Source organism: Mesorhizobium sp. ES1-4 (assembly GCF_020164745.1).
Classification (GTDB): Bacteria; Pseudomonadota; Alphaproteobacteria; order Rhizobiales; family Rhizobiaceae; genus Mesorhizobium.
On the sequence record NZ_JAIUGV010000001.1, the window covers coordinates 281057 to 336271 of the forward strand.

Sequence of the window (55215 nt, forward strand, 5' to 3'; positions counted from 1 at the left end):
TTCGCGCCATAAGCGCCCCAGTCCACCGCCGACGACGGAATGTGCTTGCCGCGCGCATCGGTCACCTCGTAGCCGGCGCGGTCGAGGTAGCCGGGATCGCTGCGCAACCTGGGTAGCATTTCGTTGACGATGATCGACTGCGGCACACCCCAGTAGGGATGGAAGTCGACCTGCTTGATCTGATCGTAGAAGAATGCCGTCTGGTTGGTGACCCGGCCGACGACGACGCGCGTCTTCAGCTTTTCCTGGCCATCGTCGATGTAGCTTGCGGTGAAGGCCGGCTGATTGATGAAAACACGCGGACTGCCGAGATCGGAAGGCAGCCAGCGCAGTTCTTCCAGCGCCACCTGAACCTTGAGCAGCCTGTCGGCCTTCGATGTCCCGGCCAGGGAGGCAACGGTGCGCGGTCCAATGACGCCATCGCCCTTCATGCCCCCCTTTTGCTGCACAGCCTTGATGAGCGGGACCAGTTCGGGAACATAGACCTCGCTGGTTGCCAGCCGCGACAGGACGTCGCCATAGGTGCCGCCCATCTCGTCATCGAGATTGCGCGCGATCAGCGAGAGGAGCTTGGGCAGTTCGGGGCTGGTTTCGCCTGGCTTCAGCAGCAGCTTGGGATCAATGACGATTTCGTTCTCGGCGCTGGCCTGCAGCGATTCCAGTTCGACGCGCAACGCCTGATACTCGGCGTTCTGCGGATGGCGCGATTCGAGATAAGTGCGGACTTCCTGTGTGCGTGCCAGTGTTTTGAGAATCCCCACCATGTCGAGCGGCTTGGCCGGGAAATCGTAGTAGCCCGTCATGCGGTTGGGCTCGACACGGCCGCTCTGGGCGTCATGGGCGTAACGCAGGACACGTGCCGACAACGCCATCTCGAAACGGGCAAGTTCTTTCAACTTGGCTGCGTCGTCTGCCGAGGCCGAACCGACCGCTGGTACATCGACCGTGTAGTCGGCGGGCGTGAGGCCGTAGCTTGCAGCCTCGCCAAGCACCCGCACGGCATCTTGCGCGCGGTTGTTCGGACTGGTTCCGCTGACCCAGATGAAATCCGGGTTGGCCGAGTAGTAGGCGATCAGCGCCTTGGCGATGTCGGGCTCGGCAAAGAGTTCATAGTCGCTGAGACCGGCGATGGCATCGTGGAAAGCAGCCCCCGTGGCCGACGGAACGAACGCGGCGTCCTGCGGCGTTGCCGGTTGAGGCGCCGCGGACAGCTTCGAGAAGTCGACCCGCACGAGCTTGTCGGCCTTGTAGGTGTAGTAGGACGGGCCGCTGATCTTCACGCTGCCACCGTCGCCGCCGCCCGCCGGGGCTTTGGGTCTGTGCCTTGGCGGCGGAGGCGGAAACTCGCCCTGCGGCTCGTGCCTGATGCCGCCGCCAAACAGCATGTCGAAAAGCCCTTGGGCTCCTGCCTGAGGCGCGCCGAAAGCCAGCGTTGCCGTAAGCGCCACCAGCGGCATCACGGTTGCTTTTTTACCAAGGAATTTCATGGATCACCCGCTCCGGTCGCAACCGGTTCCCGTTCCGCACGCTAGACCGTCCCGCTTACCGCATGGCGGATGTAAGGCGCGACTATACCGATTCATACGGATTTCGTTAAGCTTTCATAAATTTCGGCGGGTCTGTTGCAGAACGGTTTCACAACATCGTGACGGCCGGGGCGACCGGACAGTCGTTCCGGCCGCGGGGACCCGGGCGCCTTTGATTGCCGCGCCGCCGCGACCTTTTTCGCAACGATCCAGCACGGCATGCCGATCCAGGCGCGTGACGGCGCTTCCCGCGCAGCCCGGTGGCGACGGTGGCCGGGGCGATGGCCGCCGGGAAGGCCATGGCCGGCACCGTCAAGGCGTGACAAAACCCGCGCCTTGTGCTCGAAATTGGACTTGCCAGCAAACCTGCGGCCGGGGGAACGACGTGAAAAAAGGGTATCGCGAACTGCTGGATGAGGCCAACGCCGAGATCGAGGTGGTTTCGCCCGAGGAAGCGGCGGGACTGCTTGAAGACGAAGACACCATTTTCGTCGATCTGCGCGATCCACGAGAGATCGAACGTGACGGCGGAATTCCCGGCGCAAAGCATGTCACCCGTGGCATGCTGGAGTTCTGGATCGATCCCGATAGCCCTTACCACAAGCCCTTCTTCGCTTCCGGAAAAAGCTTCGTCTTCTTCTGTGCCGGCGGCTGGCGTTCGGCGCTGGCCACCAAGACGGCGCAGGACATGGGGCTTTCGCCGGTCAAGCACATTCTCGGCGGCTACACGGCCTGGAAAACAGCCGGATTGCCCGTAGAACCCGGGGGAAAGAAGAAATAGCCTGAATGCCGCTCAGTGGAGCAGCGACGGCCCGTGCTGCATGCTCACGAAGCCGACCGCGCGTTCAACAACGCCCTTGTCGGCAAGAATGCGGCGATGGCCGAGCCCCTCGGCCCAGTGCAGCCGCACGTGGTCGCCGGCGCCGGCATAGCGTCGTGCATGTTCAGCCGGCACCTCCCGATCGTCAGGGGCGTGGATGACGAGTGTCGGCACGGGCGCTTGGGCAAGCTGGCGGTCGCCGGTGAATTCATGCAGCGGCCGGCCCGAGAGATATTCGACACGGTCGGCCATGGCGACTTGCGAGCGGGGACCGACATTGAGCATGCGGCTGAAGTCAGCGAAGATTGCCGGCAGCGAGCTTGGTGCCGCGATCAGCACAAGACGCGCGGCCGCCAAGGGCGGGACGTCCTTGACGGAACCGGCGATGGCATTGGCGGCAACGGCGCCTCCGAAGGAATGGCCGACGGCGGCCACGAACGGCCCGAACCATTCGCCGGCCACTCTTGCGGCTTCGACGGCGTTGACCATGTTCAGGTGCCTACCCTGCGAATGGCCATGGCCGGGAAGGTCGAGCGAGACGACCCTATGGCCGGCAGCGCGAAAACCCTCGATCAGCACGCGCATGTACTCGGTACGCGAACGCCAGCCGTGAATGACCAGAACGGTGCCGGCAGGCTCGCGGCCCGGCTCGGGACGAAATTCATGCACCATGATGCAGCCGGTCGCGGCTTTCAGCCGGTGATGTCGCGCCCCGGCCATGAACTCCGCGGCGCGGTCGATGGCACGCCGCTCGCCCTCGGTCAGCGTCCTTGTGCTTGGCGTACGGCAGAACAATTCGAAAGCCGCGCGCCCGGTGATGCGCGGCGCGACATGTTCGGCCGCACCAAACACACCTCGGATGACCTTCAGTCCGAATGATGCCATAGTGGGAATCCATCCATACGTTCAAGCATGAACATAATAGTTCAAAGATGAACAATAAACAAGAGCTACCCTGGGACAACCCGCGTTTTCGCAACTGGGTCGCGGTGGCGCGCGCCTGCCATGTGCTGGAGCGCACGCTGGCGGTGAAACTCGCGCCGCTCGACCTGAAGCCGGCGCAGCTCGACGTGTTGATGAACCTCTACCGCCATCCCGGCATGTCGCAGCACGACCTTGCCCGCAAGCTGCTCGTCGGCCGCTCCAACATCACCATGCTCTTGCCGCAGCTCGAGTCGCGTGGCCTGCTGCGGCGCGAAGGCGATGAAAAGGACAAGCGCATCTTGCGGCTTACGCTGACCGAAGGCGGCGAGGCGCTGCTGATGCAGGCGCTGAAAGTTCATATGACGCTGATCGAGAAGGCGATGAGCCAATCGACGCCGGAGCAATGCGACATGATCGGCGAGCAAATGCGCAAGATCTATGACGTGCTGAACGAAGCGTGATCGCCCTTTTTACTACCACATCGACTTTTTCGCCCGCTCCGGCCATTCCCTGTCGTAGGCTTCGGCGTCGATATTCCTGCGGCTGGTAATTTCAAGGATCTTTCCGGGTGTCGGCAGCGACTTCGGGTCGACATGCTTGGCCGGATTCCAAAGTTGCGACCGCACGATGGCGCGGGCGCACTGGAAGTAGACCGAATCGACATCGACGATGGTGACCGAGCGCGCCGGCTTGCCTTCTACCGTGAATGACGCGCAAAGCGCTGCATCGGTGGTGATATGCGCGCGGCCGTTGATGCGCAGCGTGGTACCGGAGCCAGGCACCAGGAACAGCAGGCCAACGCGCGGGTCACGGATGATATTCTTCAACGAATCGGCACGGTTGTTGCCGCGCCGGTCCGGCATGATCAGCGTTTTCGCATCGACGATGCGCACGAAGCCCGCGAGGTCGCCGCGCGGCGAACAGTCCAGCCCTTCCGGACCGCAGGTCGCGAGCGCGACGAAGGGCGAGGCCTCGATAAAGGCGGCGTATTCGGGAATGACATGGTCGAGTTCCTTGACCACGGAGGCTTCGCCCGGCAATCCGTAAAGGGCTTCGAGTTGTTCGACTGTGGTGATGACCGACATTTTCTGGCTCCCTATCCGCCGCCCCTACTCCCGATCCATGATGTTTTGACGACGCAACGGCGGCTAACGATCGCGGCTCAAGCCCTTATCAGCGAGTTCCGCGAGATAGGCGCTCCAGCGCGCGTCCTTCTCGTGGCCGAGCGTGTGCAGGTAATTCCAGGTGAAGATGCCGGTGTCATGGAAATCGTCGAAGGTGATGCGCACGGCATAATTGCCGACTGGCTCGACCTTTAGGATGGCCACGTTGCGCTTGCCCGGAACGGTGACACGCTGCTCTGGCGAATGGCCCTGTACCTCGGCGGATGGCGAGGCTACGCGCAGCAGTTCGGCCGGCAACTCGAAAGGCTGATGGCCCGGAAACGTCACGGTGAGCAGCTGGCGGTCCCTGGAGACCCTTAGTTCCTTTGGCGCCGTCATGGTCGATCCTGCCTGAATGCCCTTCCCTACGCTGCTTCGCTCCCTGCGCAAAGGCGTCAACGGTGTCCGACACGCGATGTCGGTCGAGGAATGTCACTAAAGATCGAGGCAGGCTATCTTGAATGGCGGACTGGATCGTATCACATAGCCGTATACAACGACACCGATAACGGCCACGGAAACGCTCGAACATGAACATGATCGACCCCTTCGGTCGCACGATCAGCTATCTCAGAGTGTCGGTCACCGACCGCTGCGATTTCCGCTGCACCTATTGCATGGCCGAGGACATGGCCTTCCTGCCCAAACAGGACCTGCTGTCGCTGGAGGAACTCGACCGGCTCTGCACCGTGTTCATCGAAAAGGGTGTCAGACGGTTGCGCCTCACCGGCGGTGAGCCGCTGGTGCGCAAGAACATCATGCATCTCGTGCGCCAGTTGTCGCGGCACCTCGAAAGCGGCGCGCTGGAAGAACTGACGCTGACCACCAACGGCTCGCAGCTTTCGCGCTTCGCCGCCGAACTCGCCGATTGCGGCGTCAAGCGCATCAATGTTTCACTCGACACACTCGATGCCGACAAATTCCACGCCATCACCCGCTGGGGTCATCTCGGCAAGGTCATGGCGGGCATCGACGCTGCTCAGGCGGCCGGATTGAAAGTCAAGCTGAACGCGGTGGCGCTGAAGGATTTCAACGACGCCGAACTGCCGGAGATGATGCGCTGGGCACATGGCCGCGGCATGGACCTGACGATCATCGAAACCATGCCGATGGGCGAGATAGACGCCGACCGCACGGACCAGTACCTGCCGCTGTCGCTGCTGCGCGCTTCGCTCGAGCGCCAGTTCACGCTGACCGACATCCCGTTCAAGACCGGTGGTCCGGCCCGCTACGCCCACGTCGCCGAGACCGGCGGAAAACTCGGCTTCATCACGCCGATGACGCATAATTTCTGCGAAAGCTGCAACCGTGTGCGGCTGACCTGCACCGGCACGCTCTATATGTGCCTTGGCCAGGAAGATGCGGCAGACCTGCGTGCGCCGCTGCGTGCGTCCGACGGCAACGAGCTTGTCGCCGACGCTATAGACGAAGCCATCGGCCGCAAGCCGAAGGGGCATGATTTCATCATCGATCGCCGCACCAGCCGTCCATCGGTGTCACGGCATATGAGCGTTACGGGCGGCTGACCTTCTCGCCAGTCTGTGCGAGAATTGCCCTGCAACCATCGGCTCAGGGGGCGGACATGCGTTGGCTCTTTGCAACCGCGACGTCTATCGCAGTGCTCTCGGCGAGCACCGCTTTTGCCGCGCAATCGACCTACGTGAATGAGCGCTTCGGCACCGTCTGCACATTTCCCGACGATATCTTCACCGATCGCAAGCCCGAGCCTGAAAATGGCGACGGCCAGATGTGGCTGAGCGCGGACGGCGCCAGCCTGACATGCTCCGGGATATTCAATGTCGATGACGACACGCCGAAGGCATTCATTGCCGGCGAAAAGTCGAGCGACGAGCCGGGCTACACGGTCACCTACAGCAAGGCAGGCAAGGACTGGGCGGTGCTGTCGGGTGTGAGGGATGGAAAGATCTTTTACGAGCGGCGCCTGTTTGGCAGGGATGGCGTCATTCGCACGGTCTGGATCGATTATTTACCGGCGCTGAAGTCGAAATACGACCCGTTGGTCGGCGCCATCGCCGGCAGCCTCAGGGCGCCGTGAGCGTGGGTGCGGTGAGCATTTTAGCCACACCGAAAACAAATCTTGCTCGCGCATGTCCGTCTGATTTACTGCTGACGGTTTCCCGCCTAGCGTCCGTTACGTAGCGGTTCATCGCTCCTCGGGGGATTACATCATGCGCAAACTTATTCTTTCTTTCGCCCTGCTCGGCCTGGCCGCCCTGCCCGCGGCCGCCCAGTCGATCGGCGGCACTTACACCGTCGCCGGCACCAATTTCGACGGTTCGTCCTATGGCGGCGAAGCCACCATCACCCTGACCAGCGGGACGACCTGCACGATCCATTGGGAAACGGGCGGTTCGTCCTCGGATGGCATCTGCATGCGCAACGATAACGCATTCTCCGCCGGTTACGTGATGGACAAGGATATCGGCCTCGTCGTCTACAAGGTGGAGGATGACGGGTCGCTGCATGGCCTGTGGACCATCGCCGGCAAGGAAGGCAACGGCACCGAGGTGCTGACGCCGAAAAAATAGGCACCGCCTCGGCTGCATGGATGTCGGAAGGCGATGCCGTCTTCCGACAGAATTCGTGCCTGATCCAGGGATGATTTCACGCTGGCGAAGATGGCCATCCGGGGGCTGGCCCAGCCCTTTGCCATTGCTGTTTCGTGGCGGGCTGTTACAGGCTTGCCGCCAAAGCAACCGGTAGACGTCTTGCCCCTTTCCCCAAATCTTCGCGGCGCGTTGTTCATGATGGTGGCGATGGTTGGGTTCACGCTCAACGATGCCATTACCAAATACTCTTCGCAGTCGATGAACATGGCGCAGGTGATGCTGGTCAGAGGGGCGTTCGCCTCGCTCTTCGTCGGCCTGCTGGCCTGGCAACGCGGCGCACTTGTCCAGCCTCGCCTGATGCTGCAGCCGCTGGTGGCGATCCGCGTGCTGAGTGAAGCGGGCGCCACGGTGTCCTTCCTTGTCGCCCTCGCTCATTTGCCGATCGGTAGCGTTTCTGCCGTCCTGCAAGCACTGCCGCTGGCCGTGACGATGGGCGCGGCGCTGTTTTTCGGTGAAGCGGTCGGCTGGCGGCGCTGGCTGGCGATCGCTATCGGTTTTGCCGGGGTTATGATTATCGTGCGGCCGGGTTTCGAGGGCTTCAGCATCTATTCACTGGTGGCGCTGGCATCCGTCGCGTGCTGCACGGTGCGGGACCTCGCCACCAAGCGCATTCCCCAGGCCATCCCGACGATGCTGGTCTCGACCGCCACCGCGCTGGCCATGACCGTCGTCGGCGCGTTTCTGTTGACGCCGATGGGCGGCTGGACACCGATGACCGGCAAAGGCACGGTGCTGCTGGCGCTGGCGGCAGTGCTGGTGCTGATCGGCTATCAATTCATCATCATGGCGATGCGTTCGGGCGAGATTTCCTTCATCGCGCCGTTCCGCTACACGGCGCTTCTCTGGTCCATACTGCTTGGCCTGATCATCTTCGGTGACATGCCGGACATGCCGATGATCGCCGGCGCGGCAATAGTCGTCGGCTCGGGCCTCTATGCGCTTTATCGCGAGCGCGTCGTCGGCCGGCGAAGGATCGTCGCCGAAAGCACTGGGCCGGCCATGGCGCTGGACGGACTGTAGCCCCTTTGAAGTTGCTTGCGATTTCCCGCGGCTGGCGTACAGGCTGCGCAGAATGAATCGGGATATCGCTGGGATCATTCTGGCCGGTGGCCAGTCGAGACGAATGGGTGGTGGCGACAAAAGCCTGTTGCCGCTTGGCGAAGGCTGTGTGCTCGACCAGGTCCTGTCGCGGTTCGGCCCACAGTTGGAGACCCTGGCGCTTAGCGCCAATGGCGACCCGGCACGGTTTGCCCGTTTCGGGCTGCCGGTGCTGGCCGATACCGTCGAAGGCTTTGCCGGACCGCTTGCCGGGATCCTCACCGGCCTCGAATGGGCCGCTGCCTGCACGCCTTGCAAGGCGGTCGTCACCGCTGCCGGCGACACGCCTTTCCTGCCGCTGGATCTTGTCGATCGTCTGGCGGCGGCGGCCGGTGAACGCCCCGGGTCGATCGCCGTCGCTTTCTCGGCAGGCAGGCGGCACCCGACCTTCGCGCTATGGCCGGTCGGATGCCGCGAAGGCTTGCGGCATTTCCTGGTCGATGAGGCCAACAAGCGGGTTTCGAGCTTCATCGAGCGGCAGGGTCATGTCGAGGTGGAATTTCCGGTCCTGCAATCGGCAGGGCAACCCGTCGACCCCTTCTTCAACATCAATGTGCCGGAAGACCTTGCCCAGGCCGCGCGCCTGTTGCAGAGCATGACGTCATGAACAGACGCGTCTTCGGCATCACCGGCTGGAAAAACTCCGGCAAGACCACACTGACCGAGAAGCTCGTCGCGGAGCTTGTGCGGCGCGGCTGGACGGTCTCCACGGTCAAGCATGCCCATCATGATTTCGATATCGACAAGCCGGGTGCGGACAGCTTCCGCCACCGGCAGGCAGGCGCCACCGAGGTCGCGATCGTCTCGGGCAATCGCTGGGCGCTGATGCACGAATTGCGCGGCGAGCAAGAGCCCCCACTGGACGCCATCTTGTCGCGGCTCGCCCCCTGCGACATCGTGCTGGTCGAAGGCTACAAACGCGAGACCCACCGCAAGATCGAAACGAGGCGGCTCGAGGCAAAGGACCAGACGCCGCTTGCGGCGGGTGACCCCAATATTGTCGCCGTCGCCGCGGATTTCCCCGTTACCGACAAGAGCCTGCCGGTCTTCGACCTCGACGACGCAAAATCCATAGCCGACTTCATCGAGCGCATGACCGGCCTCGTTGCTTGAGATGTGACGTAACGGGAGAACGCCATTGCCGATCTTGGTGGTTTTGCAGTTGCTTTTTTCTTGGAAACAGTGGGAGTATCGCTCCAGCGGGCGGTCAAAAGCACCGCCCCATAGAGCCGTTTCGGAACGACGGCCGGGACCATAAGAGAGAGGACTATCATGCGTATTGCACTGCGTATCGCGCTCGCCGCATCGGCTGCGCTGCTGACGCTCGGCGTTGCCCAGGCCCAGGAAAAGACGCTTCGGATCGGCACCGAAGGCGCCTACCCCCCATTCAACAACCTCACCGCCGACGGCCAGCTTGTCGGTTTCGACATCGACATCGCCAAGGCGCTTTGCGATGAGATGAAGGTCAAGTGCACCTTTGTCGCCCAGGACTGGGACGGCATCATTCCGGCACTTCAAGCTGGCAAGTTCGACGCTATCGTCGCCTCGATGTCGATCACGCCGGAGAGGAAGGAGAAAGTCGACTTCTCGCACAAATACTACAACACGCCGTCGGCGATCGCCGTGCCGAAGGATTCGCCGCTGAAGGGCGTGACCAAGGAAGACCTCGCCGGCAAGACTATCGGTGTAGCCACCACCACGACCCATTTCAATTATGCCTCGAAGACCTACACGGACAGCACCATCAAGGGCTATCCGAGCAGCCCCGAGGAACAGGCTGACCTGGCCAACGGCCGTCTCGACGCCATCGAGGACGATATCGTCGTGCTGCAACAGTTTCTCGATTCGCCTGAGGGCGCCTGCTGCAAGATTCTCGGCCAGCCTTCGCCGCAACCGGTCGAAATCTTCGGACCTGGCGCCGGCATCGCCGTTCGAAAAGGCGATACCGACCTGGTCAACAAGCTGAATTCCGCCATCGACGCCATTCGCGCCAACGGAAAATATAAGGAAATCAACGACAAGTATTTCAAGTTCGACGTCTACGGCGCCGAGTCCTGATAGCCATTTCCAAGGCGGCAGGGATCCCTGCCGCCTTGTTCATCTCGGGAGCGCCGTGGGGGGTAAGACCAGTCGATGCCAGTCCAAAGCATATGGACACTGCTCAGTTGGGGACCGGAGGGCTGGAGTGACGATATTGCCTATGGCGCGTTGGTCACCATCGCGCTTGCCCTTGCGACGCTGCCGATCGGCCTGACGATCGGCTTTTTCGTAGCCTGGGCCAAGCAGTCCGAAGAACCGTCGCTGCGGTTGGCCGCCAACATCTACACCACCATGTTTCGCGGCCTGCCGGAACTGGTGACGCTGTTCCTCTTCTTCTTCGGCATGCCCATCCTGCTGCAATATGTCATCCGCGTCTTCAAGCCTGAGGCGACGGTCGATGTGGACAGCTTCATCGCCGGCATGATCGTGCTGTCGCTGATCTTCTCTTCCTACGCCAGCGAGGTATTCCTTTCCGCCTTTCGCGCCATTCCCAAGGGCCAGTACGAGGGTGGCTATGCGATCGGCCTGTCGAAATGGTTGACCATGCGCAAGGTGATCCTGCCGCAGTTGCTGCGCATCGCCTTTCCCGGCCTCGAGAATTGCTGGCTCAGCCTGCTCAAGGACACCGCCCTGGTCTCGGTCGTCAACCTCGCCGAAACCTTGCGCAATGCCGGCGTTGCCGCGCGTGTCACGAAACACTCGTTCCTGTTCTACAGCGTCGCCGCGCTGGTTTTCCTCGTCCTGGCGATCCTGTCGTCGATCGCGACCGGGTTCATCTTGCGCTCGCTGGGACGGAGGGAGGCGCGATGAGCGTCAGCCAAGCCATCTCGGTCGACCGCCCGCCGCCGCAGGCACGCGGCTGGCCGCGCACCCGTATCGTCGGGTACGCGCTCGTCGGGCTCTGGATTCTCTTCGGCCTGGGTATTGTTGCCTATCTCGTCTACGCCTGGAATGGCGAGTTCTTCGCCCGATACGCGCCCGCCTATCTGCAGGGACTCTGGACCACGCTGTCGCTCGTTGCGATTTCGATGGTGGCCGGTGCGATCTTGTCGCTACCCGTTACCTATGGCCGCATGTCGAAGAACCGGTTCTTGTCCGGCCTCGCCTATTGCTATGTCTATTTCTTCCGCGGCACACCCCTGCTGGTTCAGGTTTACCTCGTCTATTATGGCCTGGGCTCTTTCCATCCGGAACTCAATGCATTTGGCTTCTATTTGCCGGTCGTTAGCGACTGGCAACAGATTATGCCCTATGTGAGCATCCCAACCGGGCTGGCGATCGAAAGATTCACGCTTTGGGATTTCTTCAAAGACGCCTTTTTCTGCGGCGTCTTCGCCTTTGCACTCAACACCGCGGCCTATCAGGCCGAGATCCTGCGCGGCGCCATAGAAAGCGTGCCCAGGGGTCAATGGGAAGGTGCCGCCTCGCTCGGCCTGCACGGATTGCAGACACTGCGAAAGGTCATCCTGCCGCAGGCGTTTATCGTGGCTTTGCGCCCCTATGGCAACGAACTGGTCCTGATGATCAAGGCTTCGGCCATCGTCGCCATCATCACGGTCTACGACCTGATGGGCAATGCAAAGCTCGCCTACGCCAAATCCTTCGACTTCCAGGCCTATGTCTGGGTCGCCATCGTTTATCTCGTGATGGTCGAAATCCTGCGCCATGGCGTCGAATGGATCGAGCGACGCATTACCATCCATCTGCATCGCTGACACATTACCGGACCGTTCCTGATCCACCTGTGCCAGTCGATGCGGTGGTGCGCGCCTTGACGAATTCGTCGCATGGCCTAGAGCTTCCGCAACTGAAATCTCTATTTCGCCGGAAGGACAAGGCATGGCATCGGTGGCATTTCTCGGTCTTGGCGTCATGGGCTATCCCATGGCCGGACACCTGAAGAACAAGGGCGGCCACGACGTCACCGTCTACAACCGCACAAGCGCGAAAGCCGAACAATGGGTCGCCCAACATGGCGGCAGCCTTGCCGCGACGCCGGCCCAGGCCGCGGAGGGCAAGGATTTCGTCTTTTCCTGCGTCGGCAATGATGATGATTTGCGCTCGGTGACCACAGGAGCCGAAGGTGCCTTCGAGGCGATGAAGAAAGGCTCTGTCTTCATCGACAACACCACGGCTTCGGCCGAAGTCGCGCGCGAATTGGCAGAAGCCGCGCAATCGCGCGGATTCTCATTTCTCGACGCGCCAGTTTCCGGTGGTCAGGCCGGCGCCGAGAATGGCGTGCTGACCGTCATGGTCGGTGGCGATGAGGCTGCGTTCGACAGGGCCAGGCCAGTCATCGACGCCTTTGCCCGCATGGTCGGGCTGATGGGATCGGCGGGCGCCGGCCAGCTTACCAAGATGATCAACCAGATCTGCATCGCCGGACTGGTGCAGGGACTTTCGGAAGGCATTCATTTCGGCAAGAAGGCCGGCCTCGACATCGAGAAGGTCATCGAGGTTATTTCCAAGGGTGCCGCCGGTTCCTGGCAGATGGAGAACCGGCACAAGACCATGAATGCCGGCAAATATGATTTCGGTTTCGCCGTCGACTGGATGCGCAAGGACCTCGGCATCTGCCTGGCGGAAGCCGACCGCAACGGCGCCACGCTGCCGGTGACCGCGCTCGTCGACCAGTTCTACAAGGATGTGCAGGCAATGGGCGGCAGGCGCTGGGACACGTCCTCGCTGCTGGCACGGCTGGAAAAGTAGGCGCCCATGTTCCTGCCCGCTCCGGACTGGACCGCGCAAGACATTGTTGCCCATCTGCGTTCGATCGGAACCGAGGAAAACTGCGCCGGCATGGCGCGGTTCGGCATCAACACCGGGGCCGCGCTCGGCATAAGCAACGCGGATTTGCGGCCCTTGGCGCGCAAGCTGAAGCGCAACCACGAACGCTCCCTGGCGCTGTGGGCCAGCGGCATTCGCGAGGCGCGGCTGATGGCGGCCTTCACCGGCGAACCGGAGAAGATTACCATCGAGGAATGCCGCCGCTGGGCCGGTGATTTTGATTCCTGGGAGGTTGTCGATACCGTTTCCGACCTGTTTGTGGATACGCCGTTCTGGCGCCAACTGGTGGAGGAATTTGCCGCCGACGAGCACGAATTCGTCCGCCGCACAGCCTTCGCCATGCTGGCATGGGCAGCCGTCCATTTGAAAAAGGAGCCGGACGCGACGTTCCTGTCCTACCTGCCTTTGATCGAAGCCCATGCCGGCGATGATCGCAACTTCGTCAGGAAGGCGGTCAACTGGGCGCTGCGGCAGATCGGCAAACGATCGGTGGGCCTGCATGCTCCCGCGCTTGCCCTGGCGCAGGAATTCGCGATCTCCAGCGACAAGACCAAGCGTTGGATCGGCAAGGTTGCCGCGAAGGAACTGTCTGATGCCAAGACGCTCGAACGCCTCGACGCCAGGAAAGTCTGAATACGCCGGTATCCGTTTCACGGAAGTGACGCCGGCAACCCGCGTCAGCTTCGAGACCTTGTTCGAGCAGCCTGGTGCGCCGAAATATTGCTGGTGCATGGCCTGGCGACACTCCGGTCGCGAGCATATCCAGAACGATGAGAAGAAACGTCGGATGATGGCGCTCATCGACGCGGGCACGCCGGTCGGCATCCTCGCCCATGTCGACGGAAAGGCCGCCGCCTGGTGTTCGGTCGCGCCGCGCGAAACCTACCGCAAGCTTTCAAGTCAGCAGGACGACGCCGAGACGGGCGTATGGTCGATCGTCTGTTTCTACGTGCCAAGGGCTTTGCGCGGCGGCGGCCTTGCTTCGGCATTGCTAGATGCGGCCATTGACCACGCCTTCGCCAGGGGTGCGCGCGTCATTGAGGCCTATCCGGTGGACGAGGCGTCACCGAGCTACCGTTTCATGGGCTTTCGCGACATGTTTGCTGTTCGCGGGTTCCGCGAGACCGGCATGGCCGGTTCTCGCCGACATGTGATGCGGCTCGAGCATTGACGTCATTGGCCTCCGAGTCTTTACTCGCCCGCAAAGGATGCGGCCATGAGCCATCTCAAATCGATCCTGGCGTTCGCTGCCGCGCTTGCTCTCTCCACCGCCAGCGCTTCGGCCGAGACCACGCACATCTTCTGGAGGGATTTGCGCCCCGCGACGCAGGCGGTCGCAGAAGACGCCGGCCTGCCGATGATCGCGGCAAAGCTGCCCGATCACGGCGAGACGCTGTCGGTTTCCCTGGAGGACAAAAAGATACAATTAGCCGGCTATGCATTGCCCGTCGATCGTGACGGAGACCTCGTCTACCAGTTCCTGCTGGTGCCCTGGACCGGCGCCTGCAGCCACATGCCGACGCCGCCGCCCAACCAGATCGTGCTGGTCACGCCTGCCCATCCCTACAAGATGTCGCAAGCCTATCAGCCGGTCGCCGTCACCGGCGCCCTGAAGCCGGACATGGAGAAAAGCCAGTTGTTCATTCTCGACGGCGTCAGCGTCATCCAGTCCGGTTATACCGTTCGCAAAGCCGATGTCGTGGGCGTCGACACGGTTCCGGACTCCGTTGTATTGCCGGTGAACTCGCCCTGGAGTTTCCTCAACAAGAAGAAGAATTGAGCGGCGGGATCAGGCGGCGTTGGCGCCCGACTCCTTGTCCAGCACCATGTAGTCGAGCGGGATTTCGGTCGTGTACTTGATCTGCTCCATGGCGAAGGACGACGACACATCCCGGATCTCGATCTTGGCGATCAGCCGTTTGTAGAAGGCGTCGTAGGCGGCGATGTCGGGCACCACGACGCGCAAGAGATAGTCGACGTCGCCGCTCATGCGGTAGAACTCGACCACCTCGGGAAACTCCTGGATGACTTCGGAAAACCGGCGCAGCCATTCATGGCTATGCGAATTGGTACGGATCGAGACGAAGACGGTGACCCGCACATTGACCTTTTCGTGGTCGAGAATGGCGACGCGCCGCTTGATGACGCCCTCTTCCTCGAGCTTCTGGATGCGCCGCCAGCACGGCGTGGTCGACAGGCCGACTTTCTTGGCAACGTCGGCGACCGCGAGCGTCGCGTCCTCCTGCAAGAGGCGGAGAATTTTTCGGTCGAGGCGGTCCATCGGAGGCTCCTGGTGGAATAGTTTCGCTATATTCCCTTTTAATAGGGCCATTCACAAGAAAGAAATTCTGCCATTTGCGCCGAAAGCGAGCGATTTCTTGCTGAATGCCTAACCGAGGCGACAGCGGATTTCCAGCCGCAGGAAAGGCAGCAAATCCATTTCAAACCACGGATTCTGCTTCAACCAGCCAGTGTTGCGCCAGGATGGATGTGGCAGCGGCAGCACTTTGGGGCCGACGGAACTCTCCCAGATGGCGCGCCAGTTCATCACCGTTTCCGTCAGCGAGGGGCGCCGCGCCGCGCCCATGTGCCAGGTCTGCGCATAGATGCCGATCGTCAGCACCAGGTCGATCCGTGGCATCATCGCCATCAACGGCGCGCGCCAGGCCGGGGCGCATTCGCGCCTCGGAGGCAGGTCGCCGCCCTTGGCATCTTGTCCGGGAAAGCAGAAGCCCATCGGCACGATGGCGAATTTCTCGATGTCGTAGAATTCGTCGCTGGTCACGCCAAGCCAGTTGCGCAGGCGGTCGCCGGACGCATCGGTGAAAGGCATGCCCGACAGATGCACTTTGGTTCCCGGGGCCTGGCTGGCGATGAGAATGCGGGCGCTGGACGAGGGGCGCAGCACCGGACGCGGCTCATGCTGCAGCGGCTTACCGATGGGATTGTCGACGCAGATGCGGCAAGCGCGGACCGTCGCGGCGAACCTGTCCAGTTCGACGCTCAAGCGGCGGCACTCGGCCGGCTGGAGACAGCCTGATGCCAACGCAACACATTGGCGCACTCCTCCGGCACCTTGATTCGCGCCGGCTTCATGAAGTCGATCGCGATCAGGCCGGTGATGTCGGCAATCGAATAGCTGTCGCCGGCGGCGAATTCACGCCTGCCCAATTCAGCGTCCAGCAGCCTGAGAAACTCCACCACCTTCGGCTTGTTGGCCTCGCCCCATTCGGGTATCTGCGGGATTTCCCATTCCTTCATGGCCGGATGGATGTGGCGGAAAGCCTGCGCGACGCTGTTGAGCAGGTTGAACTCCATTCGCCTTTGCCACATCTCGACCTGCGCCTTGCCAAGCGCGCCACGCCCGAACAGGGCCGGCTCGGGATAGAGTTCCTCGAAATAGCGGCAGATCGCGACGGATTCGGTGAGGACGGTGCCGTCGTCGAGCTCCAGAACCGGCAGCCGCCGCAGCGGATTGCGCGAACTCACCGGCGGTTGCTTGTGTTCCAGCGCGCCCATGTCGATGGGAACCAACGGAACGGCAATCCCCTTCTCGGCGAGGAAAACGCGAACCCGCCGCGGGTTGGGCGCACGACCGCCGTCGAACAGCTTCATTTCGATTCCTCCTTTTTCTTCCTTAGCAACGCTTCACCAGAAGCGGAATATCTCGCGCACGGCATCGCCGATCGACGCCAGCGTGCTATGTTTTCGCTCGACTGTCCCGCCGTGGTGGCTGCCGCGCCAGTCTTGCGGCCGGTCGAACGTGCCGGCCCAGATGCCAACACCTGCCGCGCGCGCCGCGGCTTCCTCGGCTTCGAAATCGCCATAGGCGACAGCCCATCCGGCTTCGACCTGGGCGCGGTTGAGGTCGGTGCCGCCGGCCCTGCAGTCGCCAAGCAGCCGGCCATAGCGATCGCGTTGCCAACCGCTGCAGGTAACCGGCCTGCCGGCGATCAGGCGCACCAGGGACTGGCGCGCCAGCGTGCCACAGGCATAATCGGCGCCGTTCTTGCGGCAGGTCTGCGTGTATTCAGGAGCGTCAATGCCATGCATCCGGATGCGCTCGGTGCCGAGCGTGATCGAATCGCCGTCATTGACGATGGCCGTACCTTGCGTCTTGCGCATCTCCACCCGATCGAGACGCGCCGCGAGCAGGATCAGCAGCCCCAGAATGACGACGGCCAGCATGTAGTCCAGCAGTTTGCGCCACAAGCTTCTCGGCCGCGCTGCCGCGTACCGCAGGCGCGACCTTGGCGACCAGGAACGGCTCATATGGCAAACGGTTGGTTAATCATTCGAACGTAGCTTAACACCCTGGAACCGCTGCACGTATAAATTGAAGTTTTTGATGCCCTTGCAACGCTCGAACACAGCGGACAAGTTCATTGTGGACCGCAGGAAACGGCATCGCAACAGCGATGTCGCGCGCGCGGTGCGCAAGACGCGCGACCGTCTTTCGCAGCAGGCCGGCAATCTCGATTTCGACCGCGAACTGCTGAAGCTCCATGCCCGGGCGATGACAACCGGCGCCGTCGTCATCCCGCTGCTCGTCCTGGCGATCGCCGCGGCCGGCCGTCTGGCCGGTGTCGGCAATGAGATCGGGCTCTGGGCGTTGTTTACGCTCACATGCTATACAACAGTCGTCTTCATGGCGCGGCGCATCGATCGCACGGAAGCTTCCGAACTCAACGCGTTGCAAACGCGAAGGGAATTCCTGGTCGGGCATTTCCTTTGCGGCCTGGGCTGGGCCTGGTTCGTCTGGCTGGGCTGTGGCGCCTGCGAGGTCGACCAGTTGCACGCGGTCAAGGCGGTGGTGTTGCTGTCTGCCATGGCAGGGACTGCGCTCACGGCCTCGTCTCTGAGCGGAGCACTGCTGGCGACCTTCGCCGTTCCGGTGGCGTTCTACGTCTATGCCGCGACCAGGTCGTGGATGCCGGTCGAGGCGATCATGGCCGCGCTGCTCGTCCTGTCGCTGCCTTTCTTTGCCTATGTCGCCCGTCACATCAACCACGCCTCGCTGGTGCTGTTGTCGTTCCGCTCAGAAAAGGACGCGCTGATCGCCGAAGTAGAGACGGCGAAATCGATGTCGGACGAGGCGCGGCGGCGGGCCGAGGACGCCAACCTCGCAAAATCACGCTTCCTCGCTTCGATGAGCCATGAATTGCGCACCCCGCTCAACGCCATTCTCGGCTTTTCCGAGGTGATGGCGAACGAGGTCCTGGGGCCGATGAGCAACCCCACCTATCGCGACTACGCCCATGACGTGCACGATTCAGGCCAGCACCTGCTTGACCTGATCAACGAGATCCTCGACCTGTCACGCATCGAGGCCGGCCGCTACCAGCTCAACGAGGAGCCGGTCATGTTGCTCAACATCGTCGAGGATTGCTGCCATATGATGGAGCTGAAGGCGCGCAACAAGGATATTCGCCTCGTCCAGGACTTCGAACAGACATTGCCGCGGCTGTTCGCCGATGAGCGCGCGGTGCGCCAGATCGCGCTTAACCTCCTGTCCAACGCCATCAAATTCACCGCCACCGGCGGCGAAATCCGCGTCCGGGTCGGCTGGACGGCGGGCGGCGGACAATACATTTCGATCAAGGACAACGGCCCCGGCATTCCCGAGGACGAGATTCCGGTAGTACTTTCAGCTTTCGGCCAGGGCTCGATCGCCATCAAGAGCGCCGAACAAGGCACTGGGCTTGGCTTGCCGATCGTGCAAGCGCTGCTTGCCATGCATGGCGGCGAGTTCGAGCTTCATTCCAAGCTGCGCGAAGGCACCGAGGCGATCGCCATCTTCCCGCTGAGCCGGGTGATGGAAGAACTGCCGGCGCTGCCGACCGCGGCGGTTGCCGCGAGGCGGTAGCGGATTCTATCGGCGGCTAGGTGCTTAGCCCCGCACAGCCGCCGCCATGCCTGAACTCGTCAGCGCCGCTGCCTTGACCAGCCCAGCCGTCAGCCCTGCTCCTGCCCCTTCGCCATGGCCGATGCCCAGATCGAGCAGCGGACGCAGCCCAAGGTGCTCGGCCGCCTTTGCATGCGCGGGTTCTGGTGACAGGCTGGCGAGAAGACAATGGTCAAGTGCCGCGGGGTTCGCTGCATGCAGCACCGCCGCGGCCGCTGTTGCCGCGAATCCATCGAGCAGTACCGGTATCTGCTGCATCCGCGCTGCGAGGATGGCGCCGGCTGTCGCCGCGAACTCGCGGCCGCCGACCCGGCGCAGCACCTCCAGCGGGTCTTCAAGATGGTCGCCGTGAAAGGCCAGCGCCGCATCGACCACCGCTGCCTTGCGGGCCTGCATCGCCGCATCGGCTCCGGATCCCGGACCAACCCAGTCGGCACCTCTGCCCCCCAACAGCGCCGCGAACAGGGCGGCGGCGACGGTGGAATTGCCGACGCCGAGATCGCCGAGGCAAAGCAGGTCGGTGCCGCCGGCAATCGCTTCCATGCCGAAGGCCATGGTGGCCGCGCAACCGCGTTCATCGAGCGCGGCATCCTCGGTGATGTCGCCGGTCGGGACATGCAGGGCAAGATCGAACACCTTCAGGCCGAGGTCGTTGGCGATGCAGATCTGGTTGATCGCGGCGCCGCCGGCCGCGCAAAGCTCGACCGCGTCGGCGGTCGCAGTCACGGGCCGTGGCGAAATGCCATGCCTGACAACGCCATGATTGCCGGCAAAGACAGCCATCAAGGGCCTCGTCACGGCGGGCGGAGCGCGACCGCTCCAGGCCGCGAGCCATGCGGCGATGTCCTCGACGCGGCCAAGCGAGTTCTCCGGCTTGCCGGCCTTGGCAAAAAGCGTGCGCACGCGTGCTTCGGCTTTGCGGTCGGCTGCCGGCAGATTGTCGAGCAGGTTGCGGAAATCGTCGAAGGGCAGTGCGCTGGTCATGTCGTGGACAATCGTTCCTGAAATCGAGCAGCGGCATAGCTGCCTTGCGGGATCGGCACAACCTCCTCGATCGTTCCTTCCAATTTTGCCGCAAAGCCGGCCGCGCAAGGCGCTATCGCGAGGGCTTGCATTGGCTTTGCCGTTGCACCATGTGGAGATGGAAGAGCGGATCCCGGATCGGGTCCCTCGAAAGAAAGTCATGGCGGCCATCGAATCTCCCTGCATACTGGTCTGTTCGATCGATATGAAAACCGGCTTCTGCTTCGGTTGCGGCCGCACGCGCGAGGAGATCGGCGCCTGGATGGGAATGACGCCCGAAACGCGCCGCAGTGTGATGGCCGAATTGCCGGCCCGGCTGGAAACCGTCGAGCGCCGGCCGCGCCGGGAAACGCGCCGCACCCGCATGGCGCGCGAACGCGACGTATTCTAGCGAGGAACGGATGAGCAGCCGGCTGTTCTGGATTGTGATGGCGGTGATCGGCGTGGGGGCAGCCCTGCTCATGCTCAACGATTCCGCCGGCAGCACGCTCGGCGTCGAGAACTACGATTTTGGCAGGCTGATCTGGCTTGGGGCTTTCGGTGCCCTCATCGGCGCCGGCTTGCTGCGATCGGCTCCGCTAGGGGCAATGGCCCGCAACCTCGGCGTCTGGGCGGCTATCGTGCTCGCGCTGATTGCCGGCTATCAATATCGTTACGAGTTGCAGGACGTCGCCAGTCGGGTGACCGCGGGCCTCGTTCCCGGGAGCCCGCTAGCGCTCGGCGTCGAAGACGGCCACGCCACCGTGACCCTCGACAAGGCCGACACCGGTCATTTCGAAGCACGCATCCTGGTCAACGGCAACCCGGTTCGCGCTGTTGTCGATACCGGCGCGACCAGCACCGTGCTGACTTCGCAGGACGCCCAGGCCGCGGGCTTCAATCCAGCGGCGCTCAACTACACCATACCGGTTTCGACCGCCAATGGCATGGCGCGCGCCGCGGCGGTCAAGACCGACGAACTGGCAATCGGCGGCATCGTGCGCAAGAATATGTCGGTGATGGTCGCCGCTCCCGGCATGCTGAGCCAAAGCCTGCTCGGCATGAACTTCATCGGTTCGCTCTCGGGCTTCGACGTGCGTGGCGACCGTATGATCCTCAGGGACTGAGGTCAGGCCGCTTCGGCGGCCGCCCGACCGAATTCGACAGCCGCGAAAGCCGTCTTCAACATGTCCGGCCCCGCGCCGGGCCGGGTCGCGTCGGTGGACAGGATCTGGCGGTAGCGGCGCGCGCCGGGCAGCCCGTGGAACAGCCCAACCATGTGGCGGGTGACATGGCCAAGCCTGCCGCCTTGTTCGATATGACGGCCCGCGTAGTCCGCCATCGCATCGATCAGCGCCGCGAAATCGAACGCTTCCTGCCGCGCCCCGTAGAAGGCGGCGTCAACCCCGGCCAGAATCCCGGGTGTGTGGTAGGCGGCGCGGCCAAGCATGGCGCCATCGACATGATCGAGATGCGTCCGCGCCTCTTCAAGGGACTGGATACCGCCGTTGATGCCGATGAATTTTCCGGGTTTTCCGGCCTTCAGCCGATACACCCTTTCATAGTCGAGCGGCGGAATGTCGCGGTTTTCCTTGGGGCTCAGTCCTTCAAGCCACGCCTTGCGCGCATGCACCCACAAGGCGTCGGCGCCGGCATTGAAAACCCCGTCCGCCAGCGCGTCGAGCGCGGGCACCGGATCCTGCTCGTCAACGCCGATGCGGCATTTGACCGTGACCGGCACCGTCACCGCCGCTTTCATCGCGGCGACGCAATCGGCGACAAGGTCGGGGACTTTCATCAGGCAAGCGCCGAACGTTCCGGACTGGACGCGGTCGGACGGACAGCCCACATTGAGGTTGATCTCTTCATAACCGAAGGTCTCGCCAATGCGCGCCGCTTCGGCAAGTTTCGCGGGATCCGATCCGCCAAGTTGCAGGGCGACCGGATGTTCCGCGTCATCGAAGCCGAGCAGCCTCTCGCGTGCGCCATGGATGACCGCATCGGCCACAACCATTTCTGTATAGAGCAGCGCGCGGCGCGTCAGTTGGCGATGGAAGAACCGGCAATGCCGATCCGTCCAGTCCATCATGGGCGCCACGGCTACTCTATGGTCTTGATTTTTCAGCATTTTTTCTTAACATCAAATTCTTGGCTCCTGGCATCCAACCCGAATTTACGCCAGAATACGACCCTTTTCGCCACGTTTCGATCTCTCAGTGCACACTGAGCGCACACGAAAAAATGGCCGCTTACACAAAGCTCTCGTCCGGTTCCTGGTGTGCCCAAGTCCGTCGCAACCGAAACCGAGCGCCAGGTCGATCGCGGTGAGACGCCGACCAAGTCCCGCATAGCGCGCCTGAAAACGTTCGGCGAACTTATCGACCTTCATATCGACGACATGTGCGATGTAAGCAAGTCCCCTCGCCGCTCCAAGGCCGCGGCCCTCAATATGCTCCAAAGACATCTGGGCAAGTGCAACATCGCGGCTCTCGATCGCGAACGGCTCATTCGTTTCGGCCGTGACCGGGCCGCCCGCCGGACCCGATGACTCGGCATCGACATCGGCTTCGTAAAGCTTATCCGGGTCTCATGCTGCAGCGGTTGAGGCGGCTGGGATCGCCAAATGCGGGCGCACGGCCCTCACGCCCACCTGTAAGGGTCTGACGAACGACGCCAGATCAGCGAGATCTTAGGCCTCACAAATTGCAAGCAAGTACGGAGCGAGGATATGGCACCGAGAAGGGAAAGCGAAGGGGATCGAGATTGTCTCAGCGATGTATCTGGCAGCGCATCTTCGAAAGCGGCTGGCGATCCGGTTCTCGGCGAGCTTCCCATCGACAGCATTGACGTCAAGCCCATCGCTCGGGGCCCGCGCCTCCCGGACGGGGAGCGCGGGCTGATCAGGCTGAGGGGAACCCGATCGCGCAGCGTCAAAGGGGAGCGACGACGCCGCACGACACCGAACCTGCATCGACGTCAGTTGTTCCACTTCGCCTGGATTGATTACGCACGGGGCCGATCCCGAAGCCGGGCCCGATCTCTACAAAGACGTTTCGCGACAAGCAGGACGGCTGCATCAAGGTGGTCATGCGGCGCATGGCCGAGCCCATCCCAAGGTCACAAGAGCCGCTCGGTCGCAGGCCTGGGCCCTCTCGATAGCATCGGCGCCATTGCTGCCGCGGAACTTTCAATCGTGCCGACGATTGAGTTCGTTTCGTGCCAGGAAGGAAACCACCATGGCCGAGGATGACACGACCTCGAAACCCGCCATCCGCTCACCGGACGGCGGAGGCCTGCCGCACCCAAGGAGGAATGCCAGCGACACGGATGCCGGCGCAAATCCACCGACGCCAAAGACCGCGGGCGCATCGCGCCCGTCGAACGCTCCACTGGATAACCCGGTCGCCAATCGGAATGCCGGTCGGCCGCGCCAGGCAAGCACAACGCCCCGGCCTACCGGCAAGCCGCTGGACTGATCGCAACGGGCTGGCGCTTCAAGTCACGTCGTTTTCTTGGTTTCGCGAAGCGACGTCAGGTCGGCCACGGCAGCGAGGATAGCCGCCTCGCTTGCGGGTTTAGACACGAATTTGCAGTTTCGAAACGGTGCTGGAACATCGCGGTTCCCAAATCCCGTTACGAACGCGAACGGAGTGCCGCGATCCAGCAATATCCGCGCGACCGGCAGGCTCGTTTCGCCGTTCAACTGGATGTCCAGCAACGCCATGTCGACCTTGTCAGCCTCGACAAGCCGAAGCGCGGCTGCGACCGACGAGACAGGGCCGACCACGGGATAGCCCGCGACACGCAAGCGAGACGCGACATCCTCCGCGATCAGCCACTCGTCCTCGACCACCAGGATGCTCGGTCTATCGCTCACGGCACGTCTCCATGGTTTGCCGAAAAAGCGATCTGGACCTCGAGACCCTCTTTGTGGAAGGAGGTCTCGACATGGCCGCCAAGCCTGTAGCCGATTTCTCCTTTCAAAAGGTTCAGGCCAAAGCCGTGTTGCAACGGTTCCTTGACGGGAGGGCCATCCTTTTCGCGCCAGCCAAGCGTGAAATTGTCGCCCTCGACCGACCATCTGACACCAATCCTGCCTCGAGGCCTGGCCAAGGCGCCATACTTGGCTGCATTGGTGGCCAGTTCATGGATAGCCATGCTGAGGGAAAGCCCCTGCTGCGGGCCTATTTTTACGTCGCCGCCATCGAGTTCGATGCGTTCGATGCCGAATGGCTCAAGTTCCTGGTGGAGCAATTCCTTGACGGAAGCCTCCTTCCAGCTCTCGCGGGTCAGCAGTCCGTAGGCCCGGGACATGGCGAGCAGCCGACCGATCAAGGCGTCCGCGAACGCCTCCTTCGTATCGGAACTCTCTCGCGTGCGGTTGGCGATGCTGGCAATCACCGCCAGCATGTTCTTGACGCGGTGGTTGAGCTCCGAGATAAGCACCTGCTGATGCTCTTCCGCCCGCGCCAGGGTGGTAACGTCGACCAGTGTCACCACGACGCCCTGTATCTTGTTGCCCTTGTCACGATAGGGGTTGATGCGGACCATGTGAAACTGGCCCCTGGCATCGCGCGCAAGATGGTGGTCCAGGGTTTCGCCTGTCTCGAACACCTTGTCGATGTGCTGCTTCAACTCGGGATAGTCGAGTTGGCTCGACAGATCCGTCAAGGGCCGGCCGACGTCGGAGGGGCGCAGGCTGAAGAAGGACGACGCAGCCGGCGTGAAGGTCCGCACCACGAGGCTGCGGTCGAGGAAAATGGTCGCGATTTCGGTGCTTTCGAACAGATTGCGCAAGTCGCTGTTTGCGCGATCGAGTTCGTCGATCTTGCTGGTCAATTCCGCGTTGATCGTATTCAGTTCCTCGTTGAGCGACTGCATTTCCTCCTTCGAGGCCTCAAGTTCCTCGTTGGTCGATTGCGCTTCCTCGTTGACGGAGACGAGTTCCTCGTTCGACGATTTTACCTCTTCGAGGGCTGTCTCGTACTCCTCTATCGTGGATTGAAGACGCTCTCTTGTGTCTCGCAGTTCGCGCTCGAGATCGGCGGTGCTGTCGCTGTCATGGCCACCACCGTCCGCATCGGATCGGGGCTGCGTCGGTCCCGACGGCTCGAAAAGGACAAGGTAGAGCGGCTCAGTATTGCTCCTTTCGGCGAGCGGTTCGATCGTAAGCCTGATCGGTTGGACGCGTTCGTCATCTTCCTCGACTCCGAGATTTTCCCGCACCACCGTGCGGCGTGTCGTCGTCGCCTCCCTCAATGCGGCACGCAGGTCCAGCCGAAGCCCGCGGCGCGCCATCGTCAGCAACTGGCGGCTGGGGATACCTTGCGGCGCTTCGAGGTACTTGCCGGTCCTGGCCGAATAATAGACGACGTCGCCTTCGGCGTTGACCAGGACATGGGGCGGCGCGAACCGCTCCAGCACCTGCGCCTCGACAGCCTGGCGCAGCGGATAACCGATCGCCCCCTTCTTCAAGCCCGCGGTTTCGGCGGGCAAGACGCCGGACGGGCCATCGCCGATCAGCGCCGGTAGCCTTATGTGCGGCGAGGCATGCTCGCGTGCCTGGAAGAGGCGATGTTTCTTATCAACGGTAGCAAAGAGGTTGTCGTGCTGCCCGATGCTTTCGGATGTGCCGAGGAAAAGATACCCGCCGGGCTTCAGCGCGTAGTGGAAGACAGGAAGGACCCGGCTTTGAATCGGTTGGCCGAAATAAATCAGCAGGTTGCGGCATGAGACCAGGTCCATGCGCGAGAAAGGTGGATCGCGAATGACGCTGTGCGGCGAGAAGATGCAAAGTTCCCGGATCTCGTTACTGATGACGTAGCTTTCGCCATCGCCGTTGAAGAACCGCTGTTTGCGCTCTGCAGAAAGACCCTTCAACAAGGCTTCGGGATAGCGTGCCGCGCGCGCCACGGCCAGAGCCGGCTCGTCTATGTCGGTGGCGAATATCTGGACGCGCGGAACAGCCGAAAGAGTTTCCATGTGTTCACGAAGCAGGATGCCAATCGAGAACACCTCCTCGCCCGTGGCGCAGCCGGGAACCCAGACCCTGACGGTATCGCTCGCGGTCTTGCCGTCGAAGAGCTGCGGGATGATCCTTCGCTCGAGAAGTTCGAAGGCGTCGGGATCGCGGAAGAAGCTGGTGACGTTGATCAGCAGATCGCGAAACAGGCTCATCACCTCGCGAGGGTCTTTCTTTAACCAGTCGATATAGGCGCTGGTGGACGGAATCTGGGCTATCTGCATGCGCCGCTTGATCCGGCGCAGGAACGTCTTGGTTTTGTAACCTGAAAAGTCGTGACCGGAGTGGCTGCGCAAGATTCCGTAGATCTGTTCGCGGACCTTGTCTATGTCGGCCATCTGATCATCGTCTTCGTTCGCCAGCCCGTCCAGCGTCTCGAAGCCGGCGGCGTAGACCTCCAGCTTCGCGCCAATCTCCTCGGCGGGTACGGCGACATCGATGAGCCCGCTGGCAATGGCGCTCTGCGGCATGTCGGGGTTGCGCGGACCGTAGCCGTCAGGCGCCTGTGCGACGGTAAGCCCGCCCCGCTCCTTGATCGCCTTGGCGCCGAGGGTTCCATCGGAATCGCCCCCCGACAGAATCACCCCGACAGCATATTCGCCTTGGTCCTCGGCCAGTGCGCTGAAGAAGATATCGATGGGTTTGCGCTCTTGGGTAAGCCCGTTTGGCCGCCGCAGATGCAGAACGCCGTTGTCGATGCCGAGAGTGACGTTCTCCGGCATAACATAGACGTGATCGGGTTCAACAACCACGCCGTCTTCGACGACCACGACGGGCATATCGGTGTAGCGGTCGATAACCTCATGCAGCAGGCTGTTGCGCTTGGGGCTGAGGTGCGTGATGATCACGAACGCCATGCCGGGCTGGCTGGTGAGGCCCTTGAACAGTCCCTCCATCGCGGGGATACCGCCCGCGGACGCACCGATGCCGACGATGGGAAACTTGATTGATCGGGCTGTCACGGCATGTCCCCCTTTCGTTCGGCCCGATATGAACTCTCCCCCGTTATGAGCTCCCCCAAAGGTCGGATCCGACAGAACGCGATCATATAGCGCCCAAGGACGATGGAACAAGACCGCAAGGCCGACGTTGAGCCCAATATCCATGGTGGTTCAATGACAAAACGCTCTGCCGTTATGAAGCTCCTGGCGTCGACCGCGCCGGGGGCGCCTCAGTCAATCGAACATCTCGATACGGGTCCCTTCCCGCATCGCATGCTGGTGCTTGCCAAACGACTGCAGGCGGCGCTGGACGACAGAAAGCGGGAAGCAACTTCTCTGCAACCTGAACTCCGCTCCGAGAAAGGATGACGACGTGCACGATCTGCGGGGGCTACATATTTTGATAGTCGAAGACGAATGGGCGATGGCGGGAGATCTCGCACGGTTTTTCAGCAACATGGGCGCCATCATTCTTGGGCCGGCCGCAACCGTCGAGCAGGCATCCGAACATACCGACCAGGCCGAAGCTGCAATCCTGGACGTCAATCTGAACGGCCGACGCGTGTTTCCGATTGCGGACAAGTTGATGCGCCGCGGTGTCCCGTTCGTGTTCTTCAGCGGCGACAGCGACATCGCCATTCCCGAACACCTCCGCTACGCCAGTAATTTGCGAAAATCCACGGGCAGCAAGGCTGTGTTCAATGCTCTTTTTCCAGTGCAGGCGTCGCAGCGAGTAATAAGCGCCGTGCCACCCTCGCCTGACGACGTTTTCGCGCTTTTGCCCAAACTGCGGCTTGCAGCACGTCTTCTGCTCGGCGACGTCAGCGCGTCAGACAGGCTGGTCGAACGGACGCTCGAGCAAGCAATCCGGGACCTCGACCGCAGGCAGCTTGGTCAATCCACCGAAAACTGGCTCAACGACATCATGGGAGAGATCGCGAAGGCTCGCGGTGCCAATCTCATGCATTGAATGTGTCCTCCTGGGCCGGGATTTCGCCAACCCGGCCAAGCCCCGCCGCGACCGCCCGCTGCTCCGCACCTGAACCGTCGCGTGGCTGTCCTCGCGCGGCGCGCCCGTGGCGATGTCGCCTATCAGGCTGCGCGAGCTGCGATCGTTTTTCGGATCGAGTTCTGCCAGGGCCCGAAGCAACGGGTTCGTCGATTATTCCGGCCTCTCTTGAGATTTTCCAGGTCCAGCAGGATCGGTCGCTGGCCGGCGTTCTCAGCCCTTGCGATCGCGCTCGACGAATTTGTTGAAACGGCTGGGTTTTCCGTCACTGGTCTTGCTCTGGTAGAGGAAGGCCAGGTCATTCTCGTCGAATATCCGGAAGAATTCGTCCCAGTCGATAGGCTCGAAGGCTTCCTCGGGCTCGCCGAAGTCGATCCGCAGGATGCCGCCCTCGCCCTTGGTGCGAACCACCGCCGGGCGGCCCTGCCGCTGCTCGGCCCACTTGCGGATTTCGTCGTGATCGGTGGTCGTCTGGGACTGCGACATTGAAATCTCCTTTGAACATCGGCTTCGCCCTGTCGGCGCCAAGGCGGCTGTGGAGCGCCCTAACAGCGCACCGGCCGCAAATGTTCCCCGATCGCGCGCCGAGTGTGATGCCCCTCTTTCATGCGAGCCGGCGGAGGGATCTTTGTTGAAGCCCAGGGAACAAACCTTTTGCCGAAAAGTTCGGGGCGCCGAGGTCACTTGTCCGAGGAATTGTCGTGAAACGCATATTGGTTACGGGAGGTTGCGGCTTCATTGGCCGCCAGGTCACACAAGAACTCATCGCCCAGGACTACTCGGTTCGCATTCTCGACGCACTGCTGGAGCAGGTGCATGCGGGCGAGGCGGTTGCGCTTCCTGCCGGAGCCGAACTGATCAAGGGCGACATACGCGACCGCGAGGCCGTCGCCGAGGCGCTGGAAGGTGTCGACGCTGTCATTCACCTTGCATCGGAAGTCGGCGTCGGACAGTCGATGTACGAGATCGCGCGCTATGTCGGCACCAACGATCTCGGCACAGCCACCTTGCTCGAGGCGTTGATCAGGCACCCGGTCGAGCGGATCGTCGTCGCCTCCTCGATGAGCGTTTATGGCGAAGGCCTCTATGCCACCCCCGATGGCCGGCGCATCGACAATGCCCGGCGCAAGGCGAGCGACATCAAAAGCGGGCAGTGGAATCCGCTGTCTCCGGAAGGCGAACCTCTTTCCCCGGTGCCGACGGACGAAGAAAAACCAGTCGACCTCGCCTCGATCTATGCGCTCACAAAATACGCCCAGGAACGCGCCGTGCTGATCTTTGGCGAAGCGTATGGCATCGATGCCGTCGCGCTGCGCCTGTTCAATGTTTTCGGCGCCGGCCAGGCGCTATCAAATCCCTATACCGGCGTCTTGGCCAACTTCGCGTCACGTCTCGCCAATGGCCAGCGGCCGATGATCTTCGAGGATGGCGAACAGAAGCGCGATTTCGTTCATGTGCACGACGTCGCCCGCGCGTTTCGGCTTGCGCTGCAGCAACGTCAGGCAAAGGGCCACGTCATCAACATCGGCAGCGGCCAGGCGTACGCCATCAGCGAAGTCGCGCGATTGCTTGCGGAGGCCATGGGGACCCCGAACCGGTCGCCCGAGCTGCTCGGAAAGGCGCGCTCCGGAGACATACGCAACTGCTTCGCCGACATTTCCAAGGCTCGTGAGCTGCTGGGATTCGAACCCGCGCAGCGATTGGAGAACTCTCTCGGCGATTTCGTTTCCTGGGTGCGCAACACGGTCGCCGTCGATCGCGGCGCCGAAATGAAGCGCGAACTCGAAGAGCGCGGGTTGGTGTCATGAGCCCGGGCGCACGCAATCGCCGCGACGCGCCGGTCGCCATCGTCGGCGGCAGCGGCTTCATAGGATCGAACCTGGCCGACAGCTTTCTGTCGGATGGCGAGCCGGTGCTGGTGATCGACAATCTCAGCCGTCCAGGGGTGCAACAGAACCTTGAATGGCTGGCCCAGAAACATGGCGGCCGCCTTACAGTCGAGACCATTGATGTGCGGGACGCCAGCGCCCTGGGGCCGGTTCTGATGAGGTCTAGGGCGATCTTCCATCTGGCCGCGCAAACGGCCGTTACCACGAGCCTGGTCCGGCCGGACGAGGATTTCGACATCAACCTTCGGGGAACGTTCAACGTCCTGGAGGCGGCGCGACTGAGCGCTGAGCGCGTTCCGGTGATTTTCGCCAGCACCAACAAGGTTTACGGCAGCCTTCCCGATATCACCGTGCGCAAGGACGGCGACCGCTACATACCTTGCGACAGCGTCGTCCGGGCCAGCGGCATCGATGAGACCCGCGGTCTCGATTTCTGCACGCCCTATGGCTGCTCCAAGGGAGCGGCGGACCAGTATGTGCTCGATTATGCCAAGTCCTACGGCATGCCGACGGCGGTGCTGCGGATGAGCTGCATCTACGGACCACGCCAGTTTGGCACCGAGGACCAGGGATGGGTGGCGCACTTCCTGCTCAGCGCCCTGACGGGGCGGCAAATCACCATCTATGGCGACGGCAGGCAGGTGCGCGACATACTGCACGTCCACGATGCAGTCGCCGCCTACAGGGCCGTCCTGGACCGCATCGAGACCGTCAGCGGCGAGGCATTCAATCTTGGCGGCGGACCTGAAAATGCGCTCAGCCTGCGAATGCTGTTGAACGAGATCGGCGGCCTGACCGGCCGTGAGCTTTCGATCCGCCACGATGGTGAAAGGACCGGCGACCAACCCTTCTTCGTCGCCGACACCCGCAAGATCGAAGCCGCGCTCGGCTGGAAGGCAAAGGTCACGTGGCGCCAGGGCGTTCGCGATCTTGCCGACTGGCTGCAGCGCCACCGGCTCGAGCGCCGCGCCGAAGCCGTGAGGTACGTGGCATGAGAATAGCCTTGGTCAACCCCTCATGGACGTATGACGACAGCATCTATTTCGGCTGCCGCCAACCGCATCTGCCGCTGGAACTCGGCTATTCGAAAGCCATGCTCGAAACGGCTGGCCATGAGGTGCTGCTGCTGGACGGCCAGTTGCAGAAACTCGACAATCGCGGACTCTGCGAACGCGTGGCTGAGTTCGCGCCGGCAATGACGGTCGTCAGCACCGCGCCGACCTATCTGTTCTGGCGCTGCGCACCACCGGAACTGCGCGTGCCGGCCGATTTCCTCAATCGTCTCGCGGGGCGTGGCGGACGCACGGTCGCGGTGGGGCCGCATGGCTCGGCGACGCCGGCGCCGACCTTGCGCAAGCTCGGCGTCGACATTGTCGTGCGCGGCGAATGCGAGGAAGTCGTCACCGAACTTGCCCGGCGCGACGATTGGAGCGCGGTACCCTCGACCGCTTATCTGCGGGACGCCAAGCTGGTTTCGAACGGCGGCGTTCATGCCAGTGCGTTTGTCGATCATCCGCCGCTTGACTGGCCATCCGACTGGATCGCCGCTCATTGGCATCATCATCACAGGTTTGATGACCAACAGCATGGATTCGGCGCCGAGGTCGAGGCATCACGCGGCTGTCCGTACCATTGCAGCTTCTGCGCCAAGATAGACTTCCGCGATGCTTATCGCCGCCGCAACCACGAAGCGGTGATAACCGAAATCGATCGGCTGATTGCCCAAGGTGTCGGCTACATCTACTTCATCGACGAAATCTTCCTGCCGCAAAAGGCGTTGCTGGAAGCGCTGGTCGGCCGCGATGTGAAATTCGGCGTCCAGACCCGCATCGATCTGTGGAAACCCGAGCTGCTGGAATTGCTGGGCACGGCCGGCTGCGTCTCCATCGAAGCCGGCCTCGAAAGCCTGACTGTGGAAGGACGCGCCATGCTGGCGAAGCGCTGCCGGCTGGGCACCGAGGAACTCGCCGCGCTGCTGGTCAAGGCCAGACGCCACGTTCCCTTCGTTCAAGCCAATCTGATCGGCGTGGTCGAGGATGATCCTGCCCTTGTCGATCACTGGCGAGCCCACCTGATCGACAATGGCGTGTGGGCCAATGAACCCGTACCGCTTTATCCATATCCGAGTTCGCCCAGCTATCGCGAGCTTTGGGGCGAACCCGACGATCTCGCCTGGGAGCGCGCCCATGAGCATTACCTCGCTTCGTTCCAGAAGTTCAGCGACATCCAGGAAAGGCGCCCGCGTCCGCTGGCGGAACTGGAGGCGACATGTTGCGGACACTGAGCCCGCGCAAGCGACGCATCCTGATGACCGTCGACGCCATGGGCGGAGTGTGGCGCTACGCGCTTGATCTCGGACGGGAACTGGTCAAGGGCGGCGACAGCATCGTGTTCGCCGGCCTGGGGCCGGAACCATCGAGGCAACAGGCCGAAGAGGCGCGGTCCTTCGCGACGCTTGTCTGGCTGAATTTGCCGCTGGATTGGATGACCCACGACGCCAGCGACCTCGACGCGTTGCCGCGGGAATTGCGTGCGCCGATGCGCGACCACGCCATCGACCTTGTCCATCTCAACGCGCCGACGCAGGCAGTGGGATTGGATGCACCCTGCCCTGTCATAGCGGTCTCGCATTCATGCGTGACGACGTGGTTCCACGCCGTCAGGGAACAAGCTTTGGACAGCGGATGGACCTGGCAGGAAGAGCGCAACAGGCGCGGCTTCGACAGGGCCGACGCCGTCGTCGCGCCGAGTCGCAGCCACGCCGAACTGCTCGAGATCTGCTATGGCCCGATCGCACGCCTTCAGGTTGTCGCAAATGCCGCGCGCCCGGTCCCGGAAGCCGAAACCCGCCAGCCGCTCGTTTTCGCCGCTGCCCGCTGGTGGGACGAGGGAAAGAACGTGGTGGCCGTCGATCAGGCCGCCTCATTGACGAAATGGCCCATTTTCACGGCCGGTTCCATTCACGGCCCAAACGGCGAGCGTGCCACAATCAGCCATGCCGTTCCTCTCGGAGCGCTGCCATATGACGAGGTCCGCTCCCTGATGGCCGGCGCTGGCATTTTTGTATCGCCATCGCTCTACGAACCGTTCGGCCTGGCGGCGTTGGAAGCGGCTATGTCGGCAACGCCCCTGGTGCTCTCCGACATCGCGACCTATCGCGAATTATGGGACGGGGCCGCGATGTTCTTCGACCCGCGCGACCCGCATGATCTCGCGGACTGCATCAATCGTCTTTCCAGCAATGCCGGGCACAGGCGGGAACTCGGTCGGGCAGCCCTCCGCCGCAGCCGCGGCTTCACGCTGGCAAGGCAGGCAGCGGCCATGCGCGAAGTCTACGAAAAAGCGGCGCTAGCCATGGCGGAGCGCTGATCATGCGCTTCCTGTTCTACACCCACTCGATCGTCTCCGACTGGAACCACGGCAATGCCCATTTCCTTCGTGGCGTCATGCGCGAGCTGGTGGCGCGCCGGCATCAGGCCATCGCGCTGGAGCCGTCGGACGGCTGGAGCCGATCGAATCTGTTGGCCGAGAAGGGATCCTTCGCGATCGAACGCTTCCGCGAGGATTTTCCCGAATTGATGCCGGTGACCTACGATGCCGGGTTCGACCATGAAGCCTGGATCGCCGAGGCCGATGTCGTGGTCGTGCACGAATGGACCGACCCGGAGCTCGTCGCTCGTATCGGCCGTGCCCGGGCCGGCAGCGGCAACTTCATCCTTCTGTTTCACGACACACATCACCGGGCAGTGTCGGCCACCGAAGCCATCTCGGCGCTCCGTCTGGAGCACTATGACGGGGTTCTCGCCTTTGGCGAAGCATTGCGCGAGAGCTACCTGCGCGCCGGCTGGGGCAAGCGTGTCTTCACCTGGCACGAAGCGGCGGACGACCGGCTGTTCAAGCCTTACCCACAAATCCACCGCACGTCCGATCTGGTCTGGATCGGAAACTGGGGCGACGACGAGCGGACCGCCGAAATCCAGGAATTCCTCATCGAACCGGTGCGCGACCTGGGTCTCCAGGCCACTGTTCACGGCGTGCGCTATCCTGAAACGGCACTTGCCGACCTGGCCGCCGCCGGTCTGCGCTACGAGGGCTGGATCGCCAATGCCGACGTGCCGAAGGCGTTCGCCGCGCATCGTGTCACCGTGCACATCCCGCGGCGGCCTTATCGCGAGGGCCTGCCTGGAATTCCGACGATCCGCATGTTCGAGGCTCTTGCCTGCGGCATCCCGCTGATTTCAGCGCCGTGGTCCGATGTCGAGCTGTTATTCAGGCCCGGCGTCGACTTCCTGTTCGCCGAGGATGGTTCCCAAATGCGGCAACACCTTCGGGCGGTTTTAGCCGATCCCGAATTGGCCGCCTCCCTGGCGACCTCGGGGCTTGAAACCATCCGCTCGCGACACACTTGCCGACACCGCGTCGACGAGTTGTTCGACGTGCTTTCGCAATGCACGAACCGGCACACTGCCGACCCGACCGCCCCAGAGGAAGCCGCAGCATGAAGATCGCATTCTATGGATCGAGCCTTTTGTCGTCCTACTGGAACGGTGCCGCGACGTATTACCGTGGGTTGCTCAAGGCGCTTGCGGGGCTTGGCTACGAAATCACCTTCTATGAGCCTGATGTCTATGACCGGCAGAAAAACCGCGACATCGAGGCGCCGGACTGGTGCAGCGTCGTCGTTTATGAGGCTACCCGGCATGCCCTGATGCAAGTGGCGGCGCGCGCGGCCGAAGCCGACATCGTCGTCAAGGCGAGTGGCGTCGGTTTCGAGGACGAGGCGCTGCTGCGCGCAGTGCTCGACCACGCCCGCAGCGATGCGCTCATCGTATTCTGGGACGTGGATGCACCGGCCACGCTCGCCGAGTTGCGCGAGGAGCCGGACCACCCGCTGCATGGTGCGCTGCAGGAAATCGACCTCGTATTGACGTATGGCGGCGGAGATCCCGTCGTCTGGGCCTATCGCGCCATGGGCGCAAAGGAGTGCGTGCCAATCTACAATGCGCTCGATCCGCAGACGCACCACCCGGTGGCCAGCAATGCGCGCTTTGCCTGCGATCTGGCATTCCTCGGAAACAGGCTGCCGGATCGTGAGGCGCGGGTCGGGTCGTTCTTTCTCGATCCCGCGATCCAGCTGCCGCAACAACGGTTTCTGCTCGGCGGATCGGGCTGGGGCGACAAGCCGCTCCCCACCAATGTCGGCTGGCTCGGCCATGTCGGTACCCGCGATCACAACGCCTTCAATGTCACGCCAAAGGCCGTGCTGAACATCAGCCGCGACAGCATGGCCGCCAATGGTTTTTCACCTGCCACGCGCGTCTTCGAGGCGGCCGGCGCCGGCGCCTGCCTTATCACCGATGCCTGGTTGGGCGTGGAACTGTTCCTGAAACCGGGTGAGGAAATCCTTGTGGCGCGCGACGGCGCCGATGTCGCCGAAATCATGCGGACGCTGACCCCTGGTCAGGCAAAGGCAATCGGCCAGGCCGCACTTCGCCGCGTTCTCGCCGACCACACCTACGCATTGCGGGCGGCCGTGGCGGACGCGGTCTTCAAACGGCATTTGACGCAAGGGACCGTGGAGGCTGCTGAATGACCACGCAGTTGAACATCGTCTTTCTCGGCCTGTCGCTGTCCTCGTCCTGGGGAAACGGCCACGCCACGACTTTTCGAGGACTGCTGAAAGGCCTTCACGAGCTCGGCCACCGCGTCACTTTTCTGGAGCGCGATGTGCCATGGTACGCCAATCATCGCGACCTGCGTAACCCGGATTTCTGCGCCTTGCGCTATTACGAAACCGTACGGGAACTGCAACGCGATTACGCGCGCTGCCTGCAACAGGCCGATGTCGTGGTCATCGGCTCCTTCGTGCCGGAAGGGCGCGCGGTCATCGATATCGTCGCTTCGCTTTGCAAAGGACAACTCTGCTTTTACGACATCGACACGCCGGTGACGCTGGCAAAGTTGTCGGCTGGCGATTGCGACTATCTGAGCTGGCGTCAGGTCCCCTACTTCGACATCTATTTCTCCTTCGCCGGCGGCCCTACACTTGCCGATCTGGCGCATACCTTTGGCGCGCGTCGCGCCGAGCCGCTCTACTGCTCGGTCGATCCGGAACGGCATCACCGCACTGCCGACCCGATCCGCTGGGATCTCGGCTATCTCGGCACCTACAGCTCGGACCGGCAGGCCACGCTGAACGCGCTCCTGCTCGAGCCTGCACGGCTTATGCCGGACCGCCGTTTCGTCGTGGCCGGCTCGCAATATCCTTCCGACATCGACTGGCCCGACAATGTCGAGCGCATCGAACATCTGCCGCCGGCCGATCACGCCGCATTCTACAGCCGTCAGCGCTACACGCTGAACGTCACTCGCCGGTCCATGGTCGCCGCCGGGTGGTCGCCCAGCGTGCGTCTTTTCGAGGCAGCAGCTTGCGGCACGCCCATCATCAGCGACCGCTGGCCGGGCCTCGACAGTTTCTTCCCCACATCGGCGATCCACACCGCCACGAAGCCGGACGATGTCGTCACGATTCTGTCCAGGGAATCGGCGCGTGCACGCCTCGCCATGGCCGATCGGGCACGCGAACTTGTCCTTGCTTCCCACACCGGAATGGCCAGGGCTCGCGAATTCATCACGGCGCTTATCCAAAAGGGGGCGGTGGCCCTGGCTCGCGACATCGGAAGTGCAGCATGACTGGCAGGCAGGAGAATATGGCGATGCGGCAAACAAAGAAAAAGCAAAGGGCAAAGACGGTGCTCGTCGCCGGTGGCGCGGGCTTTCTCGGTTCGCATCTTTGCGAAGCATTGTTGCGCGATGGCTGGCGCGTGATCTGCGCCGACAATTTTCTGACCGGTCGCTTGGAGAACATCAACGCGATTGTAGACCAGCCGAATTTCCGGTTGATCGAGCAGGACATATGCCGCCCACTGGATCTTGGTGAGCCGGTGGATCGCATTTTCAACCTGGCGTGCGCCGCCTCGCCGCCGCGCTACCAGGCCGATCCGATACACACCACGCGAACCTGCGTCATCGGAACGTTGAACCTGCTCGAACTCGCTGCCCGCAACGATGCGCGATTGCTGCAGGCCTCCACGAGTGAAGTCTACGGCGATCCGGAACAACATCCGCAGAGGGAAGATTATGTCGGTCATGTGAACTGCACCGGTCCGCGCGCCTGCTACGACGAGGGCAAGCGCACCGCCGAGACGCTTTGCTTCGACTATCTGAGGGCCGGCAATGCCGACGCTCGGGTCGCGCGCATCTTTAACACCTATGGGCCGAGAATGGACCCGGCCGACGGCCGCATTGTCTCGAACCTGATCATGCAGGCGCTGGAAAAGCGCCCGCTGACGATCTTCGGCGACGGCCTGCAGACGCGATCTTTCTGCTACGTCTCCGATCTGATCGACGGGTTGATGCGCCTGATGGACATCGACCCCAATCCAGGCAAGCCGATCAATCTGGGCAATCCCGGAGAATTCACCATTATGCGATTGGCGGCATTGGTGAAGGCAATGACGGGCGCCAAGTCGGACATGACGTTTCTGCCGCTGCCGCAGGACGATCCTCGGCGCAGGCAGCCCGACATATCGCGCGCGAAAGCGGTGCTCGGCTGGACGCCGAGAGTGCCTCTCGACGAGGGGCTCGCGCGCACGATCGATTATTTCGCATCGCTCGAAGGCGGCCAGATCGGCGAAGACATACCCGTTAGCGCCACAAGGGCGAGGCCCACGTCAGGCGGGCTGCAGAACCTCCCTGCCTGACGCCACATCGCGGCCGCATCTTCCGTCGAACCGCGGGAACATCCGCTCAAGCTTGTGGTTTGACGAGAGGACCAGATATGGAGGACGTCATGCAACCCAAGCGATCCGCGACGGACATCGACAAGATTGCGGAAAGGGAAATGGCTGCCTATTTGCGGCGCGCCTCGATCACCTATCTGGAGTGCTGCGTCAGCCTGATGATGACGCATCTGCAGCGGGAAGAAGTGGCCACGATTCTCGAGCAGGAAGCAGACATGCTGCGAAGGCTGGATTGACGGGGACCGTCACGCCTGGCGTGATCCGGGCCAGATAGCATGGGAGCTCCGCGGCGGTTTTTGCCTGGGCAGGCGTGCCTGGTCCAGCGTGGTGCCCTCGGTCCAGCGTCCAAGCGGCGGGTTTCGACGACTTGCTGAAGCATAGCCCGACCGACGCATCGTGGCGCTGGTGTGGAGACATGCGGTCGGGATCACCGCCCCCTGGAACTGCCATGCACTCTCCGGCCCCTTGTGGTCGCCGCAGACGACTATCGACCGATTTGCGGTTCCTGCCCTGCGGCAAGGTGGGTGCGGTTTCGATCCATGCCGTCCCGGGCAATTTTTCAGTCGACCAAGGAACATTCCGGCAGGGTAGCGGTTCGGCGCAAGGAACTTACCTTTGAACAGCATAGGGCGGCAGTTTCGTGGGATCGAAAAAGATTCGTGTCGGCATCGCTGGGGTCGGCAATTGCGCATCGTCCCTGGTGCAGGGCCTCTCCTATTATCGCCATGCGAAAAGCAACGAACCGATCCCGGGCCTGATGCATGTCGATCTCGGTGGCTATCACGTCGACGACATCGAAATCGTCTGTGCATTCGATGTCGCCAAAACCAAGGTTGGTCGCGACGTCGCGGAGGCGATCTACGCCGCTCCCAACAACACGTTCCGCTTCGCCGACGCGCCGACGACCGGTGTTCGCGTCGAACGCGGACCGACGCTCGACGGCATCGGCAAATATTTGCGCAACGAGATCGAAGAGGCGCCCGAACCGGTTGCCAACGTCAGCGAGATCTTGCGCGACAGCGGAGCCGATGTGCTGGTCTCCTATCTGCCGGTGGGTTCGGAGGAGGCGACACACTTCTATGCCGAATGCGCGCTCGAGGCCGGCTGCGCCTTCGTCAATTGCATACCGGTTTTCATCGCCTCGCGTCCGGAATGGCGGCGGCGCTTCGAGCAACGCGGCTTGCCGCTGGTCGGCGACGACATCAAGAGCCAGGTCGGCGCGACCATCGTGCACCGGCTGCTGGCCAATCTCTTTCGCGAGCGCGGCGTGCGCATCGACCGCACCTATCAGCTGAATTTCGGCGGCAACACCGACTTTCTCAACATGTTGGAACGTGAGCGGCTGGAATCGAAGAAGATTTCCAAGACCCAAGCGGTAACCAGCCAGCTCGATGTTCCCCTGGAGCCGGGCAACATCCATGTCGGACCCAGCGACCATGTGCCTTGGCTCACCGACCGCAAATGGGCCTATATCCGTGTCGAAGGCACGACCTTCGGCGGCGTGCCGCTTAATGCCGAGCTCAAGCTGGAGGTGTGGGATTCGCCCAATTCAGCAGGCGTGGTGATCGACGCGGTCCGCTGCGCCAAGCTGGCGCTCGACCGCGGCATCGCCGGAGCGCTGACAGGTCCTTGCAGCTATTTCATGAAGTCGCCTCCCGAACAGTTCACCGACGCCGAAGCCCGACAACGGACGCTCGCTTTCATCGCCGGCAAGGACGAGCCTTTGCTGGATGCCGCGGAATGACGACGACGTTCTTCTTGATCCGCCATGCGACGCACGACAAAGTCGGCTCCTATCTTGCCGGGCGCATGGCCGGCGTTCGTCTTGGCGAGGCCGGCAAAGCTCAAGCGGAGCACCTTGGCGGGCGCATGGCGCAAGAGACGATCGCCGCCATCCTGTGCAGCCCGCGCGAGCGCACGCGGGAGACGGCGCAGCCGATCGCTCTCGCCTGCGGTGTCGGTGAAATCGCGATCCGCGCCGAACTCGACGAGATCGACTTCGGCGACTGGTCCGGAAAGACCTTCGATGAACTGAACGGCGACGCCGGTTGGCGCGCGTGGAATGACCAGCGACAGGAGGCCAGGACACCGAGCGGCGAGACCATGCTGGATGTCCAGCAGCGCATCGTCTCGCTGATGAACGCCGTTCGCGCGTTGCATCAGAACCAATGCGTCGCCCTGGTCAGCCACGCCGACGTCATCAAGGCCGCCGTCTGCAAGGTGCTCGGCTTGCCGGTCGGCGATTGCTTTCGCTTCGACATCGATCCCGCTTCGATCACGACGATCGTGTCGGGCGACTGGGGCTCAAAGCTCCTGCGAATGAATGAAGTTGCCTGACGAGGAAATTCCCCATGCGGATGGTCATTTTCGGTCTTACCGTCACATCTTCATGGGGGAACGGCCATGCCACGCTGTGGCGTGGGCTGATCCGCGCCCTCGCCCGGCTGGGCTGGTCCATCACCTTTTTCGAACGCGACACTCCCTACTATGCCGGGACCCGCGATCTGGACCAGCTCGATGGAGGCAACGTCGTTGTCTATCCGGACTGGGAGGACATCCGTCGCGTGGCGGAGCAGGCGATGAAGCAAGCGGATGTCGTCGTCATCACCTCCTACTGTGCCGACGCCGTGGAGGCTTCGCGCCTCGCGCAGCAGGCAAGTCGCGGATTGCGTGTCTTCTACGATCTCGACACTCCGGTCACCCTTGCCCGCATCGAGCAAGGCGAGCGTCCCCCCTATTTCGGACCTGAGGGGCTCGCCGATTACGATCTTGTCCTGAGCTACACCGGCGGCTCGGCGCTCGACGCGCTGAGGACGGTCCTGGGTGCGCGCCACGTGTTGCCGCTCTACGGGCATGTCGATCCGGACCAGCACCGGCCGGCAGAGAGGCGGGCCGAATTCGCCGGTGATCTGTCCTATCTCGGTACCTACGCGGCCGATCGCCAGGCCGGCGTCGAGGAACTGCTGGTCCGCCCGGCCATGCGCCTGCCCGATCAGCGCTTCATCATCGGCGGTGCACAGTATCCGCAGGAATTCCCGTGGGTCGACAACATCTTCTTCGTCAGGCATCTGCCGCCCGCCGACCATCCGGCGTTCTTCTCGTCGTCGCGGCTGACGCTCAACGTCACGCGGGAAGCGATGGCGCAAAAGGGCTGGTGCCCTTCGGGACGGCTCTTCGAAGCGGCTGCGTGCGGAGCTGCGATCGTCACTGACGTATGGCCAGGCCTCGCGGAATTCTTCGAACCCGGCCGCGAACTGCTGTTGGCGCGGGACACGGATGACGTGGTCGCCGCACTGCAATTGCCGGAGTCCGAGCTCGACGATATCCGAAGGCGTGCCCGCGAGCGCGTCTTGAGCGAACACACGTCCACCAGGCGCGCGGCGGAACTGGATGGAATTGTGGCCGATGCCTTGCGAAATCCGGTCGGCGCGCCAATGAAGGAAGCAGTCTGATGCTGGGCATCGTGCCCGCTGCCGGACGTGGCAGCCGCATTCAACCACTTGGCTTCTCGAAGGAGCTGCTGCCGGTCGGCAGCCGGATCGACGGACAGACCGAACGTCCCTGCGCCGTAAGCGAGTATCTGGTGCGACGCATGATCCAGGCCGGCGTCGACAAGATTTGTTTCATCATCGGATCGGGCAAGTCCGACATCCTCGAATACTACGCCGCCGGCTACGGTGACGCGGCGGCGCTTTTTGTGGTGCAGCCCAATCCGGTCGGTCTCTGCGATGCGATTTTCCGGGCAGCGCCCCTGGTCGCGCCCGACGAGGTGGTCTTGGTCGGCCTTCCGGATACGATCTGGTTTCCCGAGGACGGTTTCTGCCACCTGCCTGACGATCAGCTTTCGTTTCTGCTCTTCCCGGTGGATCACCCGGAATTCTTCGACGCCGTCCTTACCGATGACGACGAGCGTGTGATCGAAATCCAGGTTAAGCAGCAGGGTGCAGCCACGAACTGGGTCTGGGGTGCGTTCAAGATGCCCGGTCATGTCCTGCATCGGCTTGCGGCACTGTGGCGCGAGCGCGACCACCGTGACGAATACATCGGGACGTTGGTCAACGCCTACCTTGCGGCCGGCGGCGTGGCCCACGGTGTCAAGGCAGGGTCCGCCTATGTCGATGTCGGTACCTTCAACGGCTATCGCACAGCCCTGCGGTTGCTCGAAGACGGTATCCCATCCGCCCCTCACCAGTCCGCCGCGATCATGCCCGGCACGCATTCGCATGTGCCCGTCGTTCCAGGCGAAGGAGCCTGACCATGTTGCATTCCCACGCCGAAATCCGCCGGCGCATCGACGCGCTCGGCCCATGGTTTCACAACATGGAACTGGCCGGTGTCGAAACCGCGCCCCACCACTTTCTCGGCAATTACCCGCTGATCAAATGGCGCAAATTCGCTGACGCCATACCCGCCGATCTGGCCGGCAAGACCGTGCTGGACATCGGTTGCAATGCCGGCTTCTATTCAATCGAGATGAAACGGCGGGGCGCTGCCCGTGTCCTCGGCATCGATTTCGACGAGGCCTATCTGGCGCAGGCCCGCTTTGCGGCCGAGATCGCGGACTGCGACATCGAATTCCAGAAATTGTCGGTCTACGACGTTGGTGCCCTGCGCGAGACGTTCGACGTCGTGCTGTTCATGGGCGTGCTTTACCATCTGCGCCACCCCTTGCTTGCGCTCGACTTGATCCGCGAGCACGTCGCCGGCGACCTGATGATCTTTCAGTCCATGCAACGGGGCAGCACGGATCTGCCCGATCTGGAAGAGAATTATCACTTCTGGACGCAAGACCTGTTCGACCGGCCAGAATATCCCAAGCTACACTTCGTCGAGCACCGCTATGCGGATGATCCGACCAACTGGTGGATACCCAACCGGGCCTGCACCGAGGCGATGCTACGCAGTGCGGGCTTCGAGATCGTTCTGCATCCCGAGCAGGAGGTCTATTTCTGCCGCGTCGCCGGCGACCCGGCCGGCGGTGGCGCGATTTATCCGTCGAAAGGAAAGCTCCATGATTGAAGCCGCGATGATCTGGAACGAGCCCAATAACAAGTCGCACTGGGACCCCGAGCTCGACCCTGATTGGAGCCGCTTTGCCAGGATGGCAATCCTGTCGGCGGATGCGATCGCGTCCGAGAACCCGGCTCTGACAAAGGTGCTTGGCGGTATATCGCCAATAGACCCCGACTTTATCGCGCGCATGAAGGGATTTGGCGTGCTGAACCATGTCGACGCCGTTGCGGTACACGGCTTTCCTCTTGACTGGAACTTATGGCAAATTCAGGAATGGCCGCAGAAGATCGGCGAGATCGCAGCCGTCACCGATCTTCCCATCTGGGTCAGCGAGGTCGGGATATCAACCTTCGGGGCCGAGGAAATACAGGTCTGGGGGCTCAAGCGCACTGCCGAATTGCTGCTCGGCAACGCACCACGAATCCAGTGGTACAGCCTCTATGACCTTCCGCGCGAATGGGGAGCAACGACGCGGCATCGCGAAGCGGAGGGCTCCTCCTATTATCGTCATTTCCACATGGGGCTGCTGCGCCAGGACGGTACGCCGAAGCCGGCGATGGAAGAATTCCTGCGCTACACGCCTGCAATGGGGCTGGTGCAGTGGTTTCATTTCGAGGACCCGCGACTGGACGACGCCGTCGCCTGGATGAAGCGGCTCGGCGTCACCAACGTGCGCACGGGGCTTTCCTGGGCCGACAGCTTCAGGCCGAATGCGTTGGACTGGTTCGACCGACAGATGGAAGCCCTCGCCGCTTTCGATGTCACGGTTACCTTCTGCTTCACGCCCGAGCATCGTGGGATGATGCCTCATCACACCAGCCCTCCGCTGGTCCCCGGGGAATTCGCTGAATTCTGCGCATCGATGGTCCGTCGCTACGCACCCGGCATGACGTCCGCCTCGCTCCCGACGCGGCGAGCCTCGGCTGCGTGAGGCTCTCATGCGATCAGGTCCGCGATCATCGGATGCACCGACCGAGTTCGTAGCTTGCGGTTGCCAAGCGATTCGCCACAATTCACTGTCGAGCTTCGAGGATTTGCGGCCGTTCGCAACCGCCCTGGGCCATCCGGCATCGTGGCTCGGCCGGCCATGACGCTTACCGTCCTCAATGTCGCCTATCCCCTCGCGCCTGTGGGACCGGACGCGGTCGGGGGTGCTGAACAGGTCCTGTCGATGCTCGATCGGGCACTGGTTCACGCGGGTCACCGGTCTATCGTCATCGGCTGCCGGGGCTCCAGCGCCAGTGGCACCCTTGTGGAAACACCGGCGGAACGCGGCGTGCTCGACGAGGCGGCAAAGGGCCGCGCGCAGCAGGCTCATCGGACCGCGATCGCTACTGCCCGCGCCCGTTGGCCGATCGACGTGGTTCATCTCCATGGCATCGACTTCGACGCCTACCTGCCACCGGATGGCCCGACGTTGGTGACCCTTCACCTGCCATTGGACTGGTATCCGGCCGAGGCACTGCGCCCGACGCGCGACGACGTGTGGCTCCACGCCGTCTCGGCTGCCCAGCAGAAAGCCGCGCCTCCCGGCGCCAGGCTGGCGGCGCCAATTCCGAATGGAGTTGACATGGATGCGCTGAGCCTGCAGCAACCGAAGCGCGACTTTGCACTAGTTCTGAGCCGGGTCTGCCCGGAAAAGGGCATTCACCTGGCGCTGGACGCAGCCAAACTGGCAGGCGTGCCACTGGTTGTCGGCGGCAAGGTCTATCCCTACGAAACGCACACGCGGTATTTTCGCGACGAGGTCCAACCTCGCCTCGATGGCCGCCGCCGCTTTCTTGGCCCGCTCGGTTTCACCGCGAAGCGACGCTTTCTCAACGCAGCACGCTGTCTGGTCATCCCGAGCCTTGCCGCCGAAACCAGTTCACTTGTCGCCATGGAGGCCCTGGCCTGCGGCACGCCGGTCGTGGCTTTTCCAAATGGCGCGCTTCCCGATGTGATCGAGCATGGCAGGACTGGCTTTCTCGTCAACACTATCGACGAGATGGCCAAGGCCATCGTTGCGGCATCCAGCCTGGACGCCGAGGCATGCAGGACCGAGGCGCGGCGGCGGTTTTCGCTGCAAGGAATGATCTCATCCTACATGGACGCCTATCAAAGGCTGGCACGACTTGGCACCGACGCCGCGCGCGTCGCGGTCACACCGTGAGCGAACCTGTGCTGCGTAGCGAGATCATCGATGATCCGGCGCAATTCGATACCCTCGCGCCGCACTGGTGGAAGCTGTGGGAGCAGAGTTCCTCGGCTACGCCGTTTCAATCTCCCGCCTGGCTGGTGCCATGGTGGCGCACGTTCGCGCCCGGAGGCCTGGCGACGGTGGCGGTCTGGCGCGGAGGCGATCTGATAGGGCTGGCGCCGCTCTATCTCGAGCACGGAACCGCTGGCTCGAAACTTCTTCCGGTCGGGATTTCGCTCAGCGACTATCTGGACATCCTGTGCGTCCCGGGCACCGAAGCCCTGGTCGCCGCCGCAATTGCTGAAAAGATCCGGTCGGTTGAATGGTCGCAATGGGTCTTGTCGGATTTGCCCCAAGACGCTGCCGGTCTTGCCATGATCTATCCCGACCTGAAGGCGGGGCGGCCAAGCCTTCATGGCGCTTGCCCCGTGCTCGCTATCGCCGGCGACGAAACCCTCGCGGGCTGTGTGCCCTCCCGCCGAAGGCGCCAGTTGCGACGGGCGCGACAGGCCGCGGCCAGGCGCGGCCGGACCGCGTTGTCGTCGGCACGCGGTGAACCCCAAGCCTTCCTTGATCAGTTGATCCGCCTTCACGACGCGCGCTGGGCCGGACGCGGAGGTGGTGTGTTGGCCGACGTCGCTGTAAAGCGATTCCACAGGCATTCGCTTCCCCTGCTCGACGCTTGTGGCCTTGCCCGGTGCTGGCTGCTCGCAATCGATGGCAGAACCGTCGGCGTCTATTACGGTTTTCATCATCGCGGTCGCGCCTATGCCTATCTCGGGGGCTTCGACCCTTCTTATGCCGAAGAGAGTCCAGGCGCGATCCTGATCGGCCACGCGATCGAGGAGTCTATCCGCGAGGGGGCGCACGAGTTCGATTTCCTGCGCGGTCAGGAGGCCTACAAATATGGCTGGGGCGCCGTCGACAGGTGGACGATGCGCAGGGTCTGGACGCGGAACTGATACCATGAGCGCGACCGGCCCAAAATCAGCCCAGCGCCGGACAGCTATGAGATCGGCCATCGAAGCCTGCATGGAGGATAGTGCTTGCGCCGAAGTCGTCGTCGCCAGGCTGGCGCTTTACCTGCAGACAGGGATCGGGGCGGCGGAATTGGCGGAGATCGTCCTTGATACCATCCCGTCGGTTCCGCGAGACGCGGACAGACTTCAAGAGGTAGCCGGGCTGCTTCGCCGCAACCCAGGCGCCTTCGCCATTTTGGGGGCGACGGGCGCGGCCGTTCGCCACGCACGCGACGAGGACGAGACGGATGCCGATGTCGTCACGCGATTGGCATCGAGCTTCGATGCGGCGGCAGCAATTTCGGGAACGGCAAGCGTCCAACTCGCATCCCTCGGCGATGAGGACAGGCTGTCAGCCACCACCGGCGAAATCGTTGCGTGGCTCAAGGAGCAGGATTTCACAGGAACCAGCCGGGACATCCTGGACATTGGTTGCGGCATCGGCCGTTTCGAGGGTGCGCTTTCCAACTCCTTCAACCGGGTGGTCGGCATCGACATATCCTCGCGGATGATCTCCATCGCCTCCGAGCGGTGCGCCGCACTGAGCAATGTTGAGGTGCGGCAAACCTCCGGTCTCGATTTGACCGAATTCGACGACAGAAGTTTCGATTGCGTGCTGGCGGTCGACTGCTTTCCTTATCTGGTTCTGGCCGGCATGGCTGAGCGGCATTTCGAGGAGATTGCGCGCGTTCTGAGACGGCCAGGCTGGCTGGCCCTGCTGAACTATTCCTACCGCGGATCGCTTTTTTTGGACCGCGCCGATATCAGCCGTCTGGCCGAAGCCCACCAATTACGAGTTGTCGTCAATGGCGAGAACCCTTTCCGGTCATGGGATGGCGACGCATTCCTGCTTGCGCATGGCGGCGGAACATTACCGCTCGCTGCCGGTTCGGACCGGAGGCGCTGAGCGCGTACTGGACGGCAATCGAATCAAGTCCGACCAATATCAGGATCAGGCCTCGAACCACTTGCCGAAGGAGATAAAGCGGTCGCGCCACATCCTTGGCCTGCGGCGATACAGGGCTGAGGAAAATAAAACTGTGCAAGGCCAGCCGGGCAACCGCGCCGACGGCGAACCTCACGTTGTAATGTCGAGCATTCGTCACCACAATATGATCAAGGGACTGCTGTCTACCCAAGAGAACATGATGTCTCGTTCGAGCGATGATACGGTGGACCCAGAATTCAGTCCGGCTATGGATCTGGAGATCGCTTCTCTCCTGTCTGCGATAGAGCGCGAAAAAGTTCCGGACCGGCTGACCAGACTGGCGATGGAGTTGCAACACGCGCTGGTCGAGAGACGTCGGCGTGGCGTGAAAAACTGACTATCTGCGGCTGTCGCCCTCGATATCGAGTTGACCGTCCGCCAGATGGTTTCGCCGTTCGATCAGTGTCTGCAGCGAATTCTCCCCAAGCAATACGAGAATGTTGGCGCGGGCACGGTTCAGCCTGCTTTTGACCGTCCCTACAGCGCAGCCGCATATCTCGGCCGTTTCCTCATAGCTCACTCCCAGAACGCCGATCAGCATCAGAACCTCGCGTTGGTGCTCGGGTAGCTTTTGAATGGCGCCGTGAACTTCCTTGCTCTGAACGCTCCATTCCTGCGTGGCTTCCGAAATCGGTCTGGAAGATGCACAATCGAGCAGGCCCGGGGCTTCCCGCGCGGCGATCTTGATCCGGGTGTAGTAAGTGTTGCGCATGATGGTGAAGAGCCATGACTTCATGCGCGTGCCGGGTTCGAACTTGTCGATGTTGGCGAGGCCCTTGGTCAGTGTCTCCTGCACCAGATCGTCGGCATCGTCGGGGACACGGCAGAAGGTACGCGCGAAAGCCCGCAGGGCCGGTATCAGCTCAACGATGGAAACTTCATTGGTTTCCTTGTCGGCCAAGAGGTAGCCTCCGGATGACAATGGTCCAGCTCCAAGAAGAAAGAATGTATGAACGCAACCCCTGCTAAATGCATGGAAGTTTGGTTCGTTCCTCGTGCTGGAGACAACTCTTCGGAAATTCCACAGCTCGAAAAAGCTGTCGTCCAACCGGTGCACACCCTGCCGCAGGTGATGCCCGTTCGAGTACGCGTGCGCGGCGTTCCTTTATAGGAACATAAGCCGCACCGGTGACCTATCATGGCTAGCGAACGGACCACCGCTCATCGTCGCCGACAACAACGGCCGGATCTCGCCCGCGACGTCCGCGGCCGCCTATTGCCGCTGCCTTTTCAGGACCTCGTCGGTCCCGACCAGCTTCTTTGCTGTGCCTGGAATGGTGGTCGACACCACCGCAGGCGGGTCGCTTGCCGGAAAAGAATCCTCCAATCCTGCCTGCAGTTGATCCTCGAGCGTCTGCGGCTCTTCGGAGCGGCCGGGAGTTCTGCGCGTGTCTATCTTCTCAACTGACTGTTTATTGTTCGGCGAAGCCTTCGCTTCCCGGATCAAGGCATAGAGCTGCTCGATCGCGAATTCCTTGATCATCTCGAAATCGGCCCGATCGTCCTTCGTCGCCTCGATCTGAGCGACCATGGCCTTCTCGAAGCGCTCAAGGCTTTCGCCGCCACAGGCGTGGGAAAGCCGCAGCAATGCTTCGTGCAGCATTTTGGGGGTGAAGTGAGCTGACGCTTCAAGCTTGAGCTGCCGCAGGCGGTCCGCAGTGGCGCCCTGATATTTTGACATGACGGTGTCCTTTCTCATGAGGAATATCAACGATGTCTGATCCCCGACGTTCCCTCACATCTGAACGCATTTCATGACCAGCCTTTATGACGCCAAGCTCGACAAGGCTCCCGTGGTCGCAATCACAGGCATGCAGTTCCACGATCTGATCGAAACGTTTACGCCGCAGGACGTAGATCTGACGCGCATGTTCAACGACGTCACCGTCTACAACGCCCATGTCTCCGTTGCACGCATATGGAAAACGACCTGAACCATCGTGACGACGCGCGACCGGAAACCACCCGTCGTTTCAGCTCCAACTCGACAGAACAGTTTCCATCTCGACGGTCTCAACCTGTTGCGCAAACCGCTGGTGATAGACTGTCATCAGCGCATCGTGCGTTGCATCCGAAGAACTGCACAAGGCATCGGTGACCAGCACGACGCGATAGCCGATGTCGATCGCGCCAAGGACGGTGGCGAGGACGCATACGTCGGTCTCGCCGCCGGTTATGACCAACGTATCAATCCCGCGCGCTGAAAGCAGCGCTTGGAGATTGCCCTCCGGCCATGGCGAATAGACGTGTTTGTCGATGACGACCGCCGGGGGGGAGTAGATCGCCAGTTCGGGAAGGAGCTTGATCATTCCAGGGCCGATGTTGTCGATCGTCATTGACGCCCACCGTTCATAATAGCGCTTCCAGGTGCCGGCACCATGCCCAGGCTTTTGTGCCGGCAGGAAGCGTGTAAAAACCGTCTCGGCGGCACGCCTTTCGACTAGACTGACGATGCGAGGGAGGACGCGGGAAATCCAGGGCGTCGCCCACTGCGAAGGCTCAGCGAACAGCCGCTGCATGTCGACACAGAGATGGGCGCACCGGTCGCCCAGGGGGCCATAGGCCAAGCCCGGAGCTGACATTAGCGGACGAAACCGGCACCGGCCCGGCGCAGTGCGGGAACGCGCGCCTGGCCGGATGCGTATGACACTGAGGTTCTGTTCAAATCCGGCGCTCCACCTTTGAATCGTGCGAACAACGTCACGCATCGGAACTCGTTCCTCCTGTCGAAACACATCACGCGTCGGACGTTCAATCGACAGAAACGCTTAAAAGGCACGGTTCGATCATCGATGCGGAACGATATGGAGGATGCCTCCGCGTCCGTTACCGCGTCACGTCACGACCCCGCGTCCCCAACTGTCATTGCGATATATGCCGGCGCTGCACCGGCAGCGCCTTCGCAGTGCTGGCCTGGGTGCCGTCGCCCAGCCTTCGGTGGCTCGGGGAAAGGCCATTCCATTGTCGCTCATCACCGATTGCGCAGCGAGGTTTTTGCCGGGACTGCGGCTCTCCCGTCCCGTTGGCCTATGACGCATCGCCGACCGAAATCTCCGTGCACGTCGAGCCGCAAATTGCCGAGGAGGCGCATGGGGGACAGACAAGACGGGAAGACCCGTATCGAACATTGCAGGCGCGTGGCCGATGCCGTCGAAGTGTTGCAGGCAGTGCAGCCAGCTCGAAATCTCCACCACCAGCTGGAACTTTTTGCGGGAATAAAAGTTCGGTGGCCAAAATCAGCTAGGTAGCCATTTTGCCTCCCACCTCATCCTCGGATGTGCTCATTCGTAAGCTTCAGACCATCTCGGATATTCGAGAGGCTGAAATTGCGATTTTGAAAAGCATACCGATTCAGGAGAAAGACTTGTCGGCCAACCACGACCTTGTGCGTGAAGGTGACCATCCTGTTTACTCATTCGTCGTACTGGATGGTTTGATCGGCTCCACCAAATACACAAGCGAAGGAAAGCGGCAGATCACGTCCTTCTTCGTTGCTGGGGACATTCCGGATCTGCACGGCCTGCATCTGTCGGTCATGGATTGTAATTTCTCGACCCTGACGCCAGCCCGAATCGGCTTCATGCGACACGAGATCTTGCGCAACATCTGCGATCAGCACCCTCGCATCGCCAACGCTTTCTGGCGGTCGACGCTGATCGACGCGGCAATATACAGGGAGTGGGTCACCAATGTGGGAAGGCGTGAGGCCTATACCCGGATGGCCCACATCTTGTGCGAACTCATATTTCGCTTGCGATCGGTCGGACGCATTCAGGATCACGTTGCCGATATTCCTATAACCCAAGCAGCACTTGGCGATGCATTGGGCTTGTCAACGGTACACGTCAACAGAATGCTTCAGGAACTCCGACGTGAAGGCCTCATCGCCACCACCGGATCGAGAATGCATGCAATCGACTGGCCCGGCCTCACTCACGCAGGAGATTTCGACGCGACCTACCTGCACCAAAGGAATCCTGCGGCTTAGTGATGACGGAAGCTCTTCGATGGCACGGTTCTTCTTCGACAGCGGCGATCGCGATTTGGTCTTGCAGGACGAGATAGGTGTCGAATGTGCTGGCATCGAAGAGGTGCGACGCGTCGGATTCGAGGGTCTTGTCGATCTCACGAGAGACACATTGAAAAGCGTCGACGGGCAGCAATTGTTTATCGAGGTGCGTGACGAAAGTGGCGACAAGATCCTGCGGTTGAGCCTCTCGCTTCAAATCAAAATGATGAGATAGATTCAAACCTCGATTTGCACATTGCGCCGGCCGCGCCGCTGACGAACGTGGTTGCTTCAGTGCCGCCGCCCGCGCCTCTCTCGGCCCGGCACGTCCCCGTCTATGAAAGGTTGATCGCGACGTTGCGCAGGAGCGCAACGGATTTTCGCATCCCTTCCATCGGGGTCAGCATCATGTCCTCGTGCTCGATTGATAAGACATCGTCGTAGCCAACTTGCTTGAGCGCGGTACAGAACTGCCGCCACCAGGTCTCACCGTGACCGTATCCGAGGGTGATGTAATTCCAGGCTCGTTCCGCATAGAGGTTCGACGGGCGCGAATCGAGCGTCCCGTCGATAGCCGCGGTGATTGGCTCTATCCTGGTATCCTTGGCGTGGACATAGTAGATCGCCGAGCCGAGCGCACGGATGGCGGCAATCGGGTCTGCCCCCATCCACAGCGGATGACTGGGATCGTAGTTGGCGCCCACCGTTTCTCCGACGGCGTCCCGGAGCTTGAACAATGTCTGGACATTGTACACGGCCTGGTGGCCATGCAGTTCCAGACATAATTTGTGAATGCCGAGGTTGTTTGAAAAAGCCACGAGGTCGCGCCAGTAGGGAATTATCCGCTCTTCCCACTGATAGTGCTGGATCTTGAGGCATTCCGGTGGCCAATCGGTGACGATCCAGTTCGGGTTAGCATCACCTGGTCCGCCCGGCAGGCCCGACATCATGACCACACGATCGATCTCCATCAGGCCGGCCAGCCGGATGGTGTCCTGTGTCACGCCATGGTGGACCTTGCCCTGCGGTCCCGGGTGCAGTGGATTGCCCGAGCAATTGAGCGCTGCAATCGTCAGCCCGTGATCCCGGATCTTGGCGACGAATTCCCTTCGGCTGACCGCGCTCGCCAGCATCGCCTGCAGGTCGATATGCGGCGCCGACGACCAGTTGCCGCAGGCGAACTCCAACGTCTGAAGTCCAAGCTCGGCGGAGGCGCGCAACATCTCGTCGAATGACAGGTCGCCGAGGCTGTCCGTGATCATCCCGATCTTCATCTGGAAACTCCTTGTTTCGATCGCACTAAAAGCTGACGGTTTCGAACCGGCCCGACTTGGCGGAGGCAAGCGCTGCCTCGCATAGGATCATCGCTTTGCGGCCGTCGCTCGCCGTGACGTCCGGCCGCCGCCCTGTTTCGACGCAGCTAATGAAATGATCGATCTCGGCGGCGTAGGACTCGGCGTAGCGCTCAACGAAGAAGTAATAGGGCTTGTCGCGCGATATCGCCTTTGCGCCTGATATCTCGACCGATGTCGGCAGTCTGTTGCCGGCCCGCAGCATCCCATCCGCGCCATGTACCTCGATGCGCTGGTCGTAGCCGTAGGCCGCCCTGACGCTGTTGTTGATGTGACATTGACGGCCGGACGCGGTGCGCAGCACGAACATCGCGGTATCGTAGTCCCCCAGCTTGGCATATTGCGGCGCGACAAGTGACGACCCGGTCGCGAAAAGCTCCACCGGCTCCTCACCCAACAGGTTTCGTGCCATGTCGAAGTCGTGGATGGTCATCTCCCGGAAGACGCCCCCTCCTCCGGCCAGCGCTTCCTCGGTCTCCGGTTCCGGATCCCGGCTGGTGATGATGACCTGTTCGACGGCGCCGATCTCGCCTCGCCCAAGACGCGCCTTCAGCGCCCGAAAACTCGGGTCGAACCGACGGTTGAATCCTATCTGAAAGGGCACACCGGCCTTCTCGACAGCCGCCAGACATTGATCGGTGCGCTTGAGATCGAGATCGATCGGCTTTTCACAGAAGATCGCCTTGCCTTTGGCGGCCGCCGCCATGGCAAGATCCGCATGCGTTCTCGTTGCCGAAGCAATGAACACCATGCGGATCGATGGGTCATTCATCACGGTCTGGGTGTCGGCGATCTCGGCTCCTGTCAGGGCTGCGACCTTCGAGGCCGCCTCCGTGTTCGGATCGACGATGTAGCGCAGCCGCACGCGGGGATGGCGCGCCAGATTGCCTGCATGCACCTGGCCGATGAGGCCAACTCCAAATAGACAGACATCGATCATGCGTTTGATTTCCCTGAAAGGTCGCGCGGTGTCGGGCTGCCTTGTGCGTGGCCGAGGCGACTTGATTGAGGTGGGTGGCTGCCGGGCCGCGTCGTCATTTGACGGCTCCCATGGTCAGCCCGCGAACCAGATGGCGCTGCACCAGGAGCGCGAAGAAGACGATCGGCAACGCGCCGATGACGCCGGCCGCCGACATCGAGGCCCAGTCGGTGTCGATGCGGCCGATCAGCGTGGCGGTGCCGCGCGGCATCGTCATCGCCCGGGGCGTGGCCGTCAGCGCCAGCGCGAACAGGAATTCGTTGAAGGTGACAAGCACGGCAAAGATGGCGGTCGCCGCGAGGCCGGGTGCCGCCAGCGGCAAAGTGATGCGCCGGAACGCACCGAAACGGGAATCGCCGTCGACCATGGCGGCTTCCTCCAGATCCACCGGGATTTCCCGAAAGAAGCTCTCCATCATCCAGACGCAGAAAGTGATGTTGAACGCGGTGTAGGTGGCGATCAAACCCAGCCAGGTGTCGAGCAGGCCGAGCTTGAGCATCAGCAGGTAGACCGGGATCAGGATGACGACCGGCGGCACGATGCGCAGCGTCAGCAGGAACAATCCGACCTTGCGCTCCATCGCGAAAGGCAGGCGAAAGCGGGCGATCGCATAGGCGCCCATCGCGCCGGCCACCAGGGCGATCGCAACGGAGAAGAACGTCACCACCAGCGAGTTGGTCAGATAGGCGCCAAACTGCTTCTCCGTGAACAGCCTGATGTAATTGTCCAGTGTCGGGACATGCGGATAGAGCGTGCCCTCCTGGGTGATCTCGCGATTGGACTTCAGCGACGTCGAGACAAGCCAGTAGATGGGCAAGAGCACGATGGCCAGCACCGCGCTCATCACCCCGATGCGGGCCAGGCGACTGTTCATGATGCGTCCACCCTGCGCAAAAGCCTCACGGCGCTGAAGGCCAGCGCAAGCACGACCAGTCCGATCGTGACGAAGAGTGCTGCCGCATAGCCCGTCTGCTGGAACTTGAAGGCGGTGTCGTAGCCATAGATCGAGACCAGCCGCGTCGCCTCGCCCGGTCCGCCCCGGGTGAGCACGAACACCTGGTCGAACGTGCCGAAGGCGTCGATCGTTCGAAGCACGATGGCGATCGCCAGCACCGGCCGCATCATCGGAAAGGTAAGATCGGCAAACACCCGCCAGTTGCCGGCGCCGTCGACGCGGGCGGCCTCGAACGGTTCGTGCGGCAGCGACTGCAGGCCGGCGAGCAGGATCAGGAACATCAGCGGCGTCCATTCCCAGACATCGAGAACGACAAGGCCGAAGAAGGCCTTGACGGGGCTGCCGAGGATCTGCACCTGGCCGCCGCCCATCCACTCGGAGATTGCCGTCAGCATGCCGGCGTCGCTGGCATAGATCAGCCGGAAGACAATGGCGACGACGACCGGCGTTATCACCATCGGGATGATCAGGATCGTTCTGAGCAAGCGGATGCCACGAAATTCCCGCAGGCAGAACAAGGCCAGGGCAAAACCCAGGATTGCCTCGAACGTGACCGACAGCGCGACGAATTTAACTGTCACCCAGAGCGCGTTCAGAAACTGCGGGTCACTCCACAGCTTGATGTAGTTCTGCATGCCGACATTGGCGACCACCGAGCCGTAGCGATAGGCCTCGGTGCTGGCGCGCAGGCCATCCCAGAGAGGGTAGACAAGCACGCCCAGCACGATCAGCAGGCCCGGCGCCAGCATGAGATAAGGGAGGGCGAGGTCGAGCCCCGCCCCCTGCAGACGGTATTTGCGGCTCTGCGTTCCGCCCTTTGCCATCAGTAATAGCCGACCGAAGACAGGTAGTCCTTGACCTGCTTGGCGGCATTGTCCAGTGCCGCGCCGCCGCCCGAGCCGGCCTGAAGCGCCTTGTTGAGCTCGATGCCGAGCAGCTCCTCCACTTTGGCCCAGTCCGGCGTCCGCGGCCTCGGCAGCGCGCCGGCATCGAGCTGCTGCAGAGCGACCGGGATCAGCCGGTTGCCGGGCTTGGCGATGCCAAAGGCACTGCGCTTGACAGGAATGGAGCCTGCTTCCGACAGCTTGGCCTGAATGTCGGCGCTGACATACCACTTGAGGAACTCGACCGAGTTGGCCTTGTTGGGCGCCGATTTCGGGATG

General features: G+C 62.2%; 64 protein-coding genes and 1 pseudogene (2 of these 65 only partly in view). 44 read left to right on the forward strand and 21 right to left on the reverse strand.

Features of this window, described 5'->3' with window-relative positions:
• Positions 1-1487 carry the 5' portion of a murein L,D-transpeptidase gene (locus tag LB556_RS01455; RefSeq protein WP_224562362.1) on the reverse strand. The gene continues 403 nt to the left of window position 1, outside the view, so 1487 of the gene's 1890 nt are visible here — the first part of the coding sequence; the start codon lies at positions 1485-1487; its stop codon lies beyond the left edge, outside the window.
• A gap of 424 nt (positions 1488-1911) precedes the next feature.
• Here LB556_RS01455 and LB556_RS01465 point away from each other — a divergent pair, with 424 nt between their 5' ends.
• On the forward strand, positions 1912-2307 hold the full coding sequence (locus LB556_RS01465; protein WP_224562364.1) for a rhodanese-like domain-containing protein: 396 nt from the start codon (positions 1912-1914) through the stop codon (positions 2305-2307).
• Between the two features lie 12 nt (positions 2308-2319).
• Here the strand turns inward: LB556_RS01465 and LB556_RS01470 are convergent, their stop codons facing one another.
• Complete coding sequence (locus LB556_RS01470) at positions 2320-3231, reverse strand: alpha/beta hydrolase (protein WP_224562366.1); 912 nt, start codon at positions 3229-3231, stop codon at positions 2320-2322.
• Between the two features lie 47 nt (positions 3232-3278).
• Here LB556_RS01470 and LB556_RS01475 point away from each other — a divergent pair, with 47 nt between their 5' ends.
• The gene (locus tag LB556_RS01475; protein WP_224562368.1) at positions 3279-3731 is read left to right on the forward strand and encodes a MarR family winged helix-turn-helix transcriptional regulator; all 453 of its coding nucleotides are present in this window, start codon (positions 3279-3281) and stop codon (positions 3729-3731) included.
• Between the two features lie 12 nt (positions 3732-3743).
• Here LB556_RS01475 and LB556_RS01480 read toward each other — a convergent pair whose 3' ends face one another.
• Positions 3744-4355 carry a pyridoxamine 5'-phosphate oxidase family protein gene (locus LB556_RS01480; RefSeq protein ID WP_224562370.1) on the reverse strand — a complete coding sequence of 204 codons (612 nt, stop codon included), beginning with the start codon at positions 4353-4355 and terminating at the stop codon, positions 3744-3746.
• A gap of 63 nt (positions 4356-4418) precedes the next feature.
• A complete protein-coding gene (locus LB556_RS01485; protein ID WP_224562372.1) occupies positions 4419-4772 on the reverse strand; it encodes a gamma-butyrobetaine hydroxylase-like domain-containing protein in 354 nt (117 codons plus the stop codon).
• A 191-nt stretch (positions 4773-4963) separates the two neighbouring features.
• On the opposite strand from LB556_RS01485, the gene moaA reads away from it, so the two are divergent.
• The 13 genes from moaA to LB556_RS01550 all read left to right on the forward strand — a co-directional run bounded on the left by moaA (position 4964) and on the right by LB556_RS01550 (position 14768).
• Entirely contained in the window at positions 4964-5959 is a 996-nt protein-coding gene (gene moaA / locus LB556_RS01490) for a GTP 3',8-cyclase MoaA (RefSeq protein ID WP_224562374.1), read from the forward strand.
• Positions 5960-6015: 56 nt separating this feature from the next.
• Positions 6016-6489 (forward strand): hypothetical protein, encoded by a 474-nt coding sequence (locus LB556_RS01495; RefSeq protein ID WP_224562375.1) that lies wholly within the window; start codon positions 6016-6018, stop codon positions 6487-6489.
• 133 nt (positions 6490-6622) lie between these two features.
• The gene (locus tag LB556_RS01500; RefSeq protein ID WP_224562377.1) at positions 6623-6982 is read left to right on the forward strand and encodes a hypothetical protein; all 360 of its coding nucleotides are present in this window, start codon (positions 6623-6625) and stop codon (positions 6980-6982) included.
• A 180-nt stretch (positions 6983-7162) separates the two neighbouring features.
• Positions 7163-8083: a DMT family transporter gene (locus tag LB556_RS01505; RefSeq protein WP_224562379.1), complete on the forward strand. Its 921-nt coding sequence runs from the start codon at positions 7163-7165 to the stop codon at positions 8081-8083.
• Positions 8084-8135: 52 nt separating this feature from the next.
• Complete coding sequence (gene mobA / locus LB556_RS01510; protein WP_224562381.1) at positions 8136-8768, forward strand: molybdenum cofactor guanylyltransferase MobA; 633 nt, start codon at positions 8136-8138, stop codon at positions 8766-8768.
• Positions 8765-9274 carry a molybdopterin-guanine dinucleotide biosynthesis protein B gene (gene mobB, locus LB556_RS01515; protein ID WP_224562384.1) on the forward strand — a complete coding sequence of 170 codons (510 nt, stop codon included), beginning with the start codon at positions 8765-8767 and terminating at the stop codon, positions 9272-9274. Before mobA ends, mobB begins: the two co-directional genes overlap by 4 nt.
• A gap of 159 nt (positions 9275-9433) precedes the next feature.
• Entirely contained in the window at positions 9434-10219 is a 786-nt protein-coding gene (locus LB556_RS01520; protein ID WP_224562386.1) for an ABC transporter substrate-binding protein, read from the forward strand.
• 75 nt (positions 10220-10294) lie between these two features.
• Entirely contained in the window at positions 10295-11011 is a 717-nt protein-coding gene (locus LB556_RS01525) for an ABC transporter permease (protein ID WP_224562388.1), read from the forward strand.
• The gene (locus LB556_RS01530; protein ID WP_224562390.1) at positions 11008-11916 is read left to right on the forward strand and encodes an ABC transporter permease; all 909 of its coding nucleotides are present in this window, start codon (positions 11008-11010) and stop codon (positions 11914-11916) included. Before LB556_RS01525 ends, LB556_RS01530 begins: the two co-directional genes overlap by 4 nt.
• A 124-nt stretch (positions 11917-12040) precedes the next feature.
• The gene (locus tag LB556_RS01535) at positions 12041-12910 is read left to right on the forward strand and encodes an NAD(P)-dependent oxidoreductase (RefSeq protein ID WP_224562392.1); all 870 of its coding nucleotides are present in this window, start codon (positions 12041-12043) and stop codon (positions 12908-12910) included.
• Between the two features lie 6 nt (positions 12911-12916).
• On the forward strand, positions 12917-13621 hold the full coding sequence (locus tag LB556_RS01540; protein WP_224562393.1) for a DNA alkylation repair protein: 705 nt from the start codon (positions 12917-12919) through the stop codon (positions 13619-13621).
• Positions 13581-14159 carry a GNAT family N-acetyltransferase gene (locus LB556_RS01545; RefSeq protein WP_224562395.1) on the forward strand — a complete coding sequence of 193 codons (579 nt, stop codon included), beginning with the start codon at positions 13581-13583 and terminating at the stop codon, positions 14157-14159. The genes LB556_RS01540 and LB556_RS01545 overlap by 41 nt, the downstream gene beginning before the upstream one ends.
• 45 nt (positions 14160-14204) lie before the next feature.
• Positions 14205-14768 carry a DUF3299 domain-containing protein gene (locus LB556_RS01550; RefSeq protein ID WP_224562397.1) on the forward strand — a complete coding sequence of 188 codons (564 nt, stop codon included), beginning with the start codon at positions 14205-14207 and terminating at the stop codon, positions 14766-14768.
• Between the two features lie 9 nt (positions 14769-14777).
• Here LB556_RS01550 and LB556_RS01555 read toward each other — a convergent pair whose 3' ends face one another.
• The 4 genes from LB556_RS01555 to LB556_RS01570 all read right to left on the reverse strand — a co-directional run bounded on the left by LB556_RS01555 (position 14778) and on the right by LB556_RS01570 (position 17260).
• Positions 14778-15269, reverse strand: a complete 492-nt coding sequence (locus LB556_RS01555; protein ID WP_006205209.1) for an Lrp/AsnC family transcriptional regulator — start codon at positions 15267-15269, stop codon at positions 14778-14780.
• 108 nt (positions 15270-15377) lie between these two features.
• The gene (locus LB556_RS01560) at positions 15378-16052 is read right to left on the reverse strand and encodes a uracil-DNA glycosylase family protein (protein ID WP_224562399.1); all 675 of its coding nucleotides are present in this window, start codon (positions 16050-16052) and stop codon (positions 15378-15380) included.
• Positions 15992-16603 (reverse strand): glutathione S-transferase, encoded by a 612-nt coding sequence (locus LB556_RS01565; RefSeq protein ID WP_224562401.1) that lies wholly within the window; start codon positions 16601-16603, stop codon positions 15992-15994. Before LB556_RS01565 ends, LB556_RS01560 begins: the two co-directional genes overlap by 61 nt.
• Positions 16604-16636: 33 nt before the next feature.
• Entirely contained in the window at positions 16637-17260 is a 624-nt protein-coding gene (locus LB556_RS01570; RefSeq protein WP_224562403.1) for a thermonuclease family protein, read from the reverse strand.
• A gap of 76 nt (positions 17261-17336) precedes the next feature.
• Here LB556_RS01570 and LB556_RS01575 point away from each other — a divergent pair, with 76 nt between their 5' ends.
• The gene (locus LB556_RS01575) at positions 17337-18854 is read left to right on the forward strand and encodes a sensor histidine kinase (protein WP_224562405.1); all 1518 of its coding nucleotides are present in this window, start codon (positions 17337-17339) and stop codon (positions 18852-18854) included.
• Positions 18855-18878: 24 nt separating this feature from the next.
• On the opposite strand, the gene LB556_RS01580 is transcribed toward LB556_RS01575, so the two are convergent.
• A complete protein-coding gene (locus LB556_RS01580) occupies positions 18879-19877 on the reverse strand; it encodes a nicotinate-nucleotide--dimethylbenzimidazole phosphoribosyltransferase (protein ID WP_224562407.1) in 999 nt (332 codons plus the stop codon).
• Between the two features lie 199 nt (positions 19878-20076).
• On the opposite strand from LB556_RS01580, the gene LB556_RS01585 reads away from it, so the two are divergent.
• Together LB556_RS01585 and LB556_RS01590 are read left to right on the forward strand one after the other, a co-directional pair.
• Entirely contained in the window at positions 20077-20307 is a 231-nt protein-coding gene (locus LB556_RS01585) for a DUF1289 domain-containing protein (protein ID WP_224563826.1), read from the forward strand.
• 10 nt (positions 20308-20317) lie between these two features.
• Positions 20318-21022, forward strand: a complete 705-nt coding sequence (locus tag LB556_RS01590) for a TIGR02281 family clan AA aspartic protease (protein ID WP_224562409.1) — start codon at positions 20318-20320, stop codon at positions 21020-21022.
• A 2-nt stretch (positions 21023-21024) separates the two neighbouring features.
• Here LB556_RS01590 and dusA read toward each other — a convergent pair whose 3' ends face one another.
• A complete protein-coding gene (gene dusA, locus LB556_RS01595; RefSeq protein ID WP_224562411.1) occupies positions 21025-22023 on the reverse strand; it encodes a tRNA dihydrouridine(20/20a) synthase DusA in 999 nt (332 codons plus the stop codon).
• Between the two features lie 150 nt (positions 22024-22173).
• On the opposite strand from dusA, the gene LB556_RS01600 reads away from it, so the two are divergent.
• Positions 22174-22443, forward strand: coding sequence for a hypothetical protein (locus tag LB556_RS01600; protein WP_224562413.1), 270 nt, complete (start codon positions 22174-22176; stop codon positions 22441-22443).
• Positions 22444-23394: 951 nt separating this feature from the next.
• Here LB556_RS01600 and LB556_RS01605 read toward each other — a convergent pair.
• Together LB556_RS01605 and LB556_RS01610 are read right to left on the reverse strand one after the other, a co-directional pair.
• On the reverse strand, positions 23395-23772 hold the full coding sequence (locus LB556_RS01605; RefSeq protein WP_224562422.1) for a response regulator: 378 nt from the start codon (positions 23770-23772) through the stop codon (positions 23395-23397).
• The gene (locus LB556_RS01610; RefSeq protein WP_224562423.1) at positions 23769-26879 is read right to left on the reverse strand and encodes a CheR family methyltransferase; all 3111 of its coding nucleotides are present in this window, start codon (positions 26877-26879) and stop codon (positions 23769-23771) included. The genes LB556_RS01605 and LB556_RS01610 overlap by 4 nt, the downstream gene beginning before the upstream one ends.
• Positions 26880-26981: 102 nt before the next feature.
• Here LB556_RS01610 and LB556_RS01615 point away from each other — a divergent pair, with 102 nt between their 5' ends.
• On the forward strand, positions 26982-27227 hold the full coding sequence (locus tag LB556_RS01615) for a hypothetical protein (protein WP_224562424.1): 246 nt from the start codon (positions 26982-26984) through the stop codon (positions 27225-27227).
• Between the two features lie 4 nt (positions 27228-27231).
• A complete protein-coding gene (locus LB556_RS01620) occupies positions 27232-27828 on the forward strand; it encodes a response regulator (protein ID WP_224562425.1) in 597 nt (198 codons plus the stop codon).
• Positions 27829-28080: 252 nt separating this feature from the next.
• On the opposite strand, the gene LB556_RS01625 is transcribed toward LB556_RS01620, so the two are convergent.
• The gene (locus LB556_RS01625; protein WP_224562426.1) at positions 28081-28353 is read right to left on the reverse strand and encodes a hypothetical protein; all 273 of its coding nucleotides are present in this window, start codon (positions 28351-28353) and stop codon (positions 28081-28083) included.
• Between the two features lie 215 nt (positions 28354-28568).
• Between LB556_RS01625 and LB556_RS01630 the strand changes: the two genes are divergently transcribed.
• From LB556_RS01630 to LB556_RS01720, 19 genes are all read left to right on the forward strand, one after another.
• Positions 28569-29675, forward strand: coding sequence for an NAD-dependent epimerase/dehydratase family protein (locus tag LB556_RS01630; protein ID WP_224562427.1), 1107 nt, complete (start codon positions 28569-28571; stop codon positions 29673-29675).
• Entirely contained in the window at positions 29672-30751 is a 1080-nt protein-coding gene (locus tag LB556_RS01635) for an NAD-dependent epimerase/dehydratase family protein (RefSeq protein ID WP_224562428.1), read from the forward strand. Before LB556_RS01630 ends, LB556_RS01635 begins: the two co-directional genes overlap by 4 nt.
• Positions 30748-32040 carry a TIGR04295 family B12-binding domain-containing radical SAM protein gene (locus LB556_RS01640; RefSeq protein WP_224562429.1) on the forward strand — a complete coding sequence of 431 codons (1293 nt, stop codon included), beginning with the start codon at positions 30748-30750 and terminating at the stop codon, positions 32038-32040. Before LB556_RS01635 ends, LB556_RS01640 begins: the two co-directional genes overlap by 4 nt.
• Positions 32025-33125: a glycosyltransferase family 4 protein gene (locus tag LB556_RS01645; protein WP_224562430.1), complete on the forward strand. Its 1101-nt coding sequence runs from the start codon at positions 32025-32027 to the stop codon at positions 33123-33125. The genes LB556_RS01640 and LB556_RS01645 overlap by 16 nt, the downstream gene beginning before the upstream one ends.
• Before the next feature lie 2 nt (positions 33126-33127).
• Positions 33128-34258 (forward strand): glycosyltransferase, encoded by a 1131-nt coding sequence (locus LB556_RS01650; protein ID WP_224562432.1) that lies wholly within the window; start codon positions 33128-33130, stop codon positions 34256-34258.
• Positions 34255-35349, forward strand: a complete 1095-nt coding sequence (locus LB556_RS01655) for a glycosyltransferase (protein WP_224562434.1) — start codon at positions 34255-34257, stop codon at positions 35347-35349. The genes LB556_RS01650 and LB556_RS01655 overlap by 4 nt, the downstream gene beginning before the upstream one ends.
• Positions 35346-36449, forward strand: coding sequence for a glycosyltransferase (locus tag LB556_RS01660; protein ID WP_224562436.1), 1104 nt, complete (start codon positions 35346-35348; stop codon positions 36447-36449). The genes LB556_RS01655 and LB556_RS01660 overlap by 4 nt, the downstream gene beginning before the upstream one ends.
• Positions 36450-36472: 23 nt before the next feature.
• On the forward strand, positions 36473-37519 hold the full coding sequence (locus LB556_RS01665) for a UDP-glucuronic acid decarboxylase family protein (protein WP_224562438.1): 1047 nt from the start codon (positions 36473-36475) through the stop codon (positions 37517-37519).
• A gap of 89 nt (positions 37520-37608) precedes the next feature.
• The gene (locus LB556_RS01670) at positions 37609-37794 is read left to right on the forward strand and encodes a hypothetical protein (protein WP_224562440.1); all 186 of its coding nucleotides are present in this window, start codon (positions 37609-37611) and stop codon (positions 37792-37794) included.
• Between the two features lie 404 nt (positions 37795-38198).
• Positions 38199-39302: an inositol-3-phosphate synthase gene (locus tag LB556_RS01675; protein ID WP_224562442.1), complete on the forward strand. Its 1104-nt coding sequence runs from the start codon at positions 38199-38201 to the stop codon at positions 39300-39302.
• Entirely contained in the window at positions 39299-39895 is a 597-nt protein-coding gene (locus tag LB556_RS01680; protein ID WP_224562444.1) for a histidine phosphatase family protein, read from the forward strand. Before LB556_RS01675 ends, LB556_RS01680 begins: the two co-directional genes overlap by 4 nt.
• Positions 39896-39909: 14 nt before the next feature.
• A complete protein-coding gene (locus LB556_RS01685) occupies positions 39910-41010 on the forward strand; it encodes a glycosyltransferase (protein WP_224562445.1) in 1101 nt (366 codons plus the stop codon).
• Positions 41010-41813: a sugar phosphate nucleotidyltransferase gene (locus LB556_RS01690; protein ID WP_224562447.1), complete on the forward strand. Its 804-nt coding sequence runs from the start codon at positions 41010-41012 to the stop codon at positions 41811-41813. Before LB556_RS01685 ends, LB556_RS01690 begins: the two co-directional genes overlap by 1 nt.
• Positions 41814-41815: 2 nt before the next feature.
• Positions 41816-42577: a TIGR04290 family methyltransferase gene (locus LB556_RS01695; protein WP_224562448.1), complete on the forward strand. Its 762-nt coding sequence runs from the start codon at positions 41816-41818 to the stop codon at positions 42575-42577.
• Positions 42570-43502: a beta-xylosidase gene (locus LB556_RS01700; RefSeq protein ID WP_224562450.1), complete on the forward strand. Its 933-nt coding sequence runs from the start codon at positions 42570-42572 to the stop codon at positions 43500-43502. The genes LB556_RS01695 and LB556_RS01700 overlap by 8 nt, the downstream gene beginning before the upstream one ends.
• Positions 43503-43658: 156 nt before the next feature.
• On the forward strand, positions 43659-44723 hold the full coding sequence (locus LB556_RS01705; protein ID WP_224562452.1) for a glycosyltransferase family 4 protein: 1065 nt from the start codon (positions 43659-43661) through the stop codon (positions 44721-44723).
• A complete protein-coding gene (locus tag LB556_RS01710; protein ID WP_224562454.1) occupies positions 44720-45712 on the forward strand; it encodes a GNAT family N-acetyltransferase in 993 nt (330 codons plus the stop codon). The genes LB556_RS01705 and LB556_RS01710 overlap by 4 nt, the downstream gene beginning before the upstream one ends.
• Before the next feature lie 4 nt (positions 45713-45716).
• Complete coding sequence (locus LB556_RS01715) at positions 45717-46676, forward strand: class I SAM-dependent methyltransferase (RefSeq protein WP_224562456.1); 960 nt, start codon at positions 45717-45719, stop codon at positions 46674-46676.
• On the forward strand, positions 46627-47094 hold the full coding sequence (locus tag LB556_RS01720) for a hypothetical protein (protein ID WP_224562465.1): 468 nt from the start codon (positions 46627-46629) through the stop codon (positions 47092-47094). Before LB556_RS01715 ends, LB556_RS01720 begins: the two co-directional genes overlap by 50 nt.
• On the opposite strand, the gene LB556_RS01725 is transcribed toward LB556_RS01720, so the two are convergent.
• The gene (locus LB556_RS01725) at positions 47095-47658 is read right to left on the reverse strand and encodes a sigma-70 family RNA polymerase sigma factor (RefSeq protein ID WP_224563829.1); all 564 of its coding nucleotides are present in this window, start codon (positions 47656-47658) and stop codon (positions 47095-47097) included. It lies immediately after the preceding gene.
• A 312-nt stretch (positions 47659-47970) separates the two neighbouring features.
• The gene (locus tag LB556_RS01730) at positions 47971-48438 is read right to left on the reverse strand and encodes a hypothetical protein (RefSeq protein ID WP_224562466.1); all 468 of its coding nucleotides are present in this window, start codon (positions 48436-48438) and stop codon (positions 47971-47973) included.
• Between the two features lie 73 nt (positions 48439-48511).
• Here LB556_RS01730 and LB556_RS01735 point away from each other — a divergent pair.
• Positions 48512-48684: pseudogene (locus tag LB556_RS01735) on the forward strand (pyruvate oxidase); the annotation flags it as partial.
• Positions 48685-48730: 46 nt separating this feature from the next.
• Here LB556_RS01735 and LB556_RS01740 read toward each other — a convergent pair.
• Positions 48731-49339, reverse strand: a complete 609-nt coding sequence (locus LB556_RS01740; RefSeq protein ID WP_224562467.1) for a cysteine hydrolase family protein — start codon at positions 49337-49339, stop codon at positions 48731-48733.
• Between the two features lie 206 nt (positions 49340-49545).
• Between LB556_RS01740 and LB556_RS31975 the strand changes: the two genes are divergently transcribed.
• From LB556_RS31975 to LB556_RS01755, 3 genes are read left to right on the forward strand one after another with little or no spacing between them, the layout of a single operon-like run.
• The gene (locus LB556_RS31975) at positions 49546-50001 is read left to right on the forward strand and encodes a GFA family protein (protein ID WP_411908559.1); all 456 of its coding nucleotides are present in this window, start codon (positions 49546-49548) and stop codon (positions 49999-50001) included.
• Positions 50002-50010: 9 nt separating this feature from the next.
• Positions 50011-50745 carry a Crp/Fnr family transcriptional regulator gene (locus LB556_RS01750; RefSeq protein ID WP_224562468.1) on the forward strand — a complete coding sequence of 245 codons (735 nt, stop codon included), beginning with the start codon at positions 50011-50013 and terminating at the stop codon, positions 50743-50745.
• Between the two features lie 19 nt (positions 50746-50764).
• Complete coding sequence (locus LB556_RS01755) at positions 50765-51001, forward strand: DUF6894 family protein (RefSeq protein WP_224562469.1); 237 nt, start codon at positions 50765-50767, stop codon at positions 50999-51001.
• Positions 51002-51101: 100 nt separating this feature from the next.
• On the opposite strand, the gene LB556_RS01760 is transcribed toward LB556_RS01755, so the two are convergent.
• The 5 genes from LB556_RS01760 to LB556_RS01780 all read right to left on the reverse strand — a co-directional run.
• On the reverse strand, positions 51102-52040 hold the full coding sequence (locus LB556_RS01760) for a sugar phosphate isomerase/epimerase family protein (protein ID WP_224562471.1): 939 nt from the start codon (positions 52038-52040) through the stop codon (positions 51102-51104).
• A gap of 25 nt (positions 52041-52065) precedes the next feature.
• Positions 52066-53058 carry an inositol 2-dehydrogenase gene (gene iolG / locus LB556_RS01765; RefSeq protein ID WP_224562473.1) on the reverse strand — a complete coding sequence of 331 codons (993 nt, stop codon included), beginning with the start codon at positions 53056-53058 and terminating at the stop codon, positions 52066-52068.
• A gap of 94 nt (positions 53059-53152) precedes the next feature.
• Positions 53153-53971 (reverse strand): carbohydrate ABC transporter permease, encoded by an 819-nt coding sequence (locus tag LB556_RS01770; protein WP_224562475.1) that lies wholly within the window; start codon positions 53969-53971, stop codon positions 53153-53155.
• Entirely contained in the window at positions 53968-54876 is a 909-nt protein-coding gene (locus tag LB556_RS01775) for a carbohydrate ABC transporter permease (protein WP_224562477.1), read from the reverse strand. The genes LB556_RS01770 and LB556_RS01775 overlap by 4 nt, the downstream gene beginning before the upstream one ends.
• Positions 54876-55215: the final stretch of an extracellular solute-binding protein gene (locus tag LB556_RS01780; protein ID WP_224562482.1), read on the reverse strand. 980 nt of this gene lie beyond the right edge of the window; only the last 340 of its 1320 coding nucleotides appear in the window; the start codon falls outside the window, past its right edge; its stop codon occupies positions 54876-54878. The genes LB556_RS01775 and LB556_RS01780 overlap by 1 nt, the downstream gene beginning before the upstream one ends.

Excerpts from the sequence above, each read along its gene's own strand:
- LB556_RS01470 (WP_224562366.1), bottom strand. The coding sequence starts at position 3,231 with ATGGCATCATTCGGACTGAAGGTCATCCGAGGTGTGTTTGGTGCGGCC.
- LB556_RS01475 (WP_224562368.1), top strand. The coding sequence starts at position 3,279 with ATGAACAATAAACAAGAGCTACCCTGGGACAACCCGCGTTTTCGCAAC.
- LB556_RS01480 (WP_224562370.1), bottom strand. The coding sequence starts at position 4,355 with ATGTCGGTCATCACCACAGTCGAACAACTCGAAGCCCTTTACGGATTG.
- LB556_RS01485 (WP_224562372.1), bottom strand. The coding sequence starts at position 4,772 with ATGACGGCGCCAAAGGAACTAAGGGTCTCCAGGGACCGCCAGCTGCTC.
- moaA (WP_224562374.1), top strand. The coding sequence starts at position 4,964 with ATGAACATGATCGACCCCTTCGGTCGCACGATCAGCTATCTCAGAGTG.
- LB556_RS01495 (WP_224562375.1), top strand. The coding sequence starts at position 6,016 with ATGCGTTGGCTCTTTGCAACCGCGACGTCTATCGCAGTGCTCTCGGCG.
- LB556_RS01500 (WP_224562377.1), top strand. The coding sequence starts at position 6,623 with ATGCGCAAACTTATTCTTTCTTTCGCCCTGCTCGGCCTGGCCGCCCTG.
- mobA (WP_224562381.1), top strand. The coding sequence starts at position 8,136 with ATGAATCGGGATATCGCTGGGATCATTCTGGCCGGTGGCCAGTCGAGA.
- mobB (WP_224562384.1), top strand. The coding sequence starts at position 8,765 with ATGAACAGACGCGTCTTCGGCATCACCGGCTGGAAAAACTCCGGCAAG.
- LB556_RS01520 (WP_224562386.1), top strand. The coding sequence starts at position 9,434 with ATGCGTATTGCACTGCGTATCGCGCTCGCCGCATCGGCTGCGCTGCTG.
- LB556_RS01525 (WP_224562388.1), top strand. The coding sequence starts at position 10,295 with ATGCCAGTCCAAAGCATATGGACACTGCTCAGTTGGGGACCGGAGGGC.
- LB556_RS01530 (WP_224562390.1), top strand. The coding sequence starts at position 11,008 with ATGAGCGTCAGCCAAGCCATCTCGGTCGACCGCCCGCCGCCGCAGGCA.
- LB556_RS01535 (WP_224562392.1), top strand. The coding sequence starts at position 12,041 with ATGGCATCGGTGGCATTTCTCGGTCTTGGCGTCATGGGCTATCCCATG.
- LB556_RS01540 (WP_224562393.1), top strand. The coding sequence starts at position 12,917 with ATGTTCCTGCCCGCTCCGGACTGGACCGCGCAAGACATTGTTGCCCAT.
- LB556_RS01545 (WP_224562395.1), top strand. The coding sequence starts at position 13,581 with ATGCCAAGACGCTCGAACGCCTCGACGCCAGGAAAGTCTGAATACGCC.
- LB556_RS01550 (WP_224562397.1), top strand. The coding sequence starts at position 14,205 with ATGAGCCATCTCAAATCGATCCTGGCGTTCGCTGCCGCGCTTGCTCTC.
- LB556_RS01555 (WP_006205209.1), bottom strand. The coding sequence starts at position 15,269 with ATGGACCGCCTCGACCGAAAAATTCTCCGCCTCTTGCAGGAGGACGCG.
- LB556_RS01565 (WP_224562401.1), bottom strand. The coding sequence starts at position 16,603 with ATGAAGCTGTTCGACGGCGGTCGTGCGCCCAACCCGCGGCGGGTTCGC.
- LB556_RS01570 (WP_224562403.1), bottom strand. The coding sequence starts at position 17,260 with ATGAGCCGTTCCTGGTCGCCAAGGTCGCGCCTGCGGTACGCGGCAGCG.
- LB556_RS01575 (WP_224562405.1), top strand. The coding sequence starts at position 17,337 with ATGCCCTTGCAACGCTCGAACACAGCGGACAAGTTCATTGTGGACCGC.
- LB556_RS01580 (WP_224562407.1), bottom strand. The coding sequence starts at position 19,877 with ATGACCAGCGCACTGCCCTTCGACGATTTCCGCAACCTGCTCGACAAT.
- LB556_RS01585 (WP_224563826.1), top strand. The coding sequence starts at position 20,077 with ATGGCGGCCATCGAATCTCCCTGCATACTGGTCTGTTCGATCGATATG.
- LB556_RS01590 (WP_224562409.1), top strand. The coding sequence starts at position 20,318 with ATGAGCAGCCGGCTGTTCTGGATTGTGATGGCGGTGATCGGCGTGGGG.
- dusA (WP_224562411.1), bottom strand. The coding sequence starts at position 22,023 with ATGCTGAAAAATCAAGACCATAGAGTAGCCGTGGCGCCCATGATGGAC.
- LB556_RS01615 (WP_224562424.1), top strand. The coding sequence starts at position 26,982 with ATGGAACAAGACCGCAAGGCCGACGTTGAGCCCAATATCCATGGTGGT.
- LB556_RS01625 (WP_224562426.1), bottom strand. The coding sequence starts at position 28,353 with ATGTCGCAGTCCCAGACGACCACCGATCACGACGAAATCCGCAAGTGG.
- LB556_RS01635 (WP_224562428.1), top strand. The coding sequence starts at position 29,672 with ATGAGCCCGGGCGCACGCAATCGCCGCGACGCGCCGGTCGCCATCGTC.
- LB556_RS01640 (WP_224562429.1), top strand. The coding sequence starts at position 30,748 with ATGAGAATAGCCTTGGTCAACCCCTCATGGACGTATGACGACAGCATC.
- LB556_RS01645 (WP_224562430.1), top strand. The coding sequence starts at position 32,025 with ATGTTGCGGACACTGAGCCCGCGCAAGCGACGCATCCTGATGACCGTC.
- LB556_RS01650 (WP_224562432.1), top strand. The coding sequence starts at position 33,128 with ATGCGCTTCCTGTTCTACACCCACTCGATCGTCTCCGACTGGAACCAC.
- LB556_RS01655 (WP_224562434.1), top strand. The coding sequence starts at position 34,255 with ATGAAGATCGCATTCTATGGATCGAGCCTTTTGTCGTCCTACTGGAAC.
- LB556_RS01660 (WP_224562436.1), top strand. The coding sequence starts at position 35,346 with ATGACCACGCAGTTGAACATCGTCTTTCTCGGCCTGTCGCTGTCCTCG.
- LB556_RS01665 (WP_224562438.1), top strand. The coding sequence starts at position 36,473 with ATGCGGCAAACAAAGAAAAAGCAAAGGGCAAAGACGGTGCTCGTCGCC.
- LB556_RS01670 (WP_224562440.1), top strand. The coding sequence starts at position 37,609 with ATGCAACCCAAGCGATCCGCGACGGACATCGACAAGATTGCGGAAAGG.
- LB556_RS01680 (WP_224562444.1), top strand. The coding sequence starts at position 39,299 with ATGACGACGACGTTCTTCTTGATCCGCCATGCGACGCACGACAAAGTC.
- LB556_RS01685 (WP_224562445.1), top strand. The coding sequence starts at position 39,910 with ATGCGGATGGTCATTTTCGGTCTTACCGTCACATCTTCATGGGGGAAC.
- LB556_RS01690 (WP_224562447.1), top strand. The coding sequence starts at position 41,010 with ATGCTGGGCATCGTGCCCGCTGCCGGACGTGGCAGCCGCATTCAACCA.
- LB556_RS01695 (WP_224562448.1), top strand. The coding sequence starts at position 41,816 with ATGTTGCATTCCCACGCCGAAATCCGCCGGCGCATCGACGCGCTCGGC.
- LB556_RS01700 (WP_224562450.1), top strand. The coding sequence starts at position 42,570 with ATGATTGAAGCCGCGATGATCTGGAACGAGCCCAATAACAAGTCGCAC.
- LB556_RS01705 (WP_224562452.1), top strand. The coding sequence starts at position 43,659 with ATGACGCTTACCGTCCTCAATGTCGCCTATCCCCTCGCGCCTGTGGGA.
- LB556_RS01715 (WP_224562456.1), top strand. The coding sequence starts at position 45,717 with ATGAGCGCGACCGGCCCAAAATCAGCCCAGCGCCGGACAGCTATGAGA.
- LB556_RS01720 (WP_224562465.1), top strand. The coding sequence starts at position 46,627 with ATGGCGGCGGAACATTACCGCTCGCTGCCGGTTCGGACCGGAGGCGCT.
- LB556_RS01730 (WP_224562466.1), bottom strand. The coding sequence starts at position 48,438 with ATGTCAAAATATCAGGGCGCCACTGCGGACCGCCTGCGGCAGCTCAAG.
- LB556_RS01740 (WP_224562467.1), bottom strand. The coding sequence starts at position 49,339 with ATGTCAGCTCCGGGCTTGGCCTATGGCCCCCTGGGCGACCGGTGCGCC.
- LB556_RS01755 (WP_224562469.1), top strand. The coding sequence starts at position 50,765 with ATGGCACGGTTCTTCTTCGACAGCGGCGATCGCGATTTGGTCTTGCAG.
- LB556_RS01760 (WP_224562471.1), bottom strand. The coding sequence starts at position 52,040 with ATGAAGATCGGGATGATCACGGACAGCCTCGGCGACCTGTCATTCGAC.
- iolG (WP_224562473.1), bottom strand. The coding sequence starts at position 53,058 with ATGATCGATGTCTGTCTATTTGGAGTTGGCCTCATCGGCCAGGTGCAT.
- LB556_RS01770 (WP_224562475.1), bottom strand. The coding sequence starts at position 53,971 with ATGAACAGTCGCCTGGCCCGCATCGGGGTGATGAGCGCGGTGCTGGCC.
- LB556_RS01775 (WP_224562477.1), bottom strand. The coding sequence starts at position 54,876 with ATGGCAAAGGGCGGAACGCAGAGCCGCAAATACCGTCTGCAGGGGGCG.